A 56,288-nucleotide genomic window follows, 5' to 3' on the forward strand; every position below is an offset into this window, starting at 1 on the left:
AAGAACATGGCCAGCTCAGGGCCTATATCCGCTATCCGGAGTCCCGCCCCGGTTCCCTCAGCGGTATTTGGAACCAGGGGATTGTGACGCCCGCTGCCGGATCAATTCAGTTTCAGCCAGCGGTCTACGACAACCTTGAAGCGTCCGGGCGGGCCACCACACTCACTGTGGAAAAAGTGCTTCCGCAACGGTGGAAGGTCACCGGCAAGGACCGCAAATACATCGGATCGTTCGGGATGTACGCAGTGACCGCCCTGACAGATCACGGCAAAGTGGAGATAGCGGCGGGCCCTGAGTCGTTAGACCGTCTCGCCGAGGCCCTTGAGGGCTGAAGGGCGTCGAAGCCTAAACCGGTCGGGGCAGCCGACGTTGCGGGGAGGAGCGCCATCGTCAGCGTTCCGAAGATGGGCTTAACCAGCGAAAAACCCCCCACAGCCCTCCAACGAGGGGCAATAGGGGGTTTATCCCGAGCTTCCTATCAGAATCGAACTGATGACCTTTTCATTACGAGTGAACACCTTTCTCCTTGTGTGACTACGGAGACGGGCCGTCCCGGTGACGAAAAAGTGACGATTACTCCCAGCCCAGCCTCTCCAGGGCTGCGTTCAGCCGTCCGGCACTGTCGTGGAGGTCGTGGTCGAACAAGCCGGCGTAAGTGTCCAGGGTCATGGTGGCGCTGGCGTGCCCAGCAATCCGCTGGACCACTTTGATGTTGGCGCCGGAGCTGATCGCCAGGCTGACCGCAGTGTGCCGGAGATCGTGGAAAGTGGGGCGTGGAAAATTGGTCATAGTTGCCTTCAACCTACCGATGGCCGGGGAGTAGTGGCGACGGGTCCAGGTGCTGTTCCGGAGCACTGATTTCCGTGCTCCACCGAATATCCTCGCTCCAGGGCTTTCAGCGGCCGACGCGACCTTGAGGCGCTCTGCCACCAGCGCCGGCAGCGGGACAACCCTGCTTTCGCCACCTTTTGTTGGGCCGAGAACAAGCCGCCCTCCGATCTCCGAAAAGGCCTTCCTTACCGTCATGGCGGGTTTGTCGACTAGGTCAAGATCCTCATATGTGAGTGCAGTGATTTCACCCCAGCGGAGACCGCAGGTTCCTGCCACCATCACGAAGAGCTCGAACTCGTCGCATGCCTTGGCGAGCGCCATAAGCTGGGGCATTGTCAGGTAAACGTGCTCCCGCTCTTTGACCCTTGCGGGAACATAATCGGTTTGACCAAGGGGATCCTTGGTGGGATTCGTGGCCAGCAGCCGCTTCTTGACCGCATGTCCCATCAAACGGCCGAAGTACAGGCCCACTTCACGACGGGTAGTCACTCCGGCGGGGCCGCCGTCCCGTCCCTTCAGCGTCGTGATCCAGGCGGCAACGTCGTCGTACCTGACCTTGCCAATCGGTGTGTGTCCCCAGCGAGGGGCGACATAGTTCTCGTAGCAGCGCTCGTAGTTATCGATCGTCTTAGGGCTTGCCGGCTTGCGGCCGTTGGCGCCCAAGGTGGCGACTCGCTCGATCCAATCTTCGTAGAGCTGCTCAACGGTAACTTTGGCGGCTGCGCGGGGGTCGATGTAGGTTCCACTTTGAACGGACCGAACCGTTGCATGCCAGAAGTCTTCGGCTTCCCGTTTCGTGGAAAAACGTTTGCGGCGGCGGACGTTGTCGGCAGTCGTCCAGTCGACCTCCCAGCGCTTGACTCCGCTGGAGAGCTTATTAATGGCCATTGGGCTTCTCCTTCCGCGCTCGCATATCCGCCCAGATTTGGTCTCTCGTTTGCAGATAGGCGGGCGCGACTTTCGCCTGGCGGCCCTTGCCCTCCAAAATGCCCTTAGCCCTCGCCCGGCGCAGCCGGGCGGACCACGTGTCTATGCTTTCGTCGGTCCACTCGGCGAGCCTCTTGATGGGCTCCACCGACACTTTCATAAGAGCCACATATGCAGCGGCCACATAGGTGTAATCCCGGTCAGTCTCCACCCGGGAAGGGAAAGGTGCCCATTCGTCCCGGACGCTGGCAACTGAAAGCTGTTCATGATGTTCACGCATAAGAGCCCGGGCATGAGCCATAGGTATGGATCTCAACAGAGACGTCGTGATACCGCCCTCAAACGACTCCTCACTGGGGTTCTCGCTGGTCCCGTACTCGACCTCATCGAACTCGATTGTCAGCTTGTTGGGTTCACGGAAGTCGCCCATCGGGTGGCCTACGTCCCAGCCGATGCTCACGGCAAATCCGTCCACGATGTATCGCGCCCATAGGACCGTCCACTCCACCTCGCCTTCTTCGTGTCGCACAATGTCCGGGCCGTCCTTTGGGCCCCGGTACCTCACGTTCGGAGCCAGGCCAGGGAGTTGAATCATCATGCCGACAACGTTAACACATTTCGCTTGCCAAGAACATAGTGCTTGACACGTTGTGATTGGCAGGTATTCTGGATTTCGCTGCCAACACATAATGCTTGGCAGGCTAAGTGTGTTGACTTTGATAAGGACTCCATTGGACAAAAACCTGAACACCCACGACGCTCAGCCTGGGGAGGTCGCCGCGTCCCTGTACCTGACGCGGAAGCAGACCGCGGCGTACCTGAACGTCTCCGAAAAGTGGTTGGCCCAGTCCGGCCGGGCGGTTGGGCCCCGCTTCCACAAGTTCGGTTCGCAGTGTCGCTACCTGCGTTCCGACGTCGTCAGCTGGGCCCGCCAGCAGCGGGCGACGAGGTAACTTTTCGAGAGCCGCGTTTGACGCCGATTCGCCACGAACAGCGAGTCGCTACCGCTCGCCTGAATGATGACGCCATAGCCCGGTCGCAATATTGAGGGCCAGCCGCCGACCGAATTGTTCGGCCATCGGTCCGGGAGCGGCGCATCCCGAAGAGCATCTCACTTTCAACCGACAAGGCACCTAACAACTTTGTTGTGCCCCTTTGACCCCCAACAGATGGAGGCAGCTAATGACCCATTCGACCGAACCGCTGACGTCCGACGAGCACAGCGACAGCAAGTCCGCGTTGGAGGCGCGGAACCCATTTTTGGACTGTTGGCTCGAAGCCATTGCCAGCGACACCAGCCTCCCGCCTGAGGCGCTCGCGGTGGCGAAGGTGATGGCCCTTTCAGTTGGCATCGGGCGCGCCTCTTTCACGGACTGGCAGCGGATTAATGCCTCGCTTGGCCAGGAGAGGCGGGACCTCAAGTCACTTAAGATCATGTCCGAGCTCCAGTCGAAGGGGTATATTGACCGCAATTTCTACGACGGCGTCGGCCTCCGCCGGTACGGGTGGACGCTTCTGATTCCGGAGGTAAACCTGTGATTCTTGTACCCGGCCTGCCAGCCATGCCCCTGCAATATGCCAAAGCCATCAGGGACTCAGACCTCCCCACGGGAGCACGGGCTGTCTGCTGGGCGCTGGCCGCTTTCGCCGCAAATAAAACGGGAGAAGCGTGGCCCAGTCTTAAGAAGCTCGCCAAGGCCACGGACCTGACCCGAGCTGTCATCTCAAAGCACACGATTTTGGCGGAAGAGAAGGGCTTCCTCTGCAAGAAGCGCCGCTTCAACGGTTCTATCCTCTACACGATCACCATCCCGATCACGGACGACATGGTCATCGATATGGATGCGGATGCCTCTCCATATTTGGAGAATTCTGTGCCTCCCGGCGACCTGGACACGAATAGCAACCGATGACCGCGTAGGCCGGGCTCAAGAAACGCCAGGGGAAGCTACCTCACAAAAGGGTGGTCACACACGCACAAAAACTCGGGAGGGGTACTGCCGCATACTGCGGGTACCCCTCCCGAGGATTTCCCTCCACGAGGCCCCACGAAAACCCAGTCCCTAACTACCTCACCGTTAACTACCCAGGTAGAACGACCTTAAGGAGTTCTACCTCAACGGAACTACCCCATTAACAACTACCTCAGGATCACTGCTCCAGGACCATGCCAGTAAGGCAGGTGCCATCCGGATAACAGTGGTACCGACAATGGCACTGCCTTAGGGCAGGTGCCATCCGGATGGACCGATCACTGCCTCGTGTGATTCGGCTGTCAAGGAAAGGGGAGCGCAGCGCAGTCCCGAAGGGCGGAGCAAGCTCCGCCTAGCTCTTCGAGCCCTTTGCGGTGCACGAGCAACCACAACCCCAACACACCTACGCCCAGAATCAGGGGATATCTATGAGCAAAACCAGTTCCGGCGGTCCGTGCGATGCTCCGGAAACGATTTGGCAGGCTGGGACATTCGACTCCATAAAACGCCGTTACATGCGCCTGGGTCTGTGCTCCGCCTGCGCCGCCCAGGCGGCCTGGGGTCACCAGCTCGGCTTCTCCCTCTCCAACCCTCCATGCCAGGAGTGCCAGCCTCTCGTTGACACCTTTCCGGTCAAGAAGCCGAACCGCTGGCATTCCTGGAGCCCGCGCCGGGGCGCCAGCCTTTCCAAGGGACTCCGCCCGGGAACAGGCCAGGACCAGCCCTAGCTGCCGAAATTTCGGCAACGGCGCACTAACCGGCGCCGGGCGGGAGCTCTGATAGCTGAAAACGTCCATGAGATGGCTGTCAGCGCTTCCCACGGGCATGCAGCCCGCCTTGTCCGACGCACTTACGGCCCGCCCGGATGCTCTCATCCCAGGCGCGAGCGGCGTGCATTCGCTCCCCGCCTTGAACCAACATTGCCGGCGCCAGCTATGGCGCGTTACGTCGACTTGGAGTCAACGCATGTCAGACACTTCCCTCCCCCCGACATCCACACTTCAACGAGAAATAGAGGCAATCCGTACCCTTCACGAAGCCCGACGCCGGGTGGGGAAGCCAAAGGTTCCATGCTGGACAGTCGAAGACTATCGCGAGGCAGTTGACCAGTCATCGCTAAAGGTACCGGTGAAAAGGACACTGCAAATCATGGTTGACCACGCAGGCAGTCGGCAGACGGACGTCGACCGCTTGACAGTTGCGTTACTCACAGGACTGAAAGCCGAGGCGACAGTTACGGAACACTGGAAGAAGGCTCGAGCCGCCGGCCTGCTGAAAAGTAAGGCCAGGTGGAACAGCAGCTCCATTCACACATTCTTGATCCCTGGAGCTGATTTCCTGTATGACATGGACGGCGTGGATGACGAGCAGTGGGGGGATCTGCGAAGTGGGTGGCACGTCTGGGCAGCCGGAGAGGTTGCTTGGTGGGAAGGCCTTCAAGCAGGATGCTGGGTTGCGCCTCCTTGGCAGGATGGGCGCCTGTTACCGCCGTTTTAAAAACCTCATTCTAAATAAGGCGAGCCATAGCCGGAAGGCTCGTGAGCCTTATGGCGGCAACGGATCAGGGCCCTGCGCCGGGGTACGCCCTGATGCCATCTTTCCCTTGACCAAAACCGGTAGTGGTAGCGGGGGTGGTCGCTCCGGCGACCACTGCCTTACCGACGACAGACTAGTAGGCGCCCCAGTTGGGCGCCTTGATAAATCATATTTATTGCTTCCGAACCCGTACGCTACCGAAGTCGCTATGACGGCCGGGCCGGAAGCCAACGTCGAAGGGGGTGTACCCCCACCCCCAGCCAAGGGCTGCTCTGTAGCTCCGCCGTGCGCCAAGGCGGATAATCGTCTTTGACATCGATCGTAGATATGAGCAGGTGATCTCTTTGCCGCGGACAATGCTCGATAACGCCATCACAGCACTCAATGCTGTCTACTGGACCACGATGGCGGCGTGGCTGGTAGTCCTCGTTACTGACAACGATAGTTTGATCGGTTGGGGCAGTGCAGGGTTTGTGGGCACGGCCCTTGTTACGGTCCTTGGCTGGCACGTGCTTAGATACAGACGAAAGATGCTGCGACAAAGGGCCCCGTCTAACAAGGAACCCTAAAATGCCGGTCTTGCCACGGCGCGTACCCTGCTGGCGCCGGGGAGCGAGTGGAGGCAGCTCAGCGGCTTTCCGGTCGATCGTTGCTGGTGTCAGTGAAGTACCGGTTGTTCCAGTTGCATGGCAGGAGTTGAGCACGGTCTCGTCCCGGGATGCTGTGGCGCGTGGGAAAGCTGTCGGCGCGGGGGTTCAGCGCGCCACAGGGCTGCCGTTGCTGAATGGGCGACTGACCACCGACAGAACCCGGCTGCGCGCAAGCCTCGGGCGCATGTTCCGCTTGGCTAAGGTTGAGCCCGGCCCGAAGCAGTGCATCAAGCCGCTCCGCATTCCCGCACTCATGAACTGACAACTTGGTCTCTGCTGGAGGCGCCGTGCTGCGACTTCTTGACAGCGCGGCGTCACATGAGGCCAGGAAGCAGCACCCCGATTCCGCAGCGCCCTGTTCTCATGCTCTGCTGTCCATATCAGTGCGACCCCTAGCTGGAGACGCCCCCTAAAGGTGCAAAGGGTTCAACACTTGGGAGTGCATAGGGAAAGAAGTGGCGCGGTTTGTGTAATGAGCAAGTGAGCCACAAAGCGCGCTTGGCACTCGCGCAAGGTGTCGAAGTAGACACATACTCGCATTGCGCGCGCGAAAGACGCGCAGGTGAATCACAAGTCTTCTGTCTGCACGCAGGATGCGCGTAATCATGAACAAGTGAACAAACAGGCACAGAAGAGGTAGCTATTGGCAAGCACGAGAGTACACGCGGCTTGACCTGAAGGGGCCAGCGGTGACACCTCCGAACTGGGCGTCGAGCAATCGCATTTTAACCCTTCGCCACAAACCAGGCTTGGGGGGAGCTTTGGAACTTGACAAGCCGATCGCGCTTTCATCGTGTTACAGTCTCCCGAAACTGTTCAGCTTTACTTTTAGGAGAGACGTACCCATGGATGTAGGGATGCTTGTGGGCATACTTTGGATTTTCGGTCAAATCCTTATTGTTGCATTTGTAGCTTATCTAGTCATACGACTCGCAGTTACGCATGCACTGCGTGCGCACGATAGGCGCCGAGCAGACGTGAATGAACAAGCGCCATCTCATTTGTGACTTGACATATCGCTCATCTGCGCTCTAGAGAAGGATCGATTGATGGCGTTGACCGACTGCGCTTGCAGTTAGTTGACATTGCCGTCAACTCGAGCCGGAAGCTGTAAAACAAATTGACGAAACTTGCAAAGTTTGAAATACTCCCTTTGACTCGTCAGATTGCGAGTTCTAACTAAATAAAAAGGGGGGGATATGCGACGCCTATTACGTCGTTTGTCCATAGGATTATCCGTAGTAGCACTGTCGTTAACGCTGGTGGCACCAGCAGCGAATGCTGCCGGATCAAGTTGTTCTGCATCCAGAGGCTCAACGGTGACTTGTCTCAACGTCAACGGCTCCGGTCTCTACGTTTCGACGACGAACACGCGGACCACCGGTGTCGATAATTGGAAGGCCACATTCTGTAACTTCCGTGCCAAAAACTGGTACGGCGGTTCCGTATACGGTCTCCCCTACTATGAACGCTGGGGAGGAGCGGTCTCCGGGAACTGTGGTGTAGGCAGCGTGGCGCAAGATATCGGTTGGTACACCACATTCCCGGCAAATTCACCGCTCTTTGGATCGATGTTCATCGATGGGACCGACATGACTGGATACCCAGGAGTGAACCTGTGGCGATAGAAAGAGACGTCATGAGTAACCCATCGGCTACGCCGAAGAAACTGCGGCAGCGCAGCCTGGCTTTGCTGCTGACGGCGCTTACGCTAGTACTCGGTGGCCTGATTTCTGCTCCAGCAGCATCTGCCGACGGGTCCTACTGCGCCTCGAGTCAGTGCCTTACCGTATACGGCGTTGGACTGCATGTAAGCAGCACAAAGACATACGCCACGAATGCCCAGTACTACTACTGTGATTCCAGGGCAAAGAACTGGTTCGGTGGTTCAAACTTCGGAGTTCCCTACGTTGAGCGCTGGGGCGGCACCATCTCGGGCTGCGGGACCAACCGCACCCATTGGATCACTTGGAATTACACTTTCGCTACGCAGGGCCCACTTTTTGCTGATGTCTGGTCAAGCGGCCGCTGGAGTGGAAACACCGGAGTTAATTTGTGGGTATGAGTTCTAGCAACCTTGTTCGACGAACCTTGAATACGGCAACGTTTTTGACCCTCATCATTACCGTGGCAGCCTGCAGCCAGCAGGCTTCCAGCACTCCGGCTTTTGATGTGCAAAAGGCAGCCGCTAATACGAGCGCCTTCCAAAAGGAATTGCTTGCCGATGGCGCTCTTACGCGCGAAGAGTACGAAAGGGCCGTCCTGGCCGAACGAGATTGCATTCAGCGGGCCGGCGCAAAACCCGGCCCGCTGGTTACCAATGGAGATAATTCGCTAAGCTTCGAAGTCGAAATAACGGCCCCGGACGAAATCCAAGGACAAGCAATCAGCAAGAAGGCCGAGGCTTGCTACGGGGAATATGCTTCGGAGGTTTATCCTGTTTGGGCCTTTCAGAATCTTCCCACAGAGGATGACAAGCGTGAACTAAAGCCCGACCTTCTCCAATGTCTAGAGGACGCAGGAGTAGCAGTAAACAACAGCGAAACCGTCGATGACGTGATTGATGCTGTATCAACCTACTCGCAAAGCGAAGCAAGTAGGCAGAATGCAGAATTCGATGAATGCATGAAAAGGTACAAGCGGTTCTTTGATGTCTCTCCAAGAAACTGACAACCATCAAATTTCGGGCACGGCAAATCTCAACGAAAAACGCCGTGGTGCAGACAAGGCAAAGAATCTAAATGCAGTTGTCTCCTTCACCTGGGCCGTGGCGCTCCTGATTACTTTGGGAGCGCCACTGGCGCTGGTGGGACTCGGCCTGTTTAAAGCTCAGTCTATTGACGATCAGAGCATTCAAGGAGACCGCTGGGTTCCAGCCGCAAAACCCGCATCGTGGCCGACGTACAACGTGGAGGCAAAAGTGAAGCTGGCCGACGCGCAGACTGCCGTTAAGGCGGTGGTCGGCATGTCCGGAACAGTTACAGGACTTCCCCCAGTGACACCAGAACAGCTTGTCAGTGGCACTTACGTGATGTCCATAAACGGGATTGATCTGACGGCCTATTCAGGAAGCACACCTTTCTTCAGGCCCCTCAGCATGGGCATGAAGGGTGCGGACGTTCAGGAATTCAACCGCTTGCTGGGAAGCCGCGGCTATGCAGCGGACACTAGCGACCGCTGGGGATCCATTACGGACGCCGGCGCCAGACAATACTTGAAGGATATCGGCGTACAGCAAGAAGGTAATACGGAGTTTCAGCCTTCGTACATCGTTTGGGTACCCGAGGAAGGTGTGGATCTCAGTGGATATCAAGTTGCCCTCGGCCAGATGGTAGCTGCCCCAACAGCCGACGTATTCACGCCTAGGGAGACCATAGAATCCATCTCACTAGATCAACAGAGTGAGTTGTTGCGAATGGCAAAAGCAGGTTGGAAAATCCAATACAACGAGAAGTCCTACGACTACTCAGGTAACCCGACCCAAATCTTCAAAGGACAGGACGCAAAAGCCGTTCCCGTGCCTTCTGGCGCCGAAACCATTCGCGTTGAATTTTCACCGAATTTTGGAGCAGGCACTATCAGTGTGCCGCCTTCTTCAGTACTTGAGGGTGGAGCCGGGAAACACTGCCTAATATCGCGCTCACCCAGCGGCGCGGTTGCAGTGGTAGTTGACGTGTTAGGCGGGGAGGTAGGCCGCACTTTCGTCGAACCGTTGAAAGGCGAGAGCATTAGTGAAGTCCTGGCGAATCCAGGCACCGAAAAAGAGCTTCTGTGCAAATCAGATTGATTGACCTGACCTTCTCCTTTGGGTCCGGTAGCCCGCTTTTTGAGAATCTTACGCACAATTTTCATGGATCGACCACGACCGGAGTTGTAGGCCCGTCAGGAACCGGCAAAACGACGTTATTGGAACTTATTGGAGGCAAACGTAAGCCTACGCGCGGTCAAGTTATGTATGTGCCTGACAGCGTCGCTCCCCTCACGAATCGCTTAAACCCGCGAGACATCTCCTTCATCAACCAAACAACTCCTGTCATGCCTGGTCGTACGGCTCTTCAGAACGTTCAGGTCGCACTCGTGAGCCACGGAGTTCAGCATAGGGCAGCTGAGCGAGCAGCCCACGATGCCCTAGCCGCCGTGGGACTCGAAGGGAAATGGCACCGAGAGGTATCCAAGCTATCCGGGGGCGAAGTTCAGCGTGTGTGTGTAGCTCGCTCTCTAGTCTCGCCCGCACCCATAGTGCTAGCCGATGAACCGACCGCGCAGTTGGATCAGTTGAGCGCAAAGGCTGTTTCAGAGTCGCTGACGGCATTGTCCCGGGCCGGAAAGCTGGTAATCATATCAACGCATGACCTCATGCTCGCAGATGCGTGCGACTCCATCCTGACCATGGGCGGAGCGGAGTAGTGAAAATTCTTATCAGCGAGGCCGTAGTAGGTTTTCGCGCCCGAATCAGTGTCTTTTTGTTTATTTCGCTTTTCTATTCAATTGTCGTAGCAGGCTTTCTGCTTGTCTCATTCGACGAACGCGGTGACTACGAAAACAGCCTTAGAGCCAACGCAGCTAGCGGCGCATATGTACTAGTAGCATCGGACAAGAGCGGACATCTGATGAGTTCAGAATGCGCGAGCCTGTCCGGCGTTGAAGGAGTGAAGGCTGTTGGTGCCGTGTACTCCGAGGCCACATCCTTCCTGGATAGAAATCCAGGCGAATCTGTACGTGTTGTTGATGCGCAACCTTCTGCAATCAGAGTGCTGACAGGTTCTGAAGCGATTGATGGCGCCGCGATTGGGGCGTCCATTGGACGCCAGCTCGGTTACGGCAACGGCGACCGTATTAGTTTCGGAGACGGCGTTTCTATAAAGGTTGATTCCGTTTTTCCTGCAAGTCCTAGAAGTGACGGAAAGTCCGCATGGGTGTACAGGTCCACGGGAAACCAGCTCATGGCGTCAAAATGTATCATCGAGACTGACCCCGACTTCTTCGGAAACTATCGTAGCGCTTTACCGTCAATGTTTCCGTCCGCGGCAACTCTTGAGTTTTCCACGCTAAACGTCAATAGGCAGCAAGAAATTGAAGCGCGCTGGAAGGGTGGCCTCCATCGCCACGCCTGGCTGTTAGCTGCCATTCTAATGATGATAGGAACAACGGCGGCAACATTTCTTAGGCGAAAAGAAATAGCACTATATGTGATGTTAGGCATGCCGAAGTTTAAGTTGTATGGCGTTCTCACTACTCAAGCTTTAGCGACGGGTTATCTGGGCTTGGTTATCGGCGCATCATGGACGCTGGCTTTGGCTGACAACGACATATGGGCAGGTGCGTTGAAGATCCAATACTCGCTGCCAATCCTTTGCATCATAACAGGAATCATCACTTTGGCGCCATCGGTAGCAACAATTTTTGCTATAACTCAAAACCCGGCTCGAATCCTGAGGGACCGCAGCTGATCAATCATCAAAGAACACAGGTGCTGATGCTGAGAGCACATAGTGCCTCCTAAAGATAGTTAAGAAGCTACTTCTTATGAATGGCTTAGAATCATAGGTCGCGCTGGTGCCGCTCCTTGCAGGCCGGCATGCTGTCGCCGGGCTACGATGACCGGCGGAGCTGGCCTCACCGTATCTCGGCCCGCTGTTGAGCCCTTGGCTAGCTGAAGTGGAAGGCTGATACGCCAAGAACTGGTCTGGTTGTCGGCGTCTGCTGTCTGGCGGCTGTAGGAGACTGTTTCCCCGCTGCTCACTCCCCGGTGACTTCTAAGAATAAGGTCAGACAGGCTCCTCCGCGCCGTTGGCCCGAGACCTTTCACCGGTGTCGGCCACGCCTCAAGGACTGCGCGCATTTGGGGGCAACCCTGCTTTGTTTCCTCGGAAGGACCACGGCGGGGTAAGGGTCACTCCCTCCAGGTGACGCTGTCCCGAACGTTGGTAATAGCGGTCTTTGTTACGCCGTACTGTCTTGCTAGGCGATTGATGGTCCCGCGTGGCCCTGGAAGTTGGGCGCGGATGGCCCTGGCTATGTCCATCGACAGCTTCGCTCGGGCATGCCCTTCACCTCGCGGAACAGTGCCATGTCGAAGCCTGTCCTGTCCAATGTTCTCTGAGGGAGTGGCCCAGCGAAGGTTGTCAGGGCGGTTGTCAGCAGGGTTACCGTTGCGGTGGGCTGCATGCATCCCTTTAGCGGGGGGTGGCCCATCCCAAGCCTCGCACACAAGGACGTGTACGCCGCGTGGGTTGTTCTTCCCGCAGCACACGACAGCGTAGCCAAAATCCGTGATGTGGGGCTTGAGGATTTTCATGGTCCGCCCCCGGACCCGCCCTAGTGAGCTGACCCAGTAGCCCTCGAATCGGGTAGGACGCCATTCTTCACCCTGAATTTCATCGTCCGGGTGGACGATGGAAATGATCTCGGCAGACCTGGTTCGTCGATCCTGCGCCTTTGCTTCCTGCTGACGCTTGGCCAGCACGTAAGGTGAAGGACCATCTGTGGGCTGGGTGCGGGCTTTTCCCGTGGCTATCAGATACACATAGGGCCTAGTGCAGTCATAGATCTCGGCAACCTGCTGATAGCTGACACCGCGTTCGACCAGGAGCCGCATGTCTGCAACTTCCGCGTCGTTAAACCGCGCACGCGAATTGTTGAACCCTCGGGACGTATTGTAGCGGCCTTGGGCCTTTCTGTCCGCCATATTCTCCGCGTGTGTGCCTACCCTAAGGTGCGCGATCTCCACGCAAAGGCGGGAGTTGCACGAGACCGAGTGCAACAAGAACTCCTCCCGGGACAGCACCTCACCGTACTCCAAGACCCACGCAGCTCGGTGGGCTGGCATGGTTCTCCCACCCAGCACAAATTTCCCGTATCCCTGATTAGATACGCCAGCTGTCCATAGCAGGCAACCACTGGGCGCCCTCCGGGTCTTAGCATAGAACCGCGCACGATCCGATTCGCTCGAATGGCGCGGACCGGCTGCTTGGTCAGGCCGGTGGGCAGCCTCGCCGACATCGGCATCTCTTTTCAGCCTTTCATGGGGAACGGCAGCGGAGCTATTGGCGTCTGAGAACCCCTCGTGACGCGATTCCATCATCTTCACCCGACCTTGATCAGCGGTCTTGCATGTATCACTAGTAGAGCAGACAAGGCTGACATTATTGGTTGGCATTAGTTCATGCCCATTCGCCCCCATCAGTTCTCCGAGGAGCAGACGCTCCGTTGGGCTGAACGTAGGGTGAGCGTCGGAGCCCGAATAAGAGAGCTCCGTCTCGAACAGGGCCTTTCCCAGGAGTCGCTGGCCTTGGAGTCCGGACTGAGCCGGAACATGATCATCGGAATCGAATGGGGCAAGAAGAGCGTTGCTTACGAACGGCTGTGGGATATCGCCGACGTACTTGAAGTTGCAGTAGCCGAGCTACTCCTCCCGCCACGTTCGTCAGCTGAGAACAAGCCATACCGGGGTGGCCGTCGACCGATGAGCCGATAGCTTGGCCGAACTAACAGCGGCTTTGACCGCACCCTGAACACGGCCTCGGCTTGAACTTGACCTGTTACCGCTTGCTGATACGTTCAACTGCAGTGCCTGCAACGAGTAGCGAACAGGGGGAGCAATGGCAGCAGCGTGGGTGGTCCGGCAGGGTCGCGGCGGACAGTTCGCCGACGAGATGATCCGCAGCGGCTACATCGGAGTTGACTTCATCGGTGACTACGACATCCGGCCGCACTTGGGCGGGGGAGCGGAGGTGTTCCGCGGGGCGATGAACGGTATCTACCAGGAGATGTACCCCGAGAAGCCGCGCGTGGCGGTAGGCCTGGCGATGGGCAACCTGTGGGCGGCGTCGGAGGGCATCGCTGAAGGGGATCTGGTGCTGGCGCCGAAGCCTGACCGGACCTACCAGTACGGGGTTGTGGCTGGCGGCTATGAATATCATCCCGGCACGGACTTGCCGCACCGGCGGCCGGTGGATTGGAAGGGCTCGATAAACCGGGACGACATGAGCCCGACCCTGGCGTCGACGGCCGCGGTGCCGATGACGGTCTTCCAGCTGGAGGCGCACGCCGCGGAGCTGGCGACCCTGACCCAGCTGACCGAGGCAAGCCAGCCGGTGGTTCAGGCGATCGCTTCAGAGGTGCAGGAGCAGCTGGCGTTCCAGCTGGAGAAGCAGCTTGAGGAGTTCCTGGTCCACAACTGGGCCAGCACCTCCCTGGGCCGTGAGTTCGACATCTACGCGGAGGACGGGCAGCCGGTCGGCCAGCAGTACCCGTCCGATACGGGCCCGATGGACATCCTGGCGATCAGCAAGGACCGGTCCCGGCTGCTGGTCGTCGAGTTGAAGCGTGGCCGGGCCAGTGATGCCGTCGTCGGCCAGATCCAGCGCTACATGGGGTACGTCCAGGATGCACTGCTTGAACCGGGCCAGTCCGTGGAGGGGGTCATCATCGCCCAGGAGGACGACCTGAGGATCCGCCGGGCCCTGTCGATGACGAGGAACATCCGGTTCATGAGGTACCGGGTCGAATTCCACCTTGAGGAAGCCAGATAGGAGCGAAAAGGCTTGGTGGCCGGCGGCTGGGTGGAACCGCCGGTCTCAGGTAGCCATCCCCGCCGCGGGCCCTGCCATCGCCGTAGGACGGAAGACTGGGTGGATGCCGGGAGACACCGGGGAGCTGACCCTATTTCCCCTGGGTGATGGCGTAGATGATGAGTCCGGCCCCCATGGCAAGCCACGCCGTGGCTACGAACCGTACGATCAGGAGGCTTCGCCGGCTGGCTCCGACCCGGGCCATAGGCGCGGACAGGAGCCACAGGAGGCCACCCCCTGCCAGCAGACACAGTCCTGCGATCACGACGACAGACATGACCCCCCGGATCCTTCCCGCGGTCGGGCTCGTGGTGCCCGGTTCATTGAACTGAGCCTAGCGTGGCGGAGACCACGGCTGCGCGCGTGGGGCACATCGTCGGGTCGGCGGCGGCTGGGGGAGGCCCCGCGGTCTCAACGGCGCCCTCGCCGCCGACCCTGACCACAGGGTATTGATGCGCAGAGGTGACGCGCATGAGTGGTCGCTACGTATTAAGAGGCGGCAGAGCACCTGCAAGTATGTCCGCGTCCGGCCGACACGTCTGCCTGCTACGGGTGAGGTCCGGGAGCTTCGCCGGCACGGCGCCGGATTTCCTTGGCGGCGTAGTAGGTCTGCGTGAACCAGCCCAGGGTGAGCACGACCCAGACAGCGGTATGCCAGGTGCCAGCCCAAATTACTGCCTGCAGGAGGGAGATGAGCCCGCCGACGACGCTGGACGTTTTGATCGTCCGCAGGGTCGGGGTGGACCGTTTCGGGAAGCGCAGCGCTGTCCGGAAGTAGTGGTGTGTGCCGGGCATGAGCGGCCTCACCTTCCGGTCGTATCGGTGCGGCGCCGGAGTTCCTTCTCAGCCAATGACGACTGGACAAACCAGCCGAGTCCAACGAGGGCCCATACGGTTGTCTGCCAACCACCATTCCACAGCAGGGCCAGAGCCAACGCGCCAACACCCACGACGTGGTTGCTGATCCTCATCCCGCGGAGATACCCATCGGACCTCATCGGGAAGTGTACGGCGGACCGAAATCGGCGTTGCATGAAGTCGAGCATGGCGGCCTCTTCCCTGCCTTTGGAGGCCCAATTTTACTCCGACAGGGCTCCGGCTCGTTAGGTGGCCATGCCCAGGTACGAGACGGGGGTACCGTCCGGGAGGTGGCGTGTGGCATTCAGGATCTGCCCTGCAATGGACCAGTAGACGTCGATGTCGGTCAGTTCCAGATTGTCTGTGGCGTCTTCGCCGCCGAGGAACAGGGGTTGCTTGTACCCGATGCACTCTGTAAACGCGGGTGCAGCTCCTCCGGCCGCACGCCACTCGGCGAACCAATCTGGGAACAGGCACGAGTCGCGGTATTCGAAGAGGGCGTCGTCGTGGAATTTGGAGAAGGGGACAGGTACCTCCAAGGCTTCACCGGTGCCGGGCTCCAGCAGGATGACTTCCGGGTCATCCGGGGTTCCCCGGTGGAAGTCCAAGGCGAATTGGCGGCCCAGCCAATCGAATCCGAAACAGAACGTCTCCGTCTGGAATCCCGGGTACGCTTCAGCAGCTGTCTTTGAGGCAGCTTTCGATGAAACGTCGTTGTGGATCCGGTAGATGCCACCGTCGAAAGTCGTGCCGCCAAAGGTATTAAACAAGCCAGTGAGGATCCCGGGAGCGGCGGCGCTGGTGTTCTGGCGCGGCTCCTGTGATGTGGCGGTGAATCCGTTGGCGAACCGTTCGTACATCGATGTCGTTCCTCCCCATGGTGGTGCCTCACTCTATCCGCTGAGGCATTCGACGGGTGGCAGGCGGCCCCCTACGCATGCCTACACGTAAGGACTGTTCCTGCCACAGATAGGCTTCAATCCATGAGCTTGGGGGACGCGGCGGAGCCGCTCGTACACATCAAGGATTTCCGGATGGATTTCGGGGACATCACGGTCATCCGGGACCTGTCGTTCGACGTGCGGGCGGGGGAGACGTTCGGGTTCCTGGGCTCGAACGGGTCGGGGAAGACCACGACGTTGCGGGCCTTGCTGGGCATCTACCAGCCCACGGCGGGGACGCTGCACATCGGCGGGAAGGTCTTCCAGCCCCGCGACGGTGCCCGCCTCGGGTACCTGCCTGAGGAGCGCGGACTGTACAAGAAGGAATCGGTCCTGGATGTGATGGTCTACTTCGGCCGGCTCAAGGGTCTGTCCAAGGCCGCGGCCAGGGCCTGGTCGGAGTCGTACCTGGAGCGGGTCGGGATCGGTGACAAGGCCAAGGTCCGGCTGGATAAGCTCTCCGGCGGCCAGCAGCAGAAGGTCCAGCTCGGGGTGACGATCATGAACAACCCGGAGCTGCTGATCCTGGATGAGCCGACCAAGGGATTTGACCCGGTGAACCGGCGGCTGCTGATGGACATCATCGAAGAGCACAAGCGGGCCGGGGCGACCGTCATCATGGTCACCCACCAGATGGAAGAGGTCGAGCGGCTCTGCGACCGGGTCATCCTCCTCAAAGACGGCGTCTCCCGGGCGTACGGCACGGTCGAGGAAGTCCAGGAGGAGTTCGGCGGCACCGTCTGCCGGGTGGCCTACGACGGAGTCCTGCCGGCCTCGGGGCTGTACGACGTCGTCTCCGACAGTGACGGCCACGCCGAGCTGGCCCCGCGGCCAGGGGCGGGGGAGGCCGCGGTCCTGCGCGAGCTCGTGGAGTCCGGTGCCGGGATCCGGTCCTTCACCCCGGCCCGGATTTCCCTGGACGAGATCTTCATCAAGGTCTACGGCGAGCAGAACGAACTGACGGAGGCGTAATGGCACTGGCACGGCACAACCTCGGCACCGTCGTCTCGTTCGAATTCGTCCGCACCATCAAGAAGAAGGGCTTCGCCATTGCGACCCTGGCGATCCCGGTCATCCTGATCGTGGTCTTCGCCCTGGTGTTCGCGTCCAACGCCAGCACGAAGGACAGTGCGGAGGCCCAGAAGGACGCCCGGTTCGCCTTCACGTACAGCGACGCCTCGGGCATCATCATGTCCCCCGGCGCCAAGGTCGCCGGCGGAACCTACACCGACAACCCGGCCGCCGCCATCGAGGCCGTCCGGAACGGGACCAACGAGGCGTACTTCCAATACCCGGCGGACCCGACTAAGGAGCCGGTGAAGATCTACGGGGCCGACGTGGGCATGTTCGAGAACGGCAAGTATGAGGCGGTGGCCAAGCAGCTGCTGGAGGCCTCGGCCGAATACCAGGTCGGCTCACCGAGGCTGACGGCGGCCCTGACGGAGACCGTGAAGTTCGACGCCGAAACCTTCAAGGACGGGAAGGTCGCCGCCGGCATCGGCGGGGTCATCCCGCCGCTGCTGTTCCTGGTGGTCTTCTACATTTCGATGATTCTGCTCTCCAACCAGATGCTGAACTCCACCCTGGAGGAGAAGGAAAACCGGGTCACCGAGATGATCCTGACGACCCTGAACCCCACCACCCTGATCACGGGGAAGATCATTTCCCTGTTCGCCGTCGGGCTCGTCCAGATCCTGGTGTTCCTCGCCCCAGTCGGGCTCGCGTACCTGTTCTTCCGCGACTCCCTGGCCCTGCCGGACATGGACCTGTCCGCCCTGGTCTTCGAACCGGGCCCGATGATCACCGGGGCGCTGCTCCTGCTCGGCGGGTTCACCGTGTTCACCGGCGTCCTCGTCGCCATCGGGGCGGTCATGCCCACCGCCAAGGAAGCAGGCACCATCTTCGGCCCGCTGATGGCAATGATGTTCATCCCCTTCTACACATTCAGCCTGGTCATCTCCAACCCCGAAGCCCTCATCGTGCAGATCTTCACCTACTTCCCGCTGACCGCCCCGGTCACCGCCCTGCTCCGCAACGGCTTCGGCACCCTGAGCCCGCTTGAGGCCGGGATCGTCATCGCCGAACTCTTCATCGTCGGCATCCTCATCCTGCGCCTGGCCGTCCACCTGTTCCGCTACGGGTCCATCGGCTACGGCAAGAAGCTCTCCATCGCCGGGACCTTCCGCCGCAACGAAATCGCCGCCAAATGAGCGACCCGGCAGCGATCATCGACTCGTTCGTCCGGCTGACGTCCCGGTGCCTGGATGCCCTGCTCACGGTGTACGGAGGAAACGAAAGGCCGACGGTGTGGACCGGCCTGTGGCTCGTGCCACGGGATGGAAGTGACCCGGTCAGGTCCGGCGTCCTTGAGGGGGTGGGTTCCTTCCATCTGCACGGCATCGGGTGCCGTTTCGAACTGGACACCGGCGAAGACGTGGACGTCGACTGGGACTGGGACGGGCGGGCCGTGTTTAATTCGTGGCGGCTCCTGATGTACGCCCACTCGACGGGGGACGAGACCGTCACCGAGCAGGGGCTGAGGGCTGCAGCGCACCAGGCACCGTCAGTGGTCACCTTGGAAGAGGACAAGTTCACCTTCTCGCACCGCCGGTACGACGTCACGAGGCCGGAATCATGAGGCTGAACATCAGCCGGCGGCGGGCGGTCACGACGCTGGGCCTTGTCGTGTGCGGCATGCTGCTGACCGGCTGTTCATTGTTCGAGGTGCCCATACCCGCTAACGACGTGCAGGCCGCTCAAGTCGAAGGAAACTGGCACACCGACCACGGACAGGGGAAACGGACCCAGCTCGAACTGCGGCCCGACGGTACGGCGGACTGGACCGGAGTCCCAGACGGCGTCTTCGACGGTTTCGCGTCCACGCTGAGTCTGGACTGGAACAGCCGAACGGATTACCACGGCACGTGGGCCCTTGAGCAAGACCAAGGCCCCGCCGGCGACGACTATCGGATTGTCCACTTCCGCATAGACATAGAGAACAGGCCCTGGGGGTATTGGCTCTATGTCATGGGACCTACAGATGGCAGAAGCCTGTATCAGTGGCTGGGCGACCCGGACAGCGCGGACCGGCTGACTTTCCGCCGCGACAGCAACGACTCCGCGTGAGCCCACTACGGCCAGTCCGGGACCAACGGAACCAGATGGCAGCACTTCTTCGCCGTCATCACAGGTCATCGACGGCCTCAAAGCCCTGGGCGCCGGGGACCCCGACGTCGGCCATTGGCCGGGTGCGAGGAGAACATCCGCCGCCAGGAAGCCACCGTCCGCGGCCAGCAGGAACTCGCCGCATCATCACTGGACGCCCAGTTCGCCTCCCTCGAAGGCCTCGGCAAGGAGACCGAAGTGGAGGCACGACTGGCTGCCCTCAAGTCCATGGACCGGAAGGCCATCGACTATTGAGACGGCCGCCCGCCAAAGCCCCTGTACTCAAATTGTCCGGGGCTTCTACAAGGCCAAGCTATCCGGTGCCTACTTCTTGCAACGGTTGGTCGTCGAGTGCTTTCAGGACATCGCCGGCGCGGGTGAGGAGAATGGCCATGTCTCTAAACTCTTTGAGCCACTTGCCATAGGCCTCGTCATCGGACATTGCAGTGGGTCTGCCCACGGCGCGCAGGAAGTCGCTCCTGACAACTGGTGAAACTTCCGCTAGATACTGGTCCGACAGGTAGTCCTCCATCTCCTTCAGGACCACGTGGATTTCAGGAGGAAACGGCGTATGCAGTGTGGTTCCTTGGCGCTCCGCGGCCCGTCTCCGCAGCTCGTCCAGAGCGCTCGGGGGCCTGTCGGCGGACGTAGCCCGTATGTCCTGAACTCTCTGCCGGTAACTGCGTATGTTCGCCATCAGTGCATCGCTGGGGGGTCCGACCTGCCCTGAAATCGGCAGGCGGATCCGCTGCGTTGACTCAATGGCAGTCCGCACCAGTGCAAGCGAGATGCTGCCCATAGATTCATAGGCGTTCAAGTACCTGAGCCCATCCCATTCCTCGGCGGCGAGGTCCATCCGTGTGATCTTGGCCGCTTGCTCCTGGTTTTCGTCTCGCCAATTTGGGGCGATGCGAAGGTCAGTCCGCAGCCGAACCCGGTATAGGTAAAAGACCGATCCTCGGTCGCCTTGTTCATTTATCCGGCGCAGCATCGACTCGATCGCTGCTTCGTATGTGCCGACGTGCAGGGCCTGGTTCTCGTAGATCCGGCGGTGCCTTTCGATTTCTTCCTCGGGCCACTGAGCCGTTCGGCGAAGGTGCCGGAGTTCTTTCTCTGGCAGCTCCCATAAAGCCTGGGGCCACTCCGGATCTGTTGTTGTGTGGTACCAGAAGAGTTGCGGAATTTTGGATGCGTCGAGAGCCTCATCTTCGGGGTCTCTGACATCGATAACCCTAGGACCGAAGTTGAAATCGTGACCGCAGCTCGAGCAGGTCGTTACTCCGGTCCCAGAGAGCGAGTGATAGCTCTCGGCGGACAGCAGGTTACTGGCCGGGCAATTTTCACACCGCATCCGATAGTCGTAGGAAAAATTGATCTCTCGTTCGCTGAGCACAAGCCATTATTGCAACCTGCAGAAGCCCATCGAGGAGACACGCAAGCCACGTCCGTCATCTTGTCGGGGCCCGGGTCCACCATGGGGGGGTATTACGGCTCCAACGGTGGAGGCGGCCATCCATGAACTGATGGATCTCGCCTGGAATGTTGTCTTCGACGTGCTTGATGAGCGAGGGCTGCTCGGTGACGGGTTGTTCGTCGAGGAGTTCACCGGTATTCACTCTTGGCTGGACGGGCCCACCCGGTACACCGTCGTCCACTCCCGGACGGTCGCTGTCCTGTTCGTGGACACCCGGCCGGTGGACGCCATCCCCTTTCGCCATGACCTGCTCGGCGCCGACGACCCGGCCAGCTTCTTTTCCCTGCCGGGGTAGTAGCAGGGCGGACCAGGCAGCTGGAACCTGCTGTTACTCGGCGAGGTCGAAGTCCAGGTCCAGGTCTTCGAGGGAGTGGAGTTCCCGCCACGTTTCGGTCACCCGGGCGCTTGGCAGGGCCGCCGCGATCGGCATCCTGTCAACGGCCACCAGCTGGTCCAGGCCGAGCCCGGTGAGGGCTGCGACGTCACGGATGGGTACTTGGAAGGTACGGAACGGGCCCAGCGGGGGAGCGTCATCGGTGACTCCTGGGCGGGGGATGTCCGGCAGGTCATCGAGCTGGGGTGTCTGGTCCACGACGTAGCCGGTGGCCGCCAGTTCGCCGTGGTGGAGGAACGCGGCGACTTTGAAGAAGCGCAGCGGGATGTCCACTCCCCGGTAGGCCGGATCGTGTTCGCTGAATACCGGCCCGGTGAACACGACGATCCGCCTGCTGTTGTCCGCTGCGTTCTCCTGCAGGTAGGACTCCAGCCCCAGCCAGAGTTCCATGCCCTGGTTGAACTTGGCCGCCTGCGGGGCGGCGTTCGTGTAGTAGAAGGTGTCCTCGTTCGCCTGGGCGGCCTCAGCCAGGGTGTCGCCCCACACCGCGGAGGCGCGGCGGACCAGGTGGCCGCGGTCCAGGTCGTTCCGGGCGTACACCCGTTCGCCGGTCTGCTGGTCCCCGGGCAGGCGCGGGTCCAGCCTCCACTGGATGCCGGACCGGTCCAGATCCATCAGCTTTTGCCCGTCCATAGCCAGAGCAGTCACCGCGGCCAGTCGCTTGTCCGGGCGCATCAGCACCGAGAAATGCGTGTACGGGAGCAGGACGGTCTCCACGCCTGGCAGCGCAGGGATTGGGACCGGAACGCCGAGGAAACCAGCGTCGTACCCGGCACGGCCAGCCAGGTCCCGGGCGGTGCCGACCTGTGCCTCGTGCGTCATGAGTTCGTCCATGCCCGGACCCTACCAGCCGCACATGACGGTGGGCTGCACGGTCGGTCCACCCTCATTCTGCTACGTCCAGCAATGCCGGGTCGTCCCAGACGTCCACGTACCCGGGCGCGAGCAGAAACCGTGAACCGGGCGGCATCTGCAGGAAGCCTTCAACTTGGGGGCAGCGCTCGACCAGGTGGGCTGCATGCCAGGGCTGGAAGAAGTCCGCGTCGGGCGACAATTCGCCGGTCCACACATACCAGCCGGAGGTGTTCGCCTCGGGCGGGTGCCGGAGCCCATGCAGCGGCCAGTCCAGTTCGCCGCTTATGACAGAGCGGGAAGCGCCCAGTACCTCCATCAGTTCATCCCCCATGCCTGCAATTGTGCCCTAACCGTGTTCCGCAGCCGGGCTGTTCTGTCGCGCGCCGGGCTAGGGTGAGGCTATGCGACGGTCGGCGGGTTATGCACTCTCATCGGCGCTGGTGGCCGGTTCCCTGTTGGCGGGTTGCGGGAATGTTTCCTGCGACGCGATGATGCGTTACAGCACCCTGGAGTTGGACTTCACCATGTTTCCTCGAACCGCGGGTCTCGAATATGAGGTGACATGCCTGGACCGGGCCGACCAGGATGCCTGCACCCAGTACCAGGCAGGACACCGCTACAGTGCCGCGATGCACACGTCCGTGGCCATGCAGGTCGGCGTCCGTGCCGTGCGGCTGACGGTCTACGACACTGCGTCCCAGGCGGTCGTGGCCGACAAAACACTGGACCCTATCCCCTGGGATCCCCCGGTTAAGGATGGGCCGTGCGGCTCGCCCTCGAAAGCCGTATGGAAGTTCTAAGCGGGCACGGTGTTCTCTGCCATAGTGGTGTCACCGGAAACCGAGAAGGGGCGATTGATGGGTGCATGGGGCTTCTTGCCGTTTGAGAACGACGACGCGCTGGACTGGATGGACGAGCTCGATGGCGGGGACACGGATTTCGTTCGCAGGGCAGTCACGGCGGTAGGGGATGGCTATGTGGAAGCCCCGGAAGGCAGTGTCGCTGTGGCGGCCGCCGAGGTCATCGCCGCCAGCCAGGGGACACCGGCGGGAAACCTTCCGGAGAACGTCGCCGACTGGGTGACCGCGCACGGGCGGGGGATCACCGCCGAGGATGTGGAGCTCGCCCTGGAAGCCGTCCAACGGGTCGCGGGGGAGGAGTCCGAACTGGCTGAACTCTGGGACGACGCCGACGAACCCGAATGGCGCGAGTCCGTCGACGACCTGTCCGAGCGACTGCGCGCTGCCCTGCGGTAGTTGTGGGGCGCGGCGTCGAGGCTTGTCAGTCTGCTGACCGTAGGAGTGTTTCGAAGTGGCTCAGCGAGACAACGCTCTGGCGGTCCACGTCGAGCTCGTCTTCCACGATGGCCGTGCCTGCATCGACGTCCAGCAGCACATTGAAGGTGTTGTACGTCAGGTACTGCCGTCCGGCCTGCCGCTGCTCAATGATTGTCAGCAGCTGCGCGCGAATGTAGTCATTCGCCTCGCCGGCAAGAAACTCATCGATCGGCGTCTGCGACATCTTCACTAAGGCCTTCGTGAGGCCGTGCTGCCGGCTCACTGTTCAGGATGGGTGCCGCTGCGCCTCGATCGCCACCCGAGGACGGCCATCGAGAGCCAGAAGATCGTGAATGCAGCGCCGGCGATGACGAATACCCAGTCGACGCCGGTCCAGTGCCCTCGCTGAGACGGATCAGCGGCGGCACGATCAGGCAGACGCCCAAAATGACGCCCAAGACCTGTGCCCGAGAACTCCGAAAGCACGGGTCTACCTGCGTTTTCCCCATGCCGCAGTCTCTCAGTTCCCTACCATTGTGACTAGTTGCGACGTGGGCCATCCGGGGATGACAGCGTGGTCGGCCGCCGACCTTTGTAGCCACCACGGGGCCGACCCACCCGCCACCCAGGAATGGCCTCGTTGAGCCGGGTTTCCTTGGTCTCGGCAAGGCGGCCGGCCCGGTCGTCGATGCGCTGGGTGTGCAGCCAGACGCCCAGGGTCCGTTCTTCCTGGTCGTCGGTCTTCTGGTGCCGGGGCAGATCGTTGCCGGTGGCCAGCCAGGCGGCGACCTCGTCCAGGCGCCGGTCCCAGCGGGCGGCGTCGTCGGCCTGCTTCGTGGGCGGGTTCCGCCAGTTCGGAATCTCGTCCAGCGCCGCAGCATAGTCGGGGGAGGGGATGCCCGCCGCGTCGCCCTCCCGGCGGCGGGCCAGCCAGATCGCCAACGCTCGCTCCCTTGGCGTGCGTTTGGTGGGCAGGCGTCCCTCGGTCCGGTACAGGGCCAGAACATCGTCCAGGTTCCGCCGGCCGGCGGCGGTGACCCGGGTCGCAGGCCGCGCAGCAGCCCGGTGGGCGGCTCGAAGCCGGGGATCCTCTCTGGCGGCGATAGCCAGGTGATACCGGACCGTGGTCTCGGCAACCCGGGCGGCCGCGGCGATCGTTGAGGTCGGGGTGCCCTGGCGGTACGTCTGCACCCACTCCGGGTCGGGGGCGGTGCGTTTTAGTGATGAGGCTCGCCTCCCGTCTGCGCGGTTAGTAGGCATCCCAGCCCCGCGCTTCCGGGTTCATCATCCGTGCCAGTTGTGCATAGGCGTCGTCATCCGCGTCCAGGTAGCCGGAGGGGTGCAGGAAGAAGATTCCCCTGTTGAAGGCCTCAACGAAGGTCTCGAACATCGACGAAACGGACAGGTAAAGCACGGGATGTTCTGGTTCGCCCAGCATAAAGTGGCGTACCTGCCCCCAGCTGCCTGGGGTGCCAGAGCAGTCCACTGCGATGAAGTCGCCACCCCCATTCGCCAGCAGCGGCAGCCACGCCGGGTCCCACCGGGTGTCGTCACGGAAAACTGCATGGTTAGCGAGCGTCTCGTCGAGGTTGGGGAAGTAGAAGCCCGGGATGATGTGGATGTCGTCGAGCATGGCGCCGGGATAGTCCAGGGTTCCATCGCGCCACGCGTAGAGTCTGATGACATCGTCGGGCAAGACAAGTCCGGCGATGACGGATTTTTCAAACAGGACCCGTTCAGGCAGACCGGCCTGCAGCACTCCGGTGACAGGCCGGCTGAGGATGGAGAGATGCCCGAGAAGCTCCGGCAGAGAGTTGTCGAGATCAGCAGGCATAGGTCGAACCTAGCAGCTGCAGTCTCCGCCCCGAGTCGCTAAGCCAGCTCTGCAGGGTCCGACACTATGTCGGCCTTCGTTTTGGGCAGCCTCCGTCGAGGGGAAAAGTCCACCTTCCAGCTGTCGAGTTCGTAGACGTCGTCATCCGTGTCCAGATTCAGGGCAACCTGGACCGGGAAGTTGTCGACGTCTTTGAACCAACCCTCCGCGAGCGTCCGTCCGTACTCCCGGTACGGTTTGCTGCTATGAAACTGCAGGCTGCCCATGCCGCCGTCCTCCATGTCACTTACGAGCAAAGCGGAGAGATCTAAAGCACTCCACTGCGGCTGGCCCGTGCGCTCAAGCAGTGCTTGAGCGACGACAATTTCGCCTGGGAGAAGCGGTCTGAGGGTCATCTGAAAATCCTATGGTTGGCCCGCGCGCAGAGTTTGCACATTATGCTGACCCGTTCAGGGGTCTGCTACTGCCGTGCTGTGAACAGGGCCTGGATGTCTTCGCTGGCACGGCTGAGCTCTTCGCCGGCGTCGAGCGTGACCTTGCCGCGGACGCACACCAGTCATCGTGGAAGGAAGGGTCGGGCGAATTCGATGACTTCAACGCCCCAACGCCAAGCCTGACCCTCGAAGCTGCTGGGCTGCCTGAAATTTCCGGCAGCCCGAGATAACTCCAAACGCAATGCGGGGTGCCTGCAACGTGACCTTCGGAACTACCGCAGCACCGGAACGCCACGTCGGGCTTTACCGGCGTGCCATTTGGAATGCCAGGCAAAGTACTTCGCCGTATGGGGACCGAAGGCTGCAACCTTCTTTCCCACGAGGTCAGCCACGAACGCAGAAAGGTGTTCGGTAGCCGCTTGCCGCGGACCCACTTCTATCACACCGGCCGGATTCACCTTGATGTACCCGCGCTCGAAGACGGCGTCACACCCCAGCGCACATGCGGCCATGACGACTCGCTTGTCCACGCGCTCGACGGGGCTGCATTCCGCCCGCTTCTTGATGTGCGACGTGACGAGAAGCCCCTTGGGGAGCAACTTTCCACACAGCGCGCACTCGCCGTCTTGCTTGCCACCGAACAAGTGCTTTTTCAGCTGGTTATGCTCGGCCCTCAGTTTCACTACCACGGTCCCGTCGGCTCCCACAACGATGACAGCGTCAGCCTCATCCTCATCATTGTCTGCGGCAAGGTCTGAAAGATCGTCACCAGGTTCGGCGACCAAGCTAAGCACGTCCATAATCCATAGCCCTGCTGCCCTGGGCAGCTCAAATAGGTAGCCCTGGTTGACACCGCCCTTGATGTTGAAAGGGCTCCCGTAAGACTTCCACGCCCTCCGGAGGGCCTCCGGAATGTCACTCAAGGGTAGCGGGACCTCAAGCTCCTGCATCCGGAGCTTGACCTCCCGGCCGTCTCTTTCCCACTCCAGTTCCGTAAGGCCAACATGTGGGTTGGCCGCAGGCCGAGCGCCGGTCAGCGCGGTGCTTACGGAGCGGATTTGGGTATCAGCGTAGTTGATTACAATGTCACCTGGCCTAACCCGGTCCATGCGCTCCCAGTGATGCTGACTTCTACCGTCCTCGTTGACGTACGGCGCCCACATGATTCCCAGGGCGGACTCCCACTTGTAGCTCTGCCCTTGATTTACCCACCAAAAGTTGACCACGAATTTCCCCCTGAGAAGTTAAGAACGGTCCGGTGTTATGCCGGGATCGCGCCGTCCCTGCAAGCAAATGCTACTGGTAAGAGATTCGATGACAGCATTCGAGGCACGGTCAGTAGAAACAACGGCTAACACGCGGGACAGTTGCCGGCGCGGCAACTGTCGGTCACGGGAAGTAGGATCAGCGGCGTGGAAGTGAATAACCGTGAGTGGGCGCTCGCTATCTGGCTGGCTGCATTCCTTATGCTTTTTCTGCTGGTCCCGGCTTCGCGGCGGTCAGTGCCCGGCCTGTTGCGGATCTTTTTTGGACACCGCATCTTTGTTCCATTCCTAATCATGGTTATCTACACGGGTGGAGTAATTGCAGTCCTCATAGGTATGGGTGTTTGGGAAGCAAAGCTGATCACTCCAACCATCGTCTGGTTTCTTACCATTGCCTTGATAAACTTCATGCGCGTTCCGCGAGCGATGAAGGAACCGCGCTACTTTCGCAAACTTGCGGTGAGCGCTGTAACAGTACCCGTCGCAGTCCAATTCGTGGTGGACATGTACCCCTTCTCACTCATTAGCGAGATTCTGCTCCAAGGCGGTTTCCTGCTCTTCTCAGCAGTGGCTGCCTTTGCAGCCACGGGCCAGCAGTACGCCGCGGCACGGCGTATCCTGAACGTCCTTATTGGGCTCCTGGTGGTTGTCGTTGTCATTCACAGCGCCCACGAAATCACCGCCCAGTGGTCGAGAATTGACTTCGGAGGCGAGGCTAAGAAGTTTCTTCTGCCGATTGGCTTGACAGCTGCATTCTTACCATTCCTGTATGGACTTACGTTGTATGCCGCCTACGAGTCCGCGGCGTCCCACATGAAAGCGGTACGCCCTCCCAAAACTCCCCTGGCTCGGCCAGTGATTACACTCCTTGCAAGAACTGCCTTCAGCGTAGAAAAGATTGCAGCGGTGACTCCCCGGACACGTATGGTCATGGCGGAAACATCTAGTTGGCGCGCAGCTTCGGCTGCCTTCGATGCGGGCCGTGTCCATGAGATTACCCGACGACAGGAACTGGCCGACAAGCAGCAGCGTCTCTTGGATAACGCGGGTGTGGCTGGAACAGACGGCAATTGCAAACGGCTAGATCAAAGGGAATTTGAGCAAACAATTAGAGCCCTCAGCTACTTACATTTCTGCCAAGCCGGCAACTATCGAAATCTTGGCCGGTACCGCGCAGACCTTATCGATGCCCTCGGCCCTGAGGCACTTGCTTCAAGAGGGCTGCCCAACGAGGCAGCCATAACTATGCATGTTGCCAAGGATGGTCAGGGGTGGTGGGCTTGGCGGAGAACGGTCACCGGCTGGGTCTTCGCGATCGGAGCCATCGAAGCTCCGAACGACCGCTGGGAATTCGATGGACCGAAAGTGCCCGCCGGCGGCCCGGGGTCCGACCCCTCGTGGAGGCACTTTATGGTGCCTCCTGAACCTCACGAACATTGGTAGCAGACGGCTGGCGGTCTCTCCGCTCCAGCTATGAGGCCGCCCCTCCCCAACCACCTACACCCGTCCATCTCGGGGACGGTTGCGAGGGTGGCGAGAGTGACCATGAGGTCGGCCAGGTCTTTCCCCTTCATGTTTGGTTACACACTTTCTGATGGGTCTTCTTGAGGCGCAGCCTCACCCAGGCGGGGCGACGTGCTCCCCTCTATGCACGTGACGATGCATCGGACGCTGAGCATCCGGCGCAAGGGTGGCAAGGATGGAAAGGTGGCCGTGCAACGGCTGGCACGTCTTGCCGGTATTAAGGGGCGAATCAGTCCCCACTCACTGCGGCACACGTTCGTCACGCTGGCGCTCGACGCCGGGACGGCCTTACATGACCTCCAGGACAGCATGGGCCATGCCGATCCCCGCACCACACGTAGGTACGACAGGTCTAGGCACTCGTTGGTTTAGGCGGCGGGGTACGACGTTGCCCGTGTTCTCTCTCAGTCAGGTTGCGAAGCGAGGAGCCTGAATGCGCGAGGATTTAGAAGTTCCCTTCTTCGTGCGGTTCGCTTCAAATCGCCAGTGATCAGAACTTCCGAATACTCTTGATGTGCTGTAGAAGCGCGCTGGTAGTCCTCGGCAGTCAGTTCAACCCAGAAGTGCGCCAGAGGCCCACCTGGATTCGCAACATCGCTTCCTGCGATCGTGATTTTGCCCGGGGTATCTGAAGGGCCGGTCCTTGAGAGTCTGATAACCAGACCGCTAACAGTCACATCTTCTTCAACTGCTTCTTGACGAAGTTGTTTGCCAGCCCAGGCAATAATCTCCAACTGATCCTGCGAGACAGCGAGCTTTGATGCCGTTGTCGTGACTGGCCGACGGGCGGACCACTTGAAGCTGAACTCCAATGGGGTGAGGCCGTCCGCCGACGTTTGCGAAAGCGCCTCACATAGGTCGGCGCTTATGCCCTCAGGAATGCGCCGTCTGAACGCCTCAAGTCCAACATCAGATGCTATGGCCTCTGAGGCGGCATTAGCAGCGGCCTGTGTGCTCCTAAGCAGGTGTAGGGTCGTGCGGCGGGAGTAATCTTCCAGTCGTAAATCCGAGCCGGGCAACACGAAGGGGTACTGTTCAGGCATTGCATGATCGCTAAGCGGAACGGATAGTCTCCATATGAAGCTCCCGGCCACCGGAGTCAGCATCTCTGTTGCCCGAACTAGGGCGGTGGCCTCTGGCGGTCGCCGCCGAGGTAGCACAGCGGAACTTTCCTGAAGGGCAACAGCGGTAGCCGAGCTCTCGACCCATTTTCGCAGGCCCTGGACCGACTCCGCCGAAGCGCTCAGACCCATACTCCCAGGAGCGCCAAACGGGAATGTGCGAACTTCTTGGATGTCACGCTCTAAGTCAACGAGATCGCGTACGACATCGTCGACGTCCCGGCTTTCGGCCTTAGCAATGACCTGTATGAGCTGAGCAATCCTATCCACAAACGTCTTGACTTCAGGATTGCTAGGTAGCCAGCCCTGCGGCTGCTCGTCGTCGGTGGCTCTCGTCCAATAGGACCCTGCAACGTCGCCGTCGACTTCTTGCCAACCGTGTGTCAGAAGGTAAGCAGTAAAGTTTGCCAATGGGATGTTGGCAAGGACCTGTCGATTCACTACATGCTGGCCCATTGCTGCGCCTTTCCTGAATGATCGAACAAGTACTCCGACAATTTCAACGGGGTGAGCAGGCTATCCGGTGGGAACGACAATCTGCTCTGCGTTGCGGAGGGTCCAATCGGGGGACGCCCCATCAGGTCCAAAATATAGGCCTCCCGACTGAGCCTAAGGCCGTCACTCTCCATTGACGCGAAGTCTCGCCTTGAGGGTGGGACTACAACCACAATCAGGTATCTCCGAATATCGAAGTCAGTTGGGTAAGTTCCGCACAGCACATCGTGGGCCTCAGCTTTGATGTCGTACTGAAAGCTGCCATCGGGCCCGTAAATTGGGTTCTTCGTGGACTTTACGGAGACTTCTATTGTCTGCGACGGCCAAGGGATGTCGTGGCGTCTCGTGTACTTGATGGAAAGGTCCACACCAACCGGCTCGGGGTCCTGCTTGCCGACTCCGAACCCCGCTGCACTGGCTAGTGCCCGCACATACTGTTCGGCAAAGTGGCCCTGAACGCCGCTGTGGTACCCCTGCAATTGTTGAGTTGACATCAGCACTGGTTGAAGCTGCAGCTTTGACTGAATGGGAGGACGCTGAAGGGTAGACCCAGGCTACGCAATGAGTTTAACTCCAGCTGCTACCAGCTCTTTCCTGAGCTTCTCGTACCAGTTGGGCGCGGAACGTGGTATGTAGACCAGTCCTGCGACGTCAGACGGTGTCTCGACGCCATCGTTAATGGTGATCACACGGCTGCGAGTTAGTGATCCTACAAAAAACCCCATCTCGAAGACCACGTTCTGGCGTGCACGGGGCTGAAGGTCGGCGGAAGAAGATTTTGCCGCTCCTATGTCGTCGGGCGTAAGCAGAACGACTGCCACCGAGGCTTTGGATGCCTTGGCCTCGAACTTTTCGATCAGAGTCTTGCCCCCGCTTGCTTCAAAGTCGAGGACCACAGGGTTCGTTCCTGTGACCCGCTGAAGAAAGAGATGAACTTCGTTACGCAGATCGTGGTCATGCCCGTGAACAATAAAAATCTCGGGTTCTTCCTTGGCTGTCACCGGCTCAGCGCTGGCAGACGGCTCCCACTGAGTGGCGCTTGGAGTACTCTCTTTCGGCAACTTGGGTGCAGCCGTAGCGATGTCCTTGTCCCAGGGCGCAGCCCACGGTGCAGCGTCCTCTAATGAGGTAGCGGTTTCTCGCTGACCGCTCTTCTTTTCAGGGGAGGCAGGGGCTGGGCCAAACACCTTCCAATACATCGCAAGATCATTTTGCTTCAACCACTCCTTGAAGCGGGGGAACGCGACTTTGACTTGGTCAAGGTCGGGCATAGATCCGTTGCCCATCGACTTCAGTATCTTCTTTGTCACGTCGACAGCATGCGTCGGGTAGTCGGGATCGCCCCAACTCAGAGCACGAAGTAACCGGTCGTGTCCTTGTATGATCTCGAGAGTCCCGGTTTCAATCCCGATTTCGATCCAGTCGGGTTCCTCGAACGTTTTTGTCACGTACTTGAGTACGGCGTTCTGGAGCTGTTGCCCGTTTGAATCCTTCGTTGGTCCCACCATGTCAATGATCCTATACGGAGCCAGGTCCAATCAGTCCCGGGCTGTCCTCGGGTCGGGCGCCAGCGCGGGGCGTAGCGAACGGCAGCGGAAGGGTGTTTCCGTTGGTGACGGAAAAGTGACGAACAAGCCGGGAATCAAACGAAAAAGCGGGGAATGCATAAGATTCCCCGCTTGTCCACAAGCCAGCGAAAAACCCCCCAGAAACCTTGATTTCTAGGGGGTTTGTCCCGAGCTTCCTATCAGAATCGAACTGATGACCTTTTCATTACGAGTGAAACGCTCTACCGACTGAGCTAAGGAAGCACCGCACGAAATTTCCGGAAGAATCCGGGCGCTTCATGCAAGAGTCAACTGTAATGGAGTCTCCGCGCCCGGGTCAAAATGGCGGGCGCTGCCGCGGGTGAGGCCTTCAGCACACCGTGTTGTCGGCCGGAACCTGTCCACTGACCAGGTAGCTGTCCACCTTGTCCTCGAGGCAGCTGTTGGCCCTGCCGTAGGCCGTGTGGCCCTCGCCCTTCCACGTCAGCAGCGAAGAGTTGCCGAGCTGTTTCCGCAGCGACGACGCCCATTCCACAGGGGTGGCGGGATCACCGGTGGTGCCGATGACCACGATCGGCGACTCACCCGTGTACTGGACGGGTGCAGGCGTGCGCACGTTCTTGTACGGCCAGTCGGCGCAGTTGATGCCGCCGTAGGCGAAGAAGTAACCCAGGGTGGGGGACTGCTGCATCAGCCGCTGCTGCTCCGCCCGCATGGACGCAGGATCGGAGTCCATGGGGTAGTCCAGGCAGTTGATGGCGTTGAAGGCGAACGTCGAATTCGACGTGTAGCTTCCGTTGGTGGACCGGTCAGCGCCGAGGTCGGACAGGCGAAGCATCAGGCTCACGTCCCCGGTCATCGCCGCGTCCAGGGCCTGGGTCAGGGCGGGCCAGCTCTGGTCGTTATACAGCGGCGTGATGAGGCCACTGACGAACATATTGGCGTTGACCACCCGGCCGTCCTTGGCGGTGCGGGGCTGCTGCTCCACGGCGTTGATCAGGTCGCGGATCTGCTGGACGCCGCCGTCCACTCCGCCGGTAAGGGGGCACTCCTTCTGCTGCTGGCAGCTGGCCACGTAGGTGCGGACCGCTTTTTCGAAGGCCACGGCCTGGCCGCTGGTCAGTTCCTCATTGCTGATGGAGGGATCCAGCGCACCGTCGAGCACCATGCGGCCTACGTTCTTCGGGAACAGCTGTGCGTAGGTCGAGCCGAGGAATGTCCCGTAGGAGTAGCCCAGGTAGTTCAGCTTCGTGTCGTTAACCACGGCCCTGAGGATGTCCAGGTCCCTGGCTGCGCTCTGCGTATCGATGTGGGCCATTGACGGGCCGGTCTGCTCAGCGCACTGTTCGGCGATGACCTTGTTGTCCGCCCGGGCCGCCGCGAGGCCGGCGTCGGTCTCCAGGTCGTAGATCTTGGCCCTTGCCGCATCACGTTCCGCGTCCGTCATGCAGGTCACCGGGGCGGACCGCTTAACGCCGCGGGGGTCGAAACCGACGAGGTCGTAGGCGTCACGGACGGGCTGGGAAAAGTGGGTGGCTGCCGCGTCCTTCACGAAGTCATACCCGGATGCGCCGGGGCCGCCCGGGTTGACCAGCAGGCTTCCGGTCTTCTTGCCAGTGCTTGAAGCCCGCAGCGCGGCCAGCTGGATGATTTCGCCGTCGGGAGCCGCATAGTCCATGGGCACTGTGACCTTGGCGCACTGGAACTGGCCTTCGCATGGCTCCCACACGATTTCCTGCGAGTAGAACTTCTCAAGCCCCGCGGGCGCGGACGCCACGATGGAGGGATCTGCCTTTGCGGTGGCGGTTTCCTGCTGGCGGTCGCCCCCGTTGATGAGGCTGCAGGACGCCAGCACCAGGGCAAGGGCCATGGCCCCGGCGGCACGGGCCGCGGACACCAGGGGTCGTCGGCGTACGGGCAGGGGGCGGGCAGTCATCGGGTCTCCTTGGAAGGCTGGATCAGGCTGGCTGCCATGGACTCAATGGCCAACAGCGGGGCAACGTTCGTGGTGGTGATGCGTTCGCGGGCTTTGTTGATGGCGTCCATCCGGGCAAGCGTGACTTCCGGAGTGGAACGGGAGGCGAATTCCTCCAGTTCACCCCTGAGCTCAACGTTTACCAGCTCAACGGCATTCCCCATCTGGATGATCAGGACGTCCCTGTAGAAGGACATCAGGTCAGTGAGGGTGCGGTCCAGGGAATCGGTAATGGACCGCTTGGCCCGCCGCTTCTGGTCGTCCTCCAGCTGCTTGACCTGCGCCCGCATGGCAGGCGGAAGGGTGCCGGATTCAGGTGCGCCGAGGGTGGCGAGCAAGGCGGCTTTCTCGGCGGCGTCGCGTTCTTCATTGGAACTGTTTGCCTCGGCGGTGGCGATCTTTACGAGCTTGTCCGCCATCATGACCGCCGCGGTGACACCCCGCAGGCCCAGCGGAAACCTGACAGTTTCGAGCCGGCGTTCGCGCGCAGCAGGGTCCCGCGCCAACCGGCGGGCGATCCCCACGTGGCTTTGGGCTGCCCGGGCTGCCCGCTCCGCCACCGCGGGATCGACGCCGTCGCGCTTCACCAGGAGTTCCGCGACGTCGGCCGCGGGCGGCAATCGCAGCGCCACGCTGCGGCAGCGCGACCGGATGGTGACCAGGACGTCGGCCGGCGAGGGGGCGCACAGCATCCAGACCGTCCGGGGCGTCGGTTCCTCGATGGCCTTGAGCAGGACGTTGGTGGTTCTCTCGGCCATCCGGTCCGCATCCTCAACCACGATGATGCGCCAGCGTCCGGCGGATGGCCTGTTGCCGGCGGTGGCCACCAGGTCGCGGGCTTCGTCGATGGTGATGGTGAGCTTTTCCGTCCGGACGAACGTCACGTCCGAATGGGTTTCGCCCAGGATGGTCAGGCAGGCGTGGCACTGCCCGCAGCCGCGCAGGTTCACGTCTTCCTGGTCGCAGTTCAGGGCGGCCGCGAAGGCTTTCGCGGCGTTGGAGCGCCCCGATCCCGGCGGGCCGGTGAACAGCCACGCGTGCGTCAGGCCTTCGCCGCTGGAAGCCTGGCGCAATTGGTCGACGACGGCCGGCTGGCCCTGGAGGTCATCCCAGACGGTCACGGGGTGCCGCCGCCGTGCGCGCCGGCAGCGGGTGCGGCACCTGCTGGTTCGTTCCCGTGTGCTTCCAGCAGGCCGACCACGCGATCGAGGATCATCGCGGCAAGGTCATTGACCGGAAGCCGGGCAGGCAGCACCAGGTAGGACGCCGGCCGGGCCGCAGCCAGGTCAAGGAAGGCGTCCCGGATGCGGGCATGGAACTCGTCAGCTTCGGATTCCAGGCGGTCCTCCGTTGCGTCGCCCGCAGTGCGCCGGGTCCTGCCGACTTCCGGTTCCACATCGAGCAGGACGGTGAGGTGGGGCTGAAGGCCGGAAGTTGCCCATTCGTTCAGCGAGCGGACTGCATCCATGCCGAGGTCCCTGCCGGCTCCCTGGTACGCGACGGAGGAGTCGATATACCGGTCGGTCAGCACAATGTCGCCGCGCTCCAGCGCCGGGCGGATCACCTGGCCCGCGTGGGCGGCCCTTGATGCCGCGAAGATCAGGGCTTCCGTGTGGGCGTCGATGTGGCCATGGCCGTGGTCCAAAACCAGGGACCGGAGCTTTTCGCCGATGGGAGTGCCGCCGGGTTCACGGGTCCGGAGGACTGTAAGGCCGCGGCTTTCGAGTGCTTCGGCGAGCCTTGCCGCCTGGGTGGACTTGCCGGCGCCGTCGCCGCCTTCGAACGCGATGAAAAGTCCGGCACTCTGTTTGTTCACTGTTCAAGCCTACCGATCGGCCGGGACAATCAGTGTCCCGGCCATGGGCTTTGTGGACAGTTTCACGGCGTCTCACGCTTCGCGCGGGCTTTTCCGGCGGTCAGTGGACGAACAGTACGCTGTCCCCATGAGTCTTTCCGAACAGCAGGCCGCAGGCCTGTCCGCCGAAACCGTAGTAGTGGCCGCGGGCCGCCCGCCGCGGGAACGGGACCAGCCGGTGAACCCGCCGCTGGTCCTGTCCTCCACGTACTACGGGACAGGCCCGCTCGGCCCCGGAGACCGTGGTTACGGCCGGTACTCCAACCCCACCTGGGACCCGTTCGAGGAGGCCCTCGGCCAGCTCGAGGGAGCGGACCTGCCCGGCCTGCTCTACGCGTCCGGGCTTGCTGCCGTCAGCTCCGCGTTGTCGCTGATCCCCTCCGGCGGAGTGCTGGTGATGCCTAACCACAGCTACTCCGGAACCCTTGTCATGGCCGCGGAACTGGCCCAGAAGGGGTTCATCGAGCTGCGGACCGTGGACATTGCCGATACCGGGGCCGTCGAAGCGGCCCTCGCCCCGGGTGGGCCGGATGCCAAGGCCGCCGCCATGCTGTGGCTGGAAAGCCCTACCAACCCCATGCTGGGAATCGCCGACATTCCTGCGCTGACAGAAGCCGCGCACGCGTTGGGCGCCATCGTGGTCACGGACAATACTTTCTCGACGCCGCTGGTGCAGCAGCCGCTCGCCCTCGGCTCCGACGTCGTACTCCACTCGGTGACCAAGTACCTGGCAGGCCACTCGGACGTGGTCCTGGGCGCCCTGGTGACCTCCAACGCGGACATCCGCTCAGCCCTCCTGCACCACAGGACCATCCACGGAGCGATCGCCGGGCCCTTCGAGGCGTGGCTTGCGCTGCGCGGCCTGCGCACCTTGGCGCTGCGCATAGAAAAGTCCCAGGAGTCCGCCAGGGTCCTGGCGGAACGTCTGAACGCCCACCCCAGGGTCGAATCGGTCCGCTTCCCGGGCCTGCCGGACGATCCCGGTCATGAACGGGCCACGGCGCAGATGAAGGGCTTTGGCTCCATCATCTGCATCCAGGTGGCGCCCGCCGGCGGACTGGACGGCGCAGCGGCGGCCGACAAGGCCGTTGAGGCAGTCAACCTGTGGCTGCCGGCCACATCGCTGGGCGGCGTGGAATCGCTGATCGAACGCAGGCGGCGGCACACCGCGGAGCCGGCCAGCGTGCCTGAGAACCTGGTCCGCCTCAGCATCGGCATTGAGAACGTGGAAGACCTCTGGGCCGACCTGGAGCAGGCGTTGGACACTCTGGGCGGCTAGGCTGGGCTTGTGGACGGTGAACTGATTATTCGGCCTGTTGAACAGGCAGTGTTCTTTATCCTTGCCCTCGTTGCCCTGGGGCTGGAGTTGTGGGCCCTGGCAGACTGCGCGCGCCACAAGGCCAACGCCTTTGAGGCGACCGGCAAGCGGACCAAGGGCTTCTGGCTCGCCCTGACCGGCGGCGCCGCGCTGGTGGGCGTCATCTCCCTCTTCGCCAGCGGCGGCATCTTCGGAACCCTCGGACTGTTCGGCCTCGCCGCCGTGGTTGCCGCGTCGGTCTACCTGGCCGACGTCCGCCCTGCAGTCAAGGACGCAGGCCGGGGCGGCAGCCGCAACATGGGGCCCTACGGCCCCTGGTAACCCCGGTCCACCCGGGCTGTTAGGCAGGGATCCCTGGTACGGCCCGAGGGAACCCGCCGTCCGCCGCCTCGTAAATGAGGCTCACGGCAGCGGTGCCACTGCTTCCCAGTCCACCGTCAGCTCGCCCAGCCGCCACCGGCCCGGCCCGTCCTGGACCGGCCAGCCGGCGTCGCGCAACGCCCTGCACATAGCCTGCCAGCGCTGCCGGTTTCCAAAGGACGCCAGCGGGGCGCACTCCAGCCACGCCTTGTCCATGGCCTGCATCAGCGCATGGATCGGTTCGCCGGGAACATTCCGGTGGATCAGGGCTTTGGGGAGGCGTTCGGCAACGTCGGAGGGCAGGTCAAAACTGCCGAACCGGACCGACATGCTCAGCGACAGCGGGCGCTCCGCGTCCAGTGCCACCCACGTCACCCGGCGTCCGATCTCGTCGCAGGTGCCGTCAATGAAGAGCCCGCCAGGGGCCAGCCTGCCCTGAACCAGGCGCCAGATCCCGGCAACATCGGCCTCCTCATACTGCCGCAGCACATTGAAGGCCCGGACCAGGGCGGGGCGTCCGGGGACAGGAAGCTCAAAACCGCCCACATGGAAGCTGAGGCCGGGCCGCTGCAGGGGGAGGGCAGCGCGCACCCGTTCCGGTTCGATTTCGATCCCGCAGACCCGGACGTCCGGACGGACCGCGGAGAGCCGCTCAAAAAGTTCGACGGAGGTGGCCGGCGTCGCACCGTAGCCCAGGTCCACAACCAGGGGGTCTGCGGCCCGGCGGAGCCGCCAGGCCTGGGGACCGGCCAGCCAGCGGTCCACCCGCCGCATCCGGTTGGGGTTGGTGGTGCCGCGGGTGACGTTCCCGACCGGCCGGCCGGTCAACTTCCTGCCGGTGGTCCCGGGGCCACTCACCCGTTCAGCCTTTTGCACCACCGCCCCACTGTATCGCCGCCGCCACGGCTTGGGCGCCAGCCGGAGTGCGGGCTGCCTTGTGACGTTGTCCGTCCCTGGCCTGTAACGCTGGGCGGGCGGCAACACTGCTCGGCTAGGATGAAAATCATGACTTACAAGCTGATTCTGCTGCGCCACGGCCACAGCGAATGGAACGCCAAGAACCTGTTCACCGGCTGGGTGGACGTTGACCTGAACGACCAGGGCCGCGGGGAAGCAGCACGCGGCGGCGAGCTGCTGGTGGAGAACAACATCCTCCCCGACGTTCTGTACACGTCCTTGCTGAAGCGGGCCATCAACACCGCCAACATCGCCCTGGACAAGGCCGACCGCGGCTGGATCCCGGTCAAGCGCGACTGGCGCCTGAACGAACGGCACTACGGTGCGCTGCAGGGCAAGGACAAGGCCCAGACGCTGGCCGAATACGGTGAAGAGCAGTTCATGGAATGGCGCCGCTCCTACGACACCCCGCCGCCGCCCCTGGATGACAACAGCGAATTCAGCCAGGCACACGATCCGCGCTACGCGGACCTTGGCGACGCCCTGCCGCGCACCGAGTGCCTGAAGGACGTCCTGGTCCGGATCCTGCCGTACTGGGAATCCGACATCAAGGCTGACCTGAAGGCGGGCAAGACCGTCCTGGTCACGGCCCACGGCAACTCCCTGCGCGCGCTCGTTAAGCACCTTGACGGCATCAGCGACGAAGCCATCGCCGGCCTCAACATCCCCACCGGCATCCCGCTGGTCTACGAGCTGGATGACGACTTCCAGCCGGTCAAGCCGGGCGGCACCTACCTCGACCCTGAGGCCGCCGAGCAGGCCATCCTGGCCGTAGCCAACCAGGGCAAGAAATAGAGCAGCAGAATCAACGACGACGGGCTGGTCACCTTAGGTGACCAGCCCGCCGTCGTATGTACGTGGGGGAGCCGGGGCTCAGATGTGTTCGGTGGCGTTCGGCTGCCAGGCGCCGGTCACCAGGTAGCTGACCTTCTGGGCAACGGAGACACCGTGGTCGGCGAAACGCTCGAAGTAGCGGCTGGCCAGTGCCACGTCCACAGTGGTGGCGGGCGACTCGGCCCACTCAGGTGCGGCGATGGCCTTGAACACGCTGAGGTGCAGATCGTTGATGGCGGTATTGGCCTTCATGATGTCCCGGGCCACCTCCAGGTCACGGGTCTCCAGGAGGACGGCCAGCTTGTCGGCGATGACCTGGTCCAGCTCCGCCATCTGCTTGAACGTTCCGGTCATCGAAGCCGGAATCACGGTGGACGGGAAACGGAGGCGCGCCAGCTGCGCGATGTGCCGGGCGAGGTCACCCATCCGCTCGAGGGAGGCGCTCATCCGCAGTGATCCCACGATCATGCGCAGGTCGCTGGCCACCGGGCCCTGGAGGGCGAGGATGTCGATGGCCCGCTCGTCGAGGCTGTTCTGCAGGAAGTCGATCCGCGCATCGGCGGCAATGACGTCCTGGGCGAGGTCCACGTCCGCCACCTCGAATGAAGTGGTGGCCTTGTCTATCGCTTCGCTGACCAGCCGGGAGATCTCCACCAGCTGGTCACCGACCTGGGTGAGTTCTTCCTGAAAAACCTTACGCACGTCGGCGTCCTTTCCTTGGAACTCCCGCACGCCCGCACAAGGGCAGCAGGAATCGTGTCGCCATTCGGCAGTCCAACTGGATACTCTGCCAGCATCCGGTGAACGGTTGATCCCTTGCAGGTGAACGTTAGTTGAACCGTGGGCGCAGGGGGCCCGGACGCGCCGTCAGGCCATTGGCAAGAGCATAAGGTGGACCTGTGGATCCAATGTTCATCGGCCTGATCGCGGGCCTCGTCGGCCTGGCGCTGGGCACGTTCGGTGTGCTCGCCTACCGGGTCAGCGAAAAGCAGCGCCAGCTGCTGGACATGGACGGAGACGAGCCGGGACTGCCGGACGGTGCCGCCGAGGTGCTGGCCGTCGTCGGACGCGCTTTTGTGGTGGTGGACGCCGTGGACGGTGTGGTCCGGGCAAGTCCCGCCGCCTACGCCTACGGCCTGGTCCGCGGCCACACGGTGGTCCACAAGGAACTGCTGGACATGACGGCGGGCGTACGGCGGGACGGCGTAATCCTCGAAAAGAAGCTTGAGCTGCCGCGCGGCCCGCTGGGGCAGGGAACCATCATCGTCCAGGTGCGGGCAGCCATGCTGGGTGAGGAATATATCCTCCTCCTGGCCGATGACCGCACGGAGATCACCAGGACCGAGGAAATCCGCAACGACTTCGTGGCCAACGTTTCCCATGAACTGAAGACGCCCGTAGGCGCCATCTCCCTGCTCGCCGAAGCGCTGGAATCCTCGGCCGATGACGAACTGGCAGTCCGCCGCTTCGCCAAACGCATGCATAAGGAGTCCGGCCGCCTGGCCGCGCTGGTGCAGGACATCATCGAACTCTCCCGCCTGCAGGGCGCCAGCGTGGTCCAGCAGGGCGGTCCCGTAGACGTCAACGCCGTGATCGCCGAGGCCGTTGACCGGTCCCAGCTGCCGGCCGAAAGCAAGAACATCACCATCGTGGTGGGTGGCCGCACCGAGGAGAAGGTTTTCGGTGACCAGGACCTCCTGGTCACCGCGCTGCGCAACCTGATCGACAACGCCATCCGGTACTCACCGCCAAACACCCGCGTGGGCATCGGCGTCCGCTCCAAGGAAGGCCTGGTTTCCATTTCGGTGACGGACCAGGGCGAGGGCCTCAGTGCCGAGGACCAGGAACGGGTCTTTGAACGGTTCTACCGCGTGGACGCCGCCCGGTCCCGCCACACCGGCGGCACGGGCCTCGGCCTGAGCATCGTCAAGCACGTCGCCTCCAACCACGGCGGCGAGGTGACGCTGTGGTCCCAGCCGGGCCAGGGTTCCACCTTCACGCTCCGGCTTCCCGAGATGGAAGGGCCTGAGGCAGGGCCCGACGGCGACACCGACCTTCCGTCCGCAACTGTCCCGGCAACGGGGCCGGCAGGACAGGCGGCCGAACAGCCCGCCGTCACCCCACTACCCCGCGCCGCCGGCGCTAAAGAACGAGGAGCTAGCGCTTGAGCAGGATTCTGATTGTGGAGGACGAGGAGTCGTTCAGCGATCCTTTGTCCTATTTGCTGGGCAAGGAAGGGTTTGAGGTGGAGGTCGTGGACAACGGCCTCGATGCCATCACCGAGTTTGACCGCAACGGCGCCGACCTGGTGCTGCTGGACCTCCAGCTTCCCGGCCTGTCCGGCACCGAGGTCTGCAGGCAGCTCCGGCAGCGGTCAACCGTCCCGGTAATCATGCTGACCGCCAAGGACTCCGAGATCGACAAGGTGGTGGGCCTGGAGCTCGGCGCGGACGACTACGTCACCAAGCCGTATTCCTCGCGCGAACTGGTGGCCCGGGTCCGGGCCGTACTGCGTCGCCAGGGCGAGCCCGAGGAACTGATTTCCTCCACCGTCCAGGCCGGACCGGTCCGGATGGACATTGAACGCCATGTGGTGAGCGTGGACGGCGAGCAGGTACTGCTCCCGCTGAAGGAGTTCGAGCTCCTGGAGATGCTGCTGCGCAACTCCGGCCGGGTACTGACCCGTGGCCAGCTGATCGACAGGGTCTGGGGCTCCGATTATGTGGGGGACACCAAGACCCTGGACGTCCACGTCAAGCGGCTGCGCGGGAAGATCGAACCCGACCCCTCTGCGCCCCGGTTCCTGGTGACCGTGCGCGGCCTGGGCTACAAGTTCGAGCCGTAGGTTTCCTGGCCGCATCCGACGCGCATCGCTGGTAGGCCAGGGACAAGGTTGGGCAGCAAAAAGGGAGGGACCGGACGGTCCCTCCCTTTTGCTGTTCTGCTGAAGTGCTTCAGCCGCGTGCTAGTGGCCTGCTGCGCTCTCCGAAGCGGACGGAGAAGGCGTTGCCGAGGTGCTCGGCGACGGCGTGCTGCCGGACGGCAGGTACTCCTTGTACTCGGGCAGTGTGGTGTCCAGGACGGGAACGCGCACGGTGCTGTTCACGTTGGTGCCGTCTTCGCTGACCTGGACATCAACCAGTGAGCCGGCCTTGCCGCCGGTGGTGCTAAGGATGGCCTCGTCAGTGGTGTCGTTGAGCAGCGTGTACGAGTTCGCCTTTACGGCAACTTCGGTCTGCGATCCCTCCGCGCCCTTCATGGTCAGCTTCACGTCCTTGGACGAGGAGTTGTACACGGCGCCGATGACGCGGCCCGGCTGGTCCTCACCCGAGGAGACGATGAGGATGTTCCGGAGCTTCAGCGGGCCGAGGTCGGCGCGGATGCCGTCCGAAGCGGAGTACTGATGGTTTGTCTGCTGGGGCGTGATGTAGCCGCAGCCCGCGGTCAGCAGGCCCACGCCTACAACGGCGGCCGTCAGTGCCATCTTGCCCCGCCGGGCCCGGTTCATCGCAGTGAAACGCACGTCACGTACTCCTCGAGAGTCTTGAAACATTATTCAGCCCATAGCCTATCCGCAAAGGGGCTCAAACGCGGATTCGAGAGCGTCACATCATCCTTGGCAGCGCCTGCGCGATGCACTATTATCTGCGTTCGTCAAGGGGGTGGAGGGGGTCGATTGGGCCGATTTTCCGCGTATTTCTGCGGTTGGGGGCTCTTTCCGCGGCCGGTCATATGCCTGAATCGTGATAAACTTGTCTCCGGGAAAGGGGAAATGTCCACATGGTATTTGAGGTCGGCGAGACAGTAGTTTACCCTCACCACGGTGCTGCGAAGATTGAAGAAATCAAGATGCGCACCATCAAGGGCGAAGAGAAAATGTATCTCAAGCTCAAGGTGGCTCAGGGTGATCTGACCATTGAAGTTCCAGCAGAAAACGTTGACCTTGTTGGGGTCCGGGACGTAGTGGGCAAGGAAGGCCTGGAGCACGTGTTTGATGTGCTCCGTGCCGAGTTCACCGAAGAGCCCACCAACTGGTCACGCAGGTACAAGGCAAATCTGGAGAAGCTTGCTTCCGGTGACGTCATCAAGGTGGCAGAGGTCGTCCGCGATCTTTGGCGCCGGGATCACGACCGGGGCCTTTCCGCAGGCGAAAAGCGAATGCTGGCCAAGGCACGGCAGATTCTGATCTCAGAACTGGCGCTGGCCGAAAAGACCGACGAGGAGAAGGCAGCAAGCGTTCTCGACGAGGTCCTGGCTTCCTAAGAATTGAGCCCCGGCAGCACGGAAGTGCGGCCGGGGTTTCTTTTTGTCCAAAAACACCCCGGCGAGCCCCCGGTGACTGCGTCGGGACGCATCAGGCACGTGGGACGTAGGCTAGTCCGCATGAGCGAAACACCAACCCGCCCGGTCACCGCGGTGATCCTGGTGGCTGCAGGTTCGGGCCAGCGGCTCGGCTACGGCATGCCCAAAGCAGCCGTGCCCCTGGGCGGCGAAACCATCCTGATGCATGCCCTCCGGGGCATCGTCGCATCCGGCGTGTCCACCCAGGTCTGCGTGGTCCTGCCTGAAGGCGACGACGGCCTGCGCTCCCTTTGCGACGCCTTCCGGGAAGAACTGGCCGACGGCGGCCCGCTCCTGACCGTCGTCGACGGCGGCCCCACCCGCGCGGACTCGGTCCGGCAGGGCATCGGCGCCCTGATGGACGGCATCGACGCTGTCCTGGTGCACGATGCCGCCAGGGCGCTCGCCCCGGAAGGGGTCTTCCACCGCGTCGTCGACGCACTCGCGGCCGGGGCCGAGGCTGTCATCCCTGCCGTCCCCATGGTGGACACCGTCAAGACCGTGACGCCCACGCCCGCCGGGGACCACGCCGTCGCGCCCGAAATGGTGGCCGGGACCGCGGCCCGCGAAAACCTTCGCGCCGTACAAACGCCGCAGGGCTTCCGCGCGGAGACCCTGCGGCGCGCCCACCAAGCAGCGCAGGCGCTGGAACCGGCGGAAGCCGCCGCGGTCACTGATGATGCGATGCTCGTCGAGATGACCGGTACCGACGTCTACGTGGTGCGCGGTTCCACCCAGTCACTGAAGATCACCACGCCCTTGGACCTCATCTTCGCCGAAGGGCTCCTGGAAGGTCCCCTCGGAGCCCGGTGGGTGGAGGGATGAACGGGGAGGGCATGATCATTCCCCGCACGGGAATTGGGCTGGACGTCCACGCTTTCGCTGCGGAAGGGGAAGCACGCCAACTCTGGGTGGGCGGCCTCCTCTGGCCGGGCGAGCGTGGCCTTGCCGGACACTCGGACGGCGACCCGGTAGCCCACGCCGCCGCCGACGCGCTGTTCTCGGCCGCCGGCGTCGGTGACCTCGGGACCCATTTCGGCACCGACCGGCCCGAGTTCGCCGGGGCATCGGGGGTAACCCTGCTCGCTGAGGCTGCGCGGATCGTCCGGGCGGCAGGATTTGAGATCGGCAACATCGCCGTGCAGTTCGTGGCCAACCGTCCCAAGTTCGGTCCCCGCCGCGAGGAATCGCAGCAGGTCCTCTCTGACGCTGCCGGCGCCCCGGTCAGCGTCACTGCCACCACCAGCGACGGCCTCGGATTCACGGGCCGCGGCGAAGGGATCTCCGCTGTGGCCACCGCCCTGGTGTATCCGCGCCTTTCCGAGTCCATCGGCTAATAGGCATCGGCTAATCTGGAGCGGTGACCCTGCGCTTCTATGACACTGCCTCCGCCGAAGTCCGGAACTTCGTCCCCCTCGTAGCCGGAAGGGCCAGCCTCTACTACTGCGGGGCTACCGTGCAGGGCATGCCCCACGTCGGCCACATCCGTTCCGCCATTGCGTTCGACCAGTTGACCCGCTGGCTCACCCACCGCGGGCTGCGGGTCACGGTGGTCCGCAACGTCACGGACATTGACGACAAGATCCTCGCCAAGTCAGAGGCATCCTTCGCCTCCGGATTTCAGCCCGAACCGGGCGAGGTTCCGGGCGAGGAATGGTGGGCGCTGGCCTACCGCTACGAGCAGGAATTCCTCAAGGCCTACGACGCCCTGGGGGTCTCCCGCCCCACCTACGAACCCAGGGCCACTGGCCACATCCCGGAAATGCACGCCCTGATCCAGCAACTGATCGACCGCGGCCACGCCTATCCGGCGCTCGATGATTCCGGCGATGTGTACTTCGACGTGCGTTCGTGGAGCAAATACGGTGCCCTGACGCGGCAGAACATTGATGACATGCAGGCGGCACCCGACGCCGACCCCCGGGGTAAGCGGGACCCCCGCGACTTTGCGCTGTGGAAGGGTTCCAAAGAGGGCGAACCTGCCACCGCCAGCTGGGCGTCGCCCTGGGGTGCGGGCCGCCCCGGCTGGCACCTGGAATGCTCGGCGATGGTGACCAAGTACCTTGGCACCGAATTCGACATCCACGGCGGCGGCCTGGACCTGCGGTTCCCGCACCACGAAAACGAGATGGCGCAGTCGCAGGCCGCCGGGCACGGGTTCGCCAACTTCTGGATGCACAACGGCATGGTCACCTACGAGGGTGAAAAAATGTCCAAGTCCATCGGCAACACCATCAGCCCCGGCGAAATGCTGAAGCTCGCCTCGCCCCGCGTGGTGCGGTACTACCTCGGCCAAGCCCACTACCGGTCGATCCTGGACTACCGCCCCACATCCCTCCAGGAGGCCGCTGCCGCCGTCGAACGCATCGATGGGTTCCTGGCGAAGGCCGTGGCGCGCTTCGGCACCGACTTCGGCTTCGTGGCAGGGGAGTACGGCCCCTCAACGGGCAGCGTTGAGGCCTTTTACGCCGCGATGGATGACGACCTGAACGTCCCCCGCGCCCTGGCGGCACTGCATGAGACGGTGCGGGCAGGAAACACCGCCCTTGCCGACGGCGATGACGACTCCGCACGGAAGGCGATGTACGCCGTCGTCATCATGACCGACGTGCTGGGGCTCAACGCCGTCGCCGGCTCGGAAAAAACCAGCACCCGCGAAGCCGAGGCACTGGCTGTCCTGGTGGAGGCGCAGCTTGCCGCCCGTGCCACCGCCCGCGCCGGGAAGGACTGGGCAGCCTCCGATGCCATCCGCGACACGCTCAACGAGGCCGGCGTGGTGGTGGAGGACGGTCCGGACGGTGCCACGTGGAGTTTGAAACGGGATTGAGCGCCGGGACCCAAAAGCCCGGGAACCCGATTTTTCTTCGGTCAGTAGACTGGTAGCCGGACTCAGTCAACACAATCAAGGGTGGAACATCATGGCCAACAATGGTCGCCGATCGGTTAAAGCGAAGAAGGGCCCAACCATCGGGACCGGTGGCCATGGCCGCAAGGCCCTGGAAGGCAAGGGCCCCACGCCCAAGGCGGAGGACCGTCCGTACCACAAGGCACATAAGTCCAAGCAGCTCGCTGAGCGCTCGGCCGCCAAACGCAACCCCGGTGCCCGCAGCGCCGGCGCCGGCAAGTCCGGCCCCAAGGGCCGCGCCACCGAGGAAGTAGTCACCGGACGCAACTCGGTAGTGGAAGCCCTCCGCGCCGGCATCCCCGCGAAGGCACTGCACGTCGCCATCCGTATCGAAATGGATGACCGCGTCAAGGAGTCCCTCAAGCTGGCGGCGGAACGCGGCATCCCGCTGCTGGAAACCGGCAAGCCTGAACTGGACCGGATGACCGACGACGCCGTCCACCAGGGCCTCGTCCTGCAGATCCCGCCCTACGATTACGCCGATGCCTATGAGCTCGCCGAAGAAACCGTGGAGAAGTGGAAGAAGGGGCACGTCAGCAACGCGCCCCTGTTCGTGGCACTGGACGGCATCACCGACCCCCGCAACCTCGGCGCCATCATCCGCTCCGTCTCTGCCTTCAGCGGCCACGGCGTGATTGTTCCGGAGCGCCGCTCCGTTGGCGTCACCGCCTCGGCGTGGAAGACCAGCGCCGGCGCTGCGGTCCGCGTGCCGGTGGCCCGGGCATCAAACCTCAACAGCGCCCTCAAGCAGTTCAAGAACATGGGCATCTTTGTCCTGGGCCTGGACGGCGACGGCGACGTGTCACTGCCGGACCTGAGCCTCGCCACCGAACCGGTGTGCATCGTGGTGGGTTCCGAAGGCAAGGGCCTGAGCCGGCTGGTCCGCGAAAACTGCGACCAGATCGTCTCCATCCCCATCGATTCGGCCATGGAATCGCTCAACGCGTCCATGGCGGTAGGCATCACGCTGTACGAGGTTTCCCGCCAGCGCGCAGCCAAGTAGTCAGTCCGGGCTCCTCCCGGCAGGGTCCATTCGGGTCCTGCCGGACGGGGTCCAGGCGGTCCTCCCGTCCGGTTCTCCCATCCGGTTCTCCCGTCCGGGGGCCGGGCCGGCGTCATGTGTGACGCTGGCGCAGGCCAGTAGCCGCCGGCGGCTACTATTTAGCTAATGGTCATGCCGCTCTTCGACACCGCTTCCACCATGGACGCCTCAACGGCGGTTCCCCTCGGTGTCAGCGTCCCGCGCCCCGATTCAGAGGGCTCCGGCCCGGGGAACGGGGGCCGGGCCAACGTTGCCTGCTATGCCCCCGGTGTGCCCAGCCTGGAAATCGTGTACCAGCCCCCGGGCGGTGAATGGCGCGTCCAGCCGCTGCCGAACGTTACCCACGGAGTCCACCACGGCATCGTCGCGGACCTGCCTCCGGGCTCCCGCTATGGCTTCCGCCCTGCCTCCGGCGAACAGTCGCTGCCTGTGGCGGTACCGGCCAACGGGCTGGACGAGGACGGCAGCCGCCCGCTGCTGGATCCGTATGGCCGGGCCGTGGATCTGCGGGACGGCCTCCTCACCAGCGCCCGCACGGCCGGCGACTTTGACTGGGGAACGGACAGCCGCCTGAGGCTGCCGTGGCGGAACACCATCATCTACGAGGCACACGTCCGCGGGCAGACCATGCTCCACCCCGATGTCCCCGAAGAACTCCGCGGGACCTACGCGGGCATGGCGCACCCGGCAGTCCTTGAGCACCTCAAAGGACTTGGCATCACGTCAGTGCAGCTGCTGCCGGTCCATTTCCACCTGGACGAACCGCACCTGCAGGACCTGGGCCTGACGAATTACTGGGGCTACAACACGGCGGCCTTCTTCGCACTGCATCCCGGCTATGCCACGGGCGCGGCGCAGGATGCCGGACCGCAGGCGGTCCAGAACGAGTTCAAGGCCATGGTCAAGGCCTTCCATGAGGCAGGACTGGAAGTCATCCTGGATGTGGTCTACAACCACACCGCGGAGGGCGGCGCGGACGGGCAGACCATCAGCTTCCGAGGGCTGGGGGAGAACCGCTACTACCGGACGGACGGCCACGGGAAGTACCTGGACACCACCGGGTGCGGAAACAGCCTCAACTTCGCCGAACCCCGGGTCATCCAGCTGGTCCTCGACTCACTGCGGTACTGGGTGGACGAATTCCACGTTGATGGTTTCCGCTTCGACCTGGCAGTGACCCTGTGCCGGAACGGCGACAACGAGTTCGACCCCCGGCACCCCTTCCTGGTGGCCGTCGCCGCTGACCCTGTCCTGTCCGACACCAAGCTCATCGCCGAACCGTGGGACGTTGGCTACGGCGGGTGGCAGACGGGCCGCTTCCCCATGGGCTGGGTTGATTGGAACGACCACTTCCGGGATTCCGTCCGGTCCTTCTGGCTCGCCGACCGGGCAGCACTGGAGGCCGGTGGGCAGGGCGGCTCGGTGGCAAAACTGGCCGACGCCCTGTCCGGTTCCGCTGCGCTGTTCGAAGGCTCGGGCCGGTCCCGCCTCGCGTCAGTGAACTACGTGACGGCCCACGACGGCTTCACGCTGAACGACCTTGTGTCCTACGACAGGAAACACAACGAAGCCAACGGCGAACAGAACCGCGACGGGCACGGCGACAACCGAAGCTACAACCATGGCGTGGAGGGGCCCACCGAGGACGGTGAGATCCTGGCCAGGCGTGCCCAGTCGCGCCGGAACATGATGGCGTCGCTGATGATCTCCCTCGGCATTCCCATGATTACCGCCGGCGACGAACTGGCACGCACCCAGCAAGGGAACAACAATGCCTACTGCCAGGACAACGCACTGACCTGGGTGGATTGGACGCGTACCCCGGAATCGCATGAGATGCTCCGCAGCACCAAGCGGTACATCCGGCTCCGCAAGGAGTTCCTGGCGGCGCAGCCGCACCACTTCCCGGTCCGGGACGAGCAGTCCTACCTGTACTGGTACGACCACAACGGCCAACCGATGTCCATGGAACGCTGGAACGATCCGCAGCACCGAGTGATGCAGTTGCTCCTGGGCTCCGACGACGGTGAGCTGGCTGGCCTGGTAGTGGTGAACGGAACCGGTTCGGACGTCACCATCACGCTTCCGCCGCTGGCCGCGGAAGGCACAGGCCCCCGCATGTTCGAACTGCGGCTCACCACCTCCCCGCTGCACGAACTGCGGCAGGGCGGCCTGGTGGCTTCGGGTGAAAAGGACCTGGTGGAGGCCAACTCCATCAGCATTTACCGCAACGCCTAGCCCGGGATAACCGACCATGCGCAACCGCAAGATCCTGCCCCTGCTGCTTGCCGCCCTCGTGGTGGTGGCAGTGCTTGTCTTCGGCGGCCAGGGAGTCCTGGGCCAGTTGACGGAGGGCACTACGACGGCGCCCACCACCGGCGCGGCGGCGGCATCAGCGGCCGCGTCCCCGGCACAGTCCCGGCCGGCGCCAGCGCACCCGTCCCAGGCGGCGCCGGCGCCCGCCCAAAAGAACCCCTCCGCCCTGCCGGCCATCAGGGAATCCCAGCTGCCGGACGAAGGGCGCCGGGTCCTGGCACTGATCCGCGCAGGCGGCCCTTACCGCTACAGCCAGGATGACCAGGCCTTCGGCAACTTTGAAGGGATCCTGCCCCGCCGGGACCGCGGTTACTACCGCGAATACACTGTGCCCACTCCGGGGGAGTCGGACCGCGGCGCCCGCCGGATCGTTGCCGGTGCGGACGGCGAAAAGTACTACACCGGCGACCACTACGAATCGTTCTCGTTCATTACGGAAGGCAGCTAGCAGCACCATGAAGATCTACTCCGGCGACACCTGGACCCTCGAGGAACTGCAGGAGCAGGTGGCGGACGCCGGCCGCCGCAGCCTGGTCATCCCCCCGGCGGACAGCAAACGCGCGGTCCTGGAAACCTTCGGCGAGGTCCTGAGTTTCCCGGAACACTACGGGGTCAACCTCGACGCGCTGAACGATTCGCTGCATGACTTCGCGGACAGCATTGCGGACAACGGCAACCCGCCCGTCACTGTCCTCTGGCAGGTGGCGGCACCGTTCCGCACCGACAGGTCGTTCGGCATCCTCTGCGAAATCCTCCAGGACGCCGAACGTTACGCTGGCAAGGACCTGGCGGTCACCGCCGTTCTCCTCTGAACATCACAACAGGAGGGAAGCCCATGGGCTTCCCTCCAGTTGTGATGCTCAGCCGGCCTGGATGGCCTGAATGCTACGCGTTCACGATCAGCCCCAGTTCGGCTTTCGAGGCGAGTCCCTCATGCCGGGGCAGGACGCGGACGGTGTAGCCGAACGGCCCTGACCTGTCGATGACCAGGGAACTGCTGAAGAGGTGGCGCCCGTTGCCCAGGTCCTCCTTCACGTGCAGTTCCATGATGGTGATGTCCGTCAGGGTGTCGCTTTCCTCGGCCCTGCCGTAAGCCACCTCCACACAGACGTCCTCTGGGGTCAGGCCGCTGAGGGCCACGTACGCGTTGACCTGGAGGGTGTCGCCGATCTGCGGGTCCTCGGAGACCCCCACCGAGTCCACATGCTCCACATGCACCTGCGGCCAGGCCGAGCGCACCTTCGCCGTCCACGATGCCAGCGACCGGGCCTGGGCGTAGCCCGTGGCACTGGCGCTGCGGCCGGCCTCAGCCGCGGGGCGGTAGAGGATGTTGACGTAGTCGCGGAGCATGCGCTCAGCCGAAACCGCCGGGCCCAGGTGGGACAGGGTGTGCTTGATCATGGACACCCAGTGCGTCGGCACCCGCTCGGCTGCCGACGTCGAAGGTCCCGCTGCCCCGGCGGCCGCCGATACCGTGCTGCCGTAGAACCTCGGCGCCACCTGGCTTTCGAGCAGCTCGTACAAGGCTGCTGCCTCGATGTCGTCGCGCTCTTCGGGGGATGCGCCGTTGTTGGCCGTCGGAATGGCCCAGCCGTTCTCGCCGTCGTACATCTCGTCCCACCAGCCGTCCAGGACGGACAGGTTCAGCGAGCCGTTCAGGGCGGCTTTCATGCCTGACGTGCCGCAGGCCTCGAGGGGCCGGAGAGGGTTGTTCAGCCAGACGTCGCAACCGGGGAACAGGGTCCGCGCCATGGCGATGTCGTAGTTCGGCAGGAACGCGATCCGGTGGCGGACCTCGGGATCGTCCGTGAACCGGACCAGGTCCTGGATCATCTTCTTGCCGGCGTCATCGGCCGGGTGGGATTTGCCGGCAATGACCAGCTGGATGGGGTGGTCCTTGTGCAGCAGCAGCGCCTTCAGCCGCTCCGGTTCGCGCAGCATCAGCGTCAGGCGCTTGTACGTGGGAACGCGGCGGGCAAAGCCGATGGTGAGTACGTCCGGGTCCAGGACGTGTTCGGTCCAGCCCAGTTCGGCATCGGCGGCGCCACGCTTCTTCCATGCGGCGCGCAGGCGACGGCGGACGTCGTCCACCAGGGCCGAACGCAGCTCACGCCGGAGCGCCCAGACGTCCGCGTCGCTGACGTTGTACGCCAGGTCCCAGCGGCCGTTCGCCTCCGCTTCGCTGCCGAACTGGTCCCGGGCCAGCTGGGAGATCCGGCTGTCCACCCAGGTGGGCACGTGTACGCCGTTGGTCACCGAGGTGATGGGCACCTCGGAGTGGTCGAATCCCGGCCACAGTGCCGAGAACATTCCACGGGACACTTCGCCGTGGAGCTTGGCCACACCGTTGGCGCGCTGGGCCAGGCGCAGGCCCATCACAGCCATGTTGAAGACGGACGGGTTGCCGTCCTCGTAGTTCTCGCGGCCCAGCTCGAGGATGCGGTCCACCGGCACGTCAGGCGCCAGCCCGGCCTGGAAGAAATGGCTGATCTGGGCAATCTCGAACCTGTCGATGCCTGCCGGGACCGGGGTGTGCGTGGTGAAGACGGTGGAAGCACGCCCGGCCGTGAGGGCTTCATCGAACGTCAATGCCTGCTCACCGGACATGAGTTCCTGGATACGTTCGATGCCCAGGAAGCCCGCGTGGCCTTCATTGGTGTGGAACACTTCCGGAGCCGCCGTGCCAGTCAGCTTCTGGAACGCCCGCAGCGCCTTCACGCCGCCCATGCCCAGCAGCAGTTCCTGCTGGAGCCGGTGATCGCCGCCGCCGCCGTAGAGCCGGTCGGTGATGCTGCGGGCGGCGTCGTCGTTACCCGGGACGTTGGAGTCGAGGAGCAGGAGGGGGACGCGTCCGACGTCGGCGCGCCAGATGTGTGCCAGCAGGCGCCGGCCGTTGGGGAGCGGCAACGAGACCTGGACGGCCTTGCCGTTGCCGTCCGGGGAGGGCTCGCGGAGCAGTGTGAGGGGCAGGCCGTCAGGATCCAGCACGGGGTAGGTTTCCTGCTGCCACGCATCCCGGGAGAGGGACTGCTTGAAGTAGCCGGCCTGGTACAGCAGGCCCACGCCGATCAGCGGAACGCCTAGGTCCGAGGCCGCCTTCAGGTGGTCGCCGGCCAGGATGCCGAGGCCGCCGGAGTACTGGGGCAGGACTTCGGTGATGCCGAACTCGGGCGAAAAATACGCGATGGAGGCAGGAGCGTCCGGTCCGAGTCCCTGGTACCAGCGGGGCTCCTCAAGGTAGCGGTTAAGGTCCGCCTCGGCCGCCCGCACCTTCTCCACCACTGCCTGGTTGGCAGCCAGTTGCTGGAACTCCTCGCGGCTGACCATGCCCAGGAAGCCCACCGGGTCCTGGCCGCTTTCCTGCCACAGCGCGGGGTTGAGACCCGCGAAGAGTTCGCGGGTGGGGCGGTGCCAGGACCAGCGCAAATTGCTGGCCAGCCGGGCCAGGGGCCGGATGGGTTCTGGGAGGACTGTACGGACCGTAAACCTGCGGATTGCCTTCACCTGCGTCACACTAACGGACAACCCCCGCGGCTGTAACCAGCTTTAGGTTTCTTTTGCGTAAATGACAGGGGACGCGAAGCAAATGAAGCGCGGCACAACAAAATACAGTGCGCAGGCTTAGCAATCTTCGCCATTTCTCGCTAACGTCGAGCCTGTGACGACTAACTCAGTAACCAGTGCCGCATCAAAGAAAATGCCCAAGGGACAGATCACCGACGGACTCCGGTTCGGACGTTTTCCGATCACTGCCGTTCAGCCAGTCGTCGAAGGCGGGAAGTTTCCCGCCAAGGCGCTGCCCGGCGAAGGAATCGTCGTGGGTGCCACCTCGTTCCGTGAGGGCCATGACCAGCTTGGCGTCAGCGCCGTGCTGCTGGATCCGTCCGGTGCCGAGCGCCAGCGCGTTCGGCTGGCGGCTCCACGCGGGGAACGGGGCATGGGAACCGACCGCTGGGAAGGTATCCTCACGCCGTCGGAACCGGGCAACTGGTCATTCGTCATTGAGGCGTGGCATGACCGCTACGGCACCTGGCACCACAACGCTGAGGTGAAGATTGCGGCGGGCATCGACGTCGAGCTCATGCTCGCCGAAGGTGCCGCACTGCTGCGGGAAGCGTCCGCCGAGGACTTCCGGAGCGAATGGGACAGGGGCGTCCTGCGCGACGCCGCCGCCAAGCTGGCTGACCAGTCCCTCAGTACCGAGGAACGCCTCGCCGCCGGGTTCGGCCACGATGTTGCCGGGGTTGTGGCACACCAGCCCATCCGGGAACTGGTCACCGTTTCTGAAAAGCACCCCCTCCTGGTGGAGCGCGACCGCGCCGGCCGCGGCTCCTGGTACGAGTTCTTCCCGCGGTCCGAGGGCGCCGTCAAGGACCACAACACCGGTGCCTGGACATCCGGCAACTTCCGCACGGCCGCCCGCCGGCTCGACGCCGTCGCCGGCATGGGCTTTGACGTCATCTACATGCCGCCCATCCACCCGATCGGCGTGCAGCACCGGAAGGGCCCCAACAACACCCTTGTCGCGGGCCCGCACGATCCCGGCTCCCCGTGGGCCATTGGCGCCGCCGAGGGCGGACACGACGCCATCCATCCGGACCTCGGCTCCTTCGAGGACTTTGACGCCTTCGTGGCCCGGGCCAACGAGCTGGGCCTGGAAGTGGCGCTGGACCTGGCGCTGCAGGCGGCGCCGGACCACCCCTGGGTAGCAGCGCACCCCGAATGGTTCACCACCCGTGTTGACGGCAGCATTGCCTATGCCGAAAATCCGCCCAAGAAGTACCAGGACATTTACCCGCTCAATTTCGATAATGACCCCGAGGGGCTTTCCAACGAAATTCTGCGGATTGTGTTGTTGTGGATCAGCCACGGAGTAAAGATTTTCCGCGTCGATAACCCCCACACCAAACCCGTGTGGTTCTGGGAATGGCTCATTGCCGAAGTTAACAAAACGGTTCCCGGCGTGGTGTTCCTGGCTGAGGCCTTCACCCGCCCCGCGATGATGCACGCGCTGGGCAGGGCAGGCTTCCAGCAGTCCTACACGTACTTCACGTGGCGCAACACCAAGAAGGAAATCGAAGAGTACTTCCACGAGGTCAGCCACGAGTCCCCGGCGTACTTCCGGCCCAACTTCTTCGTCAACACCCCGGACATCCTCACCGAATACCTCCAGTACGGCGGACCGGCGGCCTTCAAGATCAAGGCTGTCCTCGCGTCGACGGCCAGCCCGCTGTGGGGCGTGTACGCCGGCTACGAACTGTACGAACACGTGGCCCGCCCCGGGGCGGAGGAGTACATCGATAACGAGAAGTTCGAATACAAGGCCCGCGACTGGGATGCTGCCGCCGAGTCCGGCCGGACCCTGGCACCGTTCATCACGCGGCTGAACCACCTTCGCCGTGACCATCCGGCACTCCAGGACCTGCAGAACCTCACGGTCCACCAGAGCACCGACGACTCCACAGTGGTCTACTCCAAGCACAAGACGCTGGCAGACGGTTCCAAGGACACCCTCATTGTGGTGGTCAACGTGGACCCGCATGTCACCAAGGAATGCAGCGTAGCCCTGGACCTGGCGGCCCTGGAACTGGACCCGCAGGACATCACCCCGGGCGGCGGCTTCTTCGTTGACGACCTCATCTCCGGCGAAAGCTGGGAATGGGGCGAGTTCAACTACGTCCGCCTTGACCCGCACGTGGAGCCGGCACACATCCTGAGCGTCAGGAGAATGCCTCGGTGAGTTTCAATCCGCAAAGTTCCGGCCAGCACTTCACGCCCAAAAGCACGTTTGAGCTGAATGCTCCGGGCCTCCAGCATGATCCGCTGTGGTACCGGAAAGCCGTTTTCTATGAGGTGCTGGTACGGGCTTTTGCGGATGCCAACGGTGACGGCTCCGGGGATTTCTCCGGCCTCATCGACAGGCTCGACTACCTTCAATGGCTGGGCGTGGATTGCCTGTGGCTGCCGCCGTTCTTCCAGTCACCCCTGCGGGACGGCGGCTACGACATCTCGGACTACAACTCCGTACTGGACGAGTTCGGGACCATCAGCGACTTCAAGCGGCTGGTGGCCGAGGCGCATGCCAGGGGAGTGCGGGTGATCATCGACCTGCCGCTGAACCACACCTCGGACCAGCACCCCTGGTTCCAGGAATCCCGCAAGGACCCCGACGGCCCGTACGGCGATTTCTACGTGTGGAGCGACACCGACGAAAAGTACCAGGACGCCCGCATCATCTTCGTCGACACCGAGGAATCGAACTGGACGTTCGATCCCATCCGCCGGCAGTTCTTTTGGCACCGGTTCTTCAGCCACCAGCCTGACCTGAACTTCGAAAATCCCAAGGTCATTGAGGCGCTCTTCGACGTAGTGCGGTTCTGGTTGGACCAGGGCATCGACGGGTTCCGCGCGGACGCCATCCCTTACCTGTTCGAAGAGGAAGGGACCAACTGCGAGAACCTTCCGGCTACCCATGATTTCCTGCGTAAACTGCGCGCCATGGTGGACGAAAGCTACCCCGGCCGCGTCATCATCGCCGAGGCCAACCAGCCGCCCAACGAGGTAGTGGAGTATTTCGGGACGGAGGAGGAGCCGGAGTGCCACATGGCGTTCCACTTCCCCATCATGCCGCGGCTCTACTATGCGCTCCGGGACCAGAAGGCCGCGCCCATTATCGAGACCATGCGCGACACTCCGGACATCCCGGAAGGA

General features: G+C 62.7%; 58 protein-coding genes, 1 tRNA gene and 1 pseudogene (2 of these 60 only partly in view). 35 read left to right on the plus strand and 25 right to left on the minus strand.

The annotated features are described in order from the left end of the window. Nucleotides 1–332 carry the 3' portion of a hypothetical protein gene (locus BLT71_RS05405; protein WP_091718252.1) on the plus strand. It extends 205 nt beyond the left edge of the window, so the window shows 332 of its 537 coding nt (coding positions 206–537); the start codon falls outside the window, past its left edge; the stop codon is at nt 330–332. Between the two features lie 241 nt (nt 333–573). On the opposite strand, the gene BLT71_RS05410 is transcribed toward BLT71_RS05405, so the two are convergent. Beyond that, the gene (locus BLT71_RS05410) at nt 574–1,719 is read right to left on the minus strand and encodes a tyrosine-type recombinase/integrase (protein ID WP_091718254.1); all 1,146 of its coding nucleotides are present in this window, start codon (nt 1,717–1,719) and stop codon (nt 574–576) included. Continuing rightward, on the minus strand, nt 1,709–2,356 hold the full coding sequence (locus BLT71_RS05415; RefSeq protein ID WP_091718255.1) for a hypothetical protein: 648 nt from the start codon (nt 2,354–2,356) through the stop codon (nt 1,709–1,711). Before BLT71_RS05415 ends, BLT71_RS05410 begins: the two co-directional genes overlap by 11 nt. A 133-nt stretch (nt 2,357–2,489) precedes the next feature. Here BLT71_RS05415 and BLT71_RS05420 point away from each other — a divergent pair, with 133 nt between their 5' ends. The 7 genes from BLT71_RS05420 (at nt 2,490) to BLT71_RS05450 (ending at nt 11,367) form a co-directional block, all read left to right on the plus strand. Then, a complete protein-coding gene (locus BLT71_RS05420; protein WP_091718257.1) occupies nt 2,490–2,711 on the plus strand; it encodes a helix-turn-helix domain-containing protein in 222 nt (73 codons plus the stop codon). A gap of 229 nt (nt 2,712–2,940) precedes the next feature. After that, nucleotides 2,941–3,297, plus strand: coding sequence for a hypothetical protein (locus tag BLT71_RS05425; protein ID WP_091718259.1), 357 nt, complete (start codon nt 2,941–2,943; stop codon nt 3,295–3,297). After that, nucleotides 3,294–3,671, plus strand: a complete 378-nt coding sequence (locus BLT71_RS05430) for a helix-turn-helix domain-containing protein (protein WP_091718261.1) — start codon at nt 3,294–3,296, stop codon at nt 3,669–3,671. The genes BLT71_RS05425 and BLT71_RS05430 overlap by 4 nt, the downstream gene beginning before the upstream one ends. 4,307 nt (nt 3,672–7,978) lie before the next feature. After that, nucleotides 7,979–8,587, plus strand: a complete 609-nt coding sequence (locus tag BLT71_RS20325) for a hypothetical protein (protein WP_157693425.1) — start codon at nt 7,979–7,981, stop codon at nt 8,585–8,587. After that, nucleotides 8,568–9,704, plus strand: a complete 1,137-nt coding sequence (locus tag BLT71_RS20330) for a hypothetical protein (RefSeq protein WP_157693426.1) — start codon at nt 8,568–8,570, stop codon at nt 9,702–9,704. Before BLT71_RS20325 ends, BLT71_RS20330 begins: the two co-directional genes overlap by 20 nt. Next, a complete protein-coding gene (locus BLT71_RS21005) occupies nt 9,689–10,324 on the plus strand; it encodes an ABC transporter ATP-binding protein (RefSeq protein WP_091718266.1) in 636 nt (211 codons plus the stop codon). The genes BLT71_RS20330 and BLT71_RS21005 overlap by 16 nt, the downstream gene beginning before the upstream one ends. Next, nucleotides 10,324–11,367, plus strand: coding sequence for an ABC transporter permease family protein (locus tag BLT71_RS05450; protein ID WP_091718268.1), 1,044 nt, complete (start codon nt 10,324–10,326; stop codon nt 11,365–11,367). The genes BLT71_RS21005 and BLT71_RS05450 overlap by 1 nt, the downstream gene beginning before the upstream one ends. A 443-nt stretch (nt 11,368–11,810) precedes the next feature. Here the strand turns inward: BLT71_RS05450 and BLT71_RS21010 are convergent, their stop codons facing one another. Next, complete coding sequence (locus BLT71_RS21010) at nt 11,811–13,100, minus strand: HNH endonuclease (RefSeq protein ID WP_091723831.1); 1,290 nt, start codon at nt 13,098–13,100, stop codon at nt 11,811–11,813. On the opposite strand from BLT71_RS21010, the gene BLT71_RS21015 reads away from it, so the two are divergent. Then, nucleotides 13,083–13,394, plus strand: a complete 312-nt coding sequence (locus BLT71_RS21015; protein ID WP_091718269.1) for a helix-turn-helix domain-containing protein — start codon at nt 13,083–13,085, stop codon at nt 13,392–13,394. The genes BLT71_RS21010 and BLT71_RS21015 overlap by 18 nt on opposite strands. A 124-nt stretch (nt 13,395–13,518) precedes the next feature. Further along, entirely contained in the window at nt 13,519–14,451 is a 933-nt protein-coding gene (locus tag BLT71_RS05465) for an endonuclease NucS domain-containing protein (protein ID WP_091718271.1), read from the plus strand. A 130-nt stretch (nt 14,452–14,581) separates the two neighbouring features. On the opposite strand, the gene BLT71_RS05470 is transcribed toward BLT71_RS05465, so the two are convergent. From BLT71_RS05470 to BLT71_RS05485, 3 genes are all read right to left on the minus strand, one after another. Further along, nucleotides 14,582–14,767 carry a hypothetical protein gene (locus BLT71_RS05470; protein ID WP_091718273.1) on the minus strand — a complete coding sequence of 62 codons (186 nt, stop codon included), beginning with the start codon at nt 14,765–14,767 and terminating at the stop codon, nt 14,582–14,584. Nucleotides 14,768–15,036: 269 nt separating this feature from the next. Next, nucleotides 15,037–15,285 (minus strand): hypothetical protein, encoded by a 249-nt coding sequence (locus tag BLT71_RS05475; RefSeq protein WP_157693428.1) that lies wholly within the window; start codon nt 15,283–15,285, stop codon nt 15,037–15,039. Nucleotides 15,286–15,593: 308 nt separating this feature from the next. Then, nucleotides 15,594–16,208 carry a T6SS immunity protein Tdi1 domain-containing protein gene (locus BLT71_RS05485; protein ID WP_091718280.1) on the minus strand — a complete coding sequence of 205 codons (615 nt, stop codon included), beginning with the start codon at nt 16,206–16,208 and terminating at the stop codon, nt 15,594–15,596. Between the two features lie 123 nt (nt 16,209–16,331). Here BLT71_RS05485 and BLT71_RS05490 point away from each other — a divergent pair, with 123 nt between their 5' ends. The 5 genes and pseudogenes from BLT71_RS05490 to BLT71_RS05510 form a co-directional block, all read left to right on the plus strand. Next, nucleotides 16,332–17,261 (plus strand): ABC transporter ATP-binding protein, encoded by a 930-nt coding sequence (locus BLT71_RS05490; RefSeq protein ID WP_091718282.1) that lies wholly within the window; start codon nt 16,332–16,334, stop codon nt 17,259–17,261. Further along, on the plus strand, nt 17,261–18,499 hold the full coding sequence (locus BLT71_RS05495; protein ID WP_091718284.1) for an ABC transporter permease: 1,239 nt from the start codon (nt 17,261–17,263) through the stop codon (nt 18,497–18,499). The genes BLT71_RS05490 and BLT71_RS05495 overlap by 1 nt, the downstream gene beginning before the upstream one ends. After that, nucleotides 18,496–18,927, plus strand: coding sequence for a DUF6896 domain-containing protein (locus tag BLT71_RS05500; protein ID WP_091718286.1), 432 nt, complete (start codon nt 18,496–18,498; stop codon nt 18,925–18,927). The genes BLT71_RS05495 and BLT71_RS05500 overlap by 4 nt, the downstream gene beginning before the upstream one ends. After that, entirely contained in the window at nt 18,924–19,415 is a 492-nt protein-coding gene (locus BLT71_RS05505) for a hypothetical protein (RefSeq protein ID WP_091718288.1), read from the plus strand. The genes BLT71_RS05500 and BLT71_RS05505 overlap by 4 nt, the downstream gene beginning before the upstream one ends. A 46-nt stretch (nt 19,416–19,461) precedes the next feature. Beyond that, nucleotides 19,462–19,709 (plus strand): annotated as a pseudogene (locus BLT71_RS05510) (PspA/IM30 family protein); the annotation flags it as partial. Nucleotides 19,710–19,767: 58 nt separating this feature from the next. Here BLT71_RS05510 and BLT71_RS05515 read toward each other — a convergent pair. Further along, the gene (locus tag BLT71_RS05515) at nt 19,768–20,847 is read right to left on the minus strand and encodes a hypothetical protein (protein WP_091718290.1); all 1,080 of its coding nucleotides are present in this window, start codon (nt 20,845–20,847) and stop codon (nt 19,768–19,770) included. Between the two features lie 130 nt (nt 20,848–20,977). Here BLT71_RS05515 and BLT71_RS05520 point away from each other — a divergent pair, with 130 nt between their 5' ends. Continuing rightward, the gene (locus BLT71_RS05520) at nt 20,978–21,223 is read left to right on the plus strand and encodes a hypothetical protein (RefSeq protein ID WP_231994456.1); all 246 of its coding nucleotides are present in this window, start codon (nt 20,978–20,980) and stop codon (nt 21,221–21,223) included. A gap of 33 nt (nt 21,224–21,256) precedes the next feature. On the opposite strand, the gene BLT71_RS05525 is transcribed toward BLT71_RS05520, so the two are convergent. Further along, nucleotides 21,257–22,156, minus strand: coding sequence for a DNA/RNA non-specific endonuclease (locus BLT71_RS05525; RefSeq protein ID WP_231994458.1), 900 nt, complete (start codon nt 22,154–22,156; stop codon nt 21,257–21,259). 52 nt (nt 22,157–22,208) lie between these two features. Further along, nucleotides 22,209–22,508, minus strand: a complete 300-nt coding sequence (locus BLT71_RS05530) for an immunity protein Imm33 domain-containing protein (RefSeq protein ID WP_091718292.1) — start codon at nt 22,506–22,508, stop codon at nt 22,209–22,211. Between the two features lie 70 nt (nt 22,509–22,578). On the opposite strand from BLT71_RS05530, the gene BLT71_RS05535 reads away from it, so the two are divergent. Further along, nucleotides 22,579–22,977 (plus strand): hypothetical protein, encoded by a 399-nt coding sequence (locus BLT71_RS05535; protein WP_157693429.1) that lies wholly within the window; start codon nt 22,579–22,581, stop codon nt 22,975–22,977. Nucleotides 22,978–23,034: 57 nt separating this feature from the next. Next, nucleotides 23,035–23,433, plus strand: a complete 399-nt coding sequence (locus BLT71_RS05540) for a DUF4259 domain-containing protein (RefSeq protein WP_091718296.1) — start codon at nt 23,035–23,037, stop codon at nt 23,431–23,433. Nucleotides 23,434–23,458: 25 nt separating this feature from the next. Here the strand turns inward: BLT71_RS05540 and BLT71_RS05545 are convergent, their stop codons facing one another. From BLT71_RS05545 to BLT71_RS05565, 5 genes are all read right to left on the minus strand, one after another. After that, on the minus strand, nt 23,459–23,704 hold the full coding sequence (locus BLT71_RS05545; protein WP_091718298.1) for a hypothetical protein: 246 nt from the start codon (nt 23,702–23,704) through the stop codon (nt 23,459–23,461). A gap of 290 nt (nt 23,705–23,994) precedes the next feature. Beyond that, nucleotides 23,995–24,645, minus strand: coding sequence for a helicase associated domain-containing protein (locus BLT71_RS05550; RefSeq protein WP_231994460.1), 651 nt, complete (start codon nt 24,643–24,645; stop codon nt 23,995–23,997). Between the two features lie 58 nt (nt 24,646–24,703). After that, nucleotides 24,704–25,288: an SMI1/KNR4 family protein gene (locus tag BLT71_RS05555; protein WP_091718302.1), complete on the minus strand. Its 585-nt coding sequence runs from the start codon at nt 25,286–25,288 to the stop codon at nt 24,704–24,706. A gap of 38 nt (nt 25,289–25,326) precedes the next feature. Then, nucleotides 25,327–25,683 (minus strand): DUF6984 family protein, encoded by a 357-nt coding sequence (locus tag BLT71_RS05560; RefSeq protein WP_091718304.1) that lies wholly within the window; start codon nt 25,681–25,683, stop codon nt 25,327–25,329. A 311-nt stretch (nt 25,684–25,994) separates the two neighbouring features. After that, complete coding sequence (locus tag BLT71_RS05565) at nt 25,995–26,948, minus strand: hypothetical protein (RefSeq protein WP_091718306.1); 954 nt, start codon at nt 26,946–26,948, stop codon at nt 25,995–25,997. A gap of 186 nt (nt 26,949–27,134) precedes the next feature. Between BLT71_RS05565 and BLT71_RS05570 the strand changes: the two genes are divergently transcribed. Next, complete coding sequence (locus BLT71_RS05570; protein WP_091718308.1) at nt 27,135–28,430, plus strand: hypothetical protein; 1,296 nt, start codon at nt 27,135–27,137, stop codon at nt 28,428–28,430. 216 nt (nt 28,431–28,646) lie between these two features. Next, nucleotides 28,647–28,883 (plus strand): tyrosine-type recombinase/integrase, encoded by a 237-nt coding sequence (locus tag BLT71_RS21020; protein WP_407681242.1) that lies wholly within the window; start codon nt 28,647–28,649, stop codon nt 28,881–28,883. Nucleotides 28,884–28,915: 32 nt separating this feature from the next. On the opposite strand, the gene BLT71_RS20340 is transcribed toward BLT71_RS21020, so the two are convergent. The 7 genes from BLT71_RS20340 to tmk form a co-directional block, all read right to left on the minus strand. Further along, nucleotides 28,916–30,088, minus strand: coding sequence for a hypothetical protein (locus BLT71_RS20340; RefSeq protein WP_157693430.1), 1,173 nt, complete (start codon nt 30,086–30,088; stop codon nt 28,916–28,918). Further along, nucleotides 30,073–30,621: a DUF4365 domain-containing protein gene (locus BLT71_RS21025; protein ID WP_407681243.1), complete on the minus strand. Its 549-nt coding sequence runs from the start codon at nt 30,619–30,621 to the stop codon at nt 30,073–30,075. Before BLT71_RS21025 ends, BLT71_RS20340 begins: the two co-directional genes overlap by 16 nt. A 60-nt stretch (nt 30,622–30,681) precedes the next feature. Continuing rightward, on the minus strand, nt 30,682–31,635 hold the full coding sequence (locus tag BLT71_RS05585) for a TIR domain-containing protein (protein ID WP_091718312.1): 954 nt from the start codon (nt 31,633–31,635) through the stop codon (nt 30,682–30,684). A 230-nt stretch (nt 31,636–31,865) separates the two neighbouring features. Further along, a tRNA-Thr gene (locus BLT71_RS05590) sits at nt 31,866–31,938 on the minus strand. A gap of 106 nt (nt 31,939–32,044) precedes the next feature. Next, complete coding sequence (locus BLT71_RS05595) at nt 32,045–33,610, minus strand: alpha/beta hydrolase (RefSeq protein WP_091718314.1); 1,566 nt, start codon at nt 33,608–33,610, stop codon at nt 32,045–32,047. Further along, complete coding sequence (locus tag BLT71_RS05600) at nt 33,607–34,770, minus strand: DNA polymerase III subunit delta' (RefSeq protein WP_091718316.1); 1,164 nt, start codon at nt 34,768–34,770, stop codon at nt 33,607–33,609. The genes BLT71_RS05595 and BLT71_RS05600 overlap by 4 nt, the downstream gene beginning before the upstream one ends. Next, the gene (gene tmk / locus BLT71_RS05605) at nt 34,767–35,465 is read right to left on the minus strand and encodes a dTMP kinase (RefSeq protein WP_091718318.1); all 699 of its coding nucleotides are present in this window, start codon (nt 35,463–35,465) and stop codon (nt 34,767–34,769) included. The genes BLT71_RS05600 and tmk overlap by 4 nt, the downstream gene beginning before the upstream one ends. Before the next feature lie 127 nt (nt 35,466–35,592). On the opposite strand from tmk, the gene BLT71_RS05610 reads away from it, so the two are divergent. Further along, nucleotides 35,593–36,783: a trans-sulfuration enzyme family protein gene (locus BLT71_RS05610; RefSeq protein WP_091718319.1), complete on the plus strand. Its 1,191-nt coding sequence runs from the start codon at nt 35,593–35,595 to the stop codon at nt 36,781–36,783. 9 nt (nt 36,784–36,792) lie between these two features. Then, nucleotides 36,793–37,143 (plus strand): DUF2516 family protein, encoded by a 351-nt coding sequence (locus BLT71_RS05615; protein ID WP_045729886.1) that lies wholly within the window; start codon nt 36,793–36,795, stop codon nt 37,141–37,143. 81 nt (nt 37,144–37,224) lie between these two features. Here BLT71_RS05615 and BLT71_RS05620 read toward each other — a convergent pair whose 3' ends face one another. Next, on the minus strand, nt 37,225–38,061 hold the full coding sequence (locus BLT71_RS05620; RefSeq protein ID WP_172829909.1) for a class I SAM-dependent methyltransferase: 837 nt from the start codon (nt 38,059–38,061) through the stop codon (nt 37,225–37,227). A 126-nt stretch (nt 38,062–38,187) separates the two neighbouring features. On the opposite strand from BLT71_RS05620, the gene BLT71_RS05625 reads away from it, so the two are divergent. Continuing rightward, a complete protein-coding gene (locus tag BLT71_RS05625; RefSeq protein WP_091718321.1) occupies nt 38,188–38,934 on the plus strand; it encodes a phosphoglyceromutase in 747 nt (248 codons plus the stop codon). 78 nt (nt 38,935–39,012) lie between these two features. Here the strand turns inward: BLT71_RS05625 and phoU are convergent, their stop codons facing one another. After that, entirely contained in the window at nt 39,013–39,675 is a 663-nt protein-coding gene (phoU, locus tag BLT71_RS05630) for a phosphate signaling complex protein PhoU (protein ID WP_091723840.1), read from the minus strand. 206 nt (nt 39,676–39,881) lie between these two features. Between phoU and BLT71_RS05635 the strand changes: the two genes are divergently transcribed. Then, nucleotides 39,882–41,141 carry a sensor histidine kinase gene (locus tag BLT71_RS05635; protein WP_091718323.1) on the plus strand — a complete coding sequence of 420 codons (1,260 nt, stop codon included), beginning with the start codon at nt 39,882–39,884 and terminating at the stop codon, nt 41,139–41,141. Further along, the gene (locus tag BLT71_RS05640) at nt 41,138–41,818 is read left to right on the plus strand and encodes a response regulator transcription factor (protein WP_056076541.1); all 681 of its coding nucleotides are present in this window, start codon (nt 41,138–41,140) and stop codon (nt 41,816–41,818) included. Before BLT71_RS05635 ends, BLT71_RS05640 begins: the two co-directional genes overlap by 4 nt. Before the next feature lie 120 nt (nt 41,819–41,938). Here BLT71_RS05640 and BLT71_RS05645 read toward each other — a convergent pair whose 3' ends face one another. After that, nucleotides 41,939–42,481, minus strand: coding sequence for a hypothetical protein (locus tag BLT71_RS05645; RefSeq protein WP_091718324.1), 543 nt, complete (start codon nt 42,479–42,481; stop codon nt 41,939–41,941). A 272-nt stretch (nt 42,482–42,753) separates the two neighbouring features. Between BLT71_RS05645 and BLT71_RS05650 the strand changes: the two genes are divergently transcribed. The 8 genes from BLT71_RS05650 to BLT71_RS05685 all read left to right on the plus strand — a co-directional run bounded on the left by BLT71_RS05650 (nt 42,754) and on the right by BLT71_RS05685 (nt 50,389). Continuing rightward, entirely contained in the window at nt 42,754–43,236 is a 483-nt protein-coding gene (locus tag BLT71_RS05650) for a CarD family transcriptional regulator (RefSeq protein WP_011690592.1), read from the plus strand. A 120-nt stretch (nt 43,237–43,356) separates the two neighbouring features. Next, complete coding sequence (gene ispD, locus BLT71_RS05655; RefSeq protein ID WP_091718326.1) at nt 43,357–44,139, plus strand: 2-C-methyl-D-erythritol 4-phosphate cytidylyltransferase; 783 nt, start codon at nt 43,357–43,359, stop codon at nt 44,137–44,139. Between the two features lie 11 nt (nt 44,140–44,150). Beyond that, complete coding sequence (ispF, locus tag BLT71_RS05660) at nt 44,151–44,651, plus strand: 2-C-methyl-D-erythritol 2,4-cyclodiphosphate synthase (RefSeq protein WP_172829910.1); 501 nt, start codon at nt 44,151–44,153, stop codon at nt 44,649–44,651. A gap of 23 nt (nt 44,652–44,674) precedes the next feature. After that, entirely contained in the window at nt 44,675–46,141 is a 1,467-nt protein-coding gene (cysS, locus tag BLT71_RS05665) for a cysteine--tRNA ligase (RefSeq protein ID WP_091718330.1), read from the plus strand. A 91-nt stretch (nt 46,142–46,232) separates the two neighbouring features. After that, nucleotides 46,233–47,222, plus strand: a complete 990-nt coding sequence (rlmB, locus tag BLT71_RS05670; protein ID WP_056076531.1) for a 23S rRNA (guanosine(2251)-2'-O)-methyltransferase RlmB — start codon at nt 46,233–46,235, stop codon at nt 47,220–47,222. Nucleotides 47,223–47,387: 165 nt separating this feature from the next. After that, nucleotides 47,388–49,499, plus strand: a complete 2,112-nt coding sequence (gene glgX / locus BLT71_RS05675) for a glycogen debranching protein GlgX (protein WP_091718332.1) — start codon at nt 47,388–47,390, stop codon at nt 49,497–49,499. A 16-nt stretch (nt 49,500–49,515) separates the two neighbouring features. Next, complete coding sequence (locus tag BLT71_RS05680) at nt 49,516–50,025, plus strand: ribonuclease domain-containing protein (protein ID WP_091718334.1); 510 nt, start codon at nt 49,516–49,518, stop codon at nt 50,023–50,025. A gap of 7 nt (nt 50,026–50,032) precedes the next feature. Beyond that, nucleotides 50,033–50,389 carry a barstar family protein gene (locus tag BLT71_RS05685; protein ID WP_091718336.1) on the plus strand — a complete coding sequence of 119 codons (357 nt, stop codon included), beginning with the start codon at nt 50,033–50,035 and terminating at the stop codon, nt 50,387–50,389. A 73-nt stretch (nt 50,390–50,462) separates the two neighbouring features. Here the strand turns inward: BLT71_RS05685 and glgP are convergent, their stop codons facing one another. After that, nucleotides 50,463–53,081, minus strand: a complete 2,619-nt coding sequence (glgP, locus tag BLT71_RS05690) for an alpha-glucan family phosphorylase (protein WP_197676731.1) — start codon at nt 53,079–53,081, stop codon at nt 50,463–50,465. A gap of 193 nt (nt 53,082–53,274) precedes the next feature. Between glgP and BLT71_RS05695 the strand changes: the two genes are divergently transcribed. Next, on the plus strand, nt 53,275–55,317 hold the full coding sequence (locus tag BLT71_RS05695) for an alpha-1,4-glucan--maltose-1-phosphate maltosyltransferase (protein ID WP_091718338.1): 2,043 nt from the start codon (nt 53,275–53,277) through the stop codon (nt 55,315–55,317). Further along, a protein-coding gene (gene treS / locus BLT71_RS05700; RefSeq protein ID WP_091718340.1) for a maltose alpha-D-glucosyltransferase crosses the window boundary here: on the plus strand, nt 55,314–56,288 show its 5' portion. 822 nt of this gene lie beyond the right edge of the window; the window shows 975 of its 1,797 coding nt (coding positions 1–975); its start codon is at nt 55,314–55,316; its stop codon lies beyond the right edge, outside the window. Before BLT71_RS05695 ends, treS begins: the two co-directional genes overlap by 4 nt.

Source organism: Pseudarthrobacter equi (genome assembly GCF_900105535.1).
Lineage (GTDB): Bacteria > Actinomycetota > Actinomycetes > Actinomycetales > Micrococcaceae > Arthrobacter > Arthrobacter equi.

Bases quoted from the DNA above. Each gene is read 5' to 3' on its own strand.
- BLT71_RS05410 (WP_091718254.1), bottom strand. From the start codon at position 1,719: ATGGCCATTAATAAGCTCTCCAGCGGAGTCAAGCGCTGGGAGGTCGAC.
- BLT71_RS05415 (WP_091718255.1), bottom strand. From the start codon at position 2,356: ATGATGATTCAACTCCCTGGCCTGGCTCCGAACGTGAGGTACCGGGGC.
- BLT71_RS05425 (WP_091718259.1), top strand. From the start codon at position 2,941: ATGACCCATTCGACCGAACCGCTGACGTCCGACGAGCACAGCGACAGC.
- BLT71_RS20325 (WP_157693425.1), top strand. From the start codon at position 7,979: ATGAGTTCTAGCAACCTTGTTCGACGAACCTTGAATACGGCAACGTTT.
- BLT71_RS20330 (WP_157693426.1), top strand. From the start codon at position 8,568: ATGTCTCTCCAAGAAACTGACAACCATCAAATTTCGGGCACGGCAAAT.
- BLT71_RS21015 (WP_091718269.1), top strand. From the start codon at position 13,083: ATGCCCATTCGCCCCCATCAGTTCTCCGAGGAGCAGACGCTCCGTTGG.
- BLT71_RS21010 (WP_091723831.1), bottom strand. From the start codon at position 13,100: ATGGGGGCGAATGGGCATGAACTAATGCCAACCAATAATGTCAGCCTT.
- BLT71_RS05465 (WP_091718271.1), top strand. From the start codon at position 13,519: ATGGCAGCAGCGTGGGTGGTCCGGCAGGGTCGCGGCGGACAGTTCGCC.
- BLT71_RS05470 (WP_091718273.1), bottom strand. From the start codon at position 14,767: ATGTCTGTCGTCGTGATCGCAGGACTGTGTCTGCTGGCAGGGGGTGGC.
- BLT71_RS05475 (WP_157693428.1), bottom strand. From the start codon at position 15,285: ATGCCCGGCACACACCACTACTTCCGGACAGCGCTGCGCTTCCCGAAA.
- BLT71_RS05485 (WP_091718280.1), bottom strand. From the start codon at position 16,208: ATGTACGAACGGTTCGCCAACGGATTCACCGCCACATCACAGGAGCCG.
- BLT71_RS05490 (WP_091718282.1), top strand. From the start codon at position 16,332: ATGAGCTTGGGGGACGCGGCGGAGCCGCTCGTACACATCAAGGATTTC.
- BLT71_RS05495 (WP_091718284.1), top strand. From the start codon at position 17,261: ATGGCACTGGCACGGCACAACCTCGGCACCGTCGTCTCGTTCGAATTC.
- BLT71_RS05500 (WP_091718286.1), top strand. From the start codon at position 18,496: ATGAGCGACCCGGCAGCGATCATCGACTCGTTCGTCCGGCTGACGTCC.
- BLT71_RS05505 (WP_091718288.1), top strand. From the start codon at position 18,924: ATGAGGCTGAACATCAGCCGGCGGCGGGCGGTCACGACGCTGGGCCTT.
- BLT71_RS05520 (WP_231994456.1), top strand. From the start codon at position 20,978: ATGGATCTCGCCTGGAATGTTGTCTTCGACGTGCTTGATGAGCGAGGG.
- BLT71_RS05525 (WP_231994458.1), bottom strand. From the start codon at position 22,156: ATGGACGAACTCATGACGCACGAGGCACAGGTCGGCACCGCCCGGGAC.
- BLT71_RS05530 (WP_091718292.1), bottom strand. From the start codon at position 22,508: ATGGGGGATGAACTGATGGAGGTACTGGGCGCTTCCCGCTCTGTCATA.
- BLT71_RS05535 (WP_157693429.1), top strand. From the start codon at position 22,579: ATGCGACGGTCGGCGGGTTATGCACTCTCATCGGCGCTGGTGGCCGGT.
- BLT71_RS05540 (WP_091718296.1), top strand. From the start codon at position 23,035: ATGGGTGCATGGGGCTTCTTGCCGTTTGAGAACGACGACGCGCTGGAC.
- BLT71_RS05555 (WP_091718302.1), bottom strand. From the start codon at position 25,288: ATGCCTGCTGATCTCGACAACTCTCTGCCGGAGCTTCTCGGGCATCTC.
- BLT71_RS05560 (WP_091718304.1), bottom strand. From the start codon at position 25,683: ATGACCCTCAGACCGCTTCTCCCAGGCGAAATTGTCGTCGCTCAAGCA.
- BLT71_RS21020 (WP_407681242.1), top strand. From the start codon at position 28,647: ATGCATCGGACGCTGAGCATCCGGCGCAAGGGTGGCAAGGATGGAAAG.
- BLT71_RS20340 (WP_157693430.1), bottom strand. From the start codon at position 30,088: ATGGGCCAGCATGTAGTGAATCGACAGGTCCTTGCCAACATCCCATTG.
- BLT71_RS21025 (WP_407681243.1), bottom strand. From the start codon at position 30,621: ATGTCAACTCAACAATTGCAGGGGTACCACAGCGGCGTTCAGGGCCAC.
- BLT71_RS05585 (WP_091718312.1), bottom strand. From the start codon at position 31,635: ATGGTGGGACCAACGAAGGATTCAAACGGGCAACAGCTCCAGAACGCC.
- BLT71_RS05595 (WP_091718314.1), bottom strand. From the start codon at position 33,610: ATGACTGCCCGCCCCCTGCCCGTACGCCGACGACCCCTGGTGTCCGCG.
- BLT71_RS05610 (WP_091718319.1), top strand. From the start codon at position 35,593: ATGAGTCTTTCCGAACAGCAGGCCGCAGGCCTGTCCGCCGAAACCGTA.
- BLT71_RS05625 (WP_091718321.1), top strand. From the start codon at position 38,188: ATGACTTACAAGCTGATTCTGCTGCGCCACGGCCACAGCGAATGGAAC.
- BLT71_RS05635 (WP_091718323.1), top strand. From the start codon at position 39,882: ATGTTCATCGGCCTGATCGCGGGCCTCGTCGGCCTGGCGCTGGGCACG.
- BLT71_RS05645 (WP_091718324.1), bottom strand. From the start codon at position 42,481: ATGAACCGGGCCCGGCGGGGCAAGATGGCACTGACGGCCGCCGTTGTA.
- BLT71_RS05650 (WP_011690592.1), top strand. From the start codon at position 42,754: ATGGTATTTGAGGTCGGCGAGACAGTAGTTTACCCTCACCACGGTGCT.
- ispD (WP_091718326.1), top strand. From the start codon at position 43,357: ATGAGCGAAACACCAACCCGCCCGGTCACCGCGGTGATCCTGGTGGCT.
- ispF (WP_172829910.1), top strand. From the start codon at position 44,151: ATGATCATTCCCCGCACGGGAATTGGGCTGGACGTCCACGCTTTCGCT.
- rlmB (WP_056076531.1), top strand. From the start codon at position 46,233: ATGGCCAACAATGGTCGCCGATCGGTTAAAGCGAAGAAGGGCCCAACC.
- glgX (WP_091718332.1), top strand. From the start codon at position 47,388: ATGGTCATGCCGCTCTTCGACACCGCTTCCACCATGGACGCCTCAACG.
- BLT71_RS05680 (WP_091718334.1), top strand. From the start codon at position 49,516: ATGCGCAACCGCAAGATCCTGCCCCTGCTGCTTGCCGCCCTCGTGGTG.
- BLT71_RS05685 (WP_091718336.1), top strand. From the start codon at position 50,033: ATGAAGATCTACTCCGGCGACACCTGGACCCTCGAGGAACTGCAGGAG.
- BLT71_RS05695 (WP_091718338.1), top strand. From the start codon at position 53,275: ATGCCCAAGGGACAGATCACCGACGGACTCCGGTTCGGACGTTTTCCG.